Source organism: Ramlibacter sp., from assembly GCF_035627355.1.
Lineage (GTDB): Bacteria > Pseudomonadota > Gammaproteobacteria > Burkholderiales > Burkholderiaceae_C > Ramlibacter.
The window spans coordinates 55054-110550 of record NZ_DASPLW010000050.1 but is presented as its reverse complement, the minus strand read 5'-3'; the positions used below and the strand labels follow the sequence as shown (position 1 = coordinate 110550).

At 70.2% G+C, this 55497-nt stretch carries 53 protein-coding genes (2 of these 53 cut by a window edge); 29 read left to right on the top strand and 24 right to left on the bottom strand.

Annotated features, from left to right (window positions below):
• Positions 1-399 carry the 3' portion of a PAS domain-containing sensor histidine kinase gene (locus tag VEC03_RS13170; protein WP_324915900.1) on the top strand. Its footprint begins 753 nt before the window's first position, so 399 of the gene's 1152 nt are visible here — the last part of the coding sequence; its start codon lies beyond the left edge, outside the window; the stop codon is at positions 397-399.
• Positions 400-412: 13 nt separating this feature from the next.
• Here VEC03_RS13170 and VEC03_RS13165 read toward each other — a convergent pair whose 3' ends face one another.
• The 3 genes from VEC03_RS13165 to VEC03_RS13155 form a co-directional block, all read right to left on the bottom strand.
• Positions 413-1369: an aldo/keto reductase gene (locus VEC03_RS13165; protein ID WP_324915899.1), complete on the bottom strand. Its 957-nt coding sequence runs from the start codon at positions 1367-1369 to the stop codon at positions 413-415.
• A 61-nt stretch (positions 1370-1430) separates the two neighbouring features.
• Entirely contained in the window at positions 1431-2219 is a 789-nt protein-coding gene (gene fnr, locus VEC03_RS13160) for a fumarate/nitrate reduction transcriptional regulator Fnr (protein ID WP_324915897.1), read from the bottom strand.
• A 30-nt stretch (positions 2220-2249) separates the two neighbouring features.
• Positions 2250-2618, bottom strand: coding sequence for a response regulator transcription factor (locus VEC03_RS13155; protein WP_324915895.1), 369 nt, complete (start codon positions 2616-2618; stop codon positions 2250-2252).
• 230 nt (positions 2619-2848) lie between these two features.
• Between VEC03_RS13155 and VEC03_RS13150 the strand changes: the two genes are divergently transcribed.
• The 3 genes from VEC03_RS13150 to VEC03_RS13140 are packed head-to-tail and all read left to right on the top strand — an operon-like array spanning position 2849 to position 4500.
• Entirely contained in the window at positions 2849-3280 is a 432-nt protein-coding gene (locus tag VEC03_RS13150; RefSeq protein ID WP_324915893.1) for a hypothetical protein, read from the top strand.
• Between the two features lie 7 nt (positions 3281-3287).
• The gene (locus tag VEC03_RS13145; protein WP_324915891.1) at positions 3288-4142 is read left to right on the top strand and encodes a hypothetical protein; all 855 of its coding nucleotides are present in this window, start codon (positions 3288-3290) and stop codon (positions 4140-4142) included.
• Positions 4129-4500, top strand: a complete 372-nt coding sequence (locus tag VEC03_RS13140; protein ID WP_324915890.1) for a hypothetical protein — start codon at positions 4129-4131, stop codon at positions 4498-4500. The genes VEC03_RS13145 and VEC03_RS13140 overlap by 14 nt, the downstream gene beginning before the upstream one ends.
• 3 nt (positions 4501-4503) lie before the next feature.
• Here the strand turns inward: VEC03_RS13140 and VEC03_RS13135 are convergent, their stop codons facing one another.
• The 11 genes from VEC03_RS13135 to VEC03_RS13085 form a co-directional block, all read right to left on the bottom strand.
• On the bottom strand, positions 4504-5145 hold the full coding sequence (locus tag VEC03_RS13135) for a response regulator transcription factor (RefSeq protein ID WP_324915888.1): 642 nt from the start codon (positions 5143-5145) through the stop codon (positions 4504-4506).
• Positions 5142-6203 carry a PAS domain S-box protein gene (locus VEC03_RS13130; RefSeq protein ID WP_324915887.1) on the bottom strand — a complete coding sequence of 354 codons (1062 nt, stop codon included), beginning with the start codon at positions 6201-6203 and terminating at the stop codon, positions 5142-5144. The genes VEC03_RS13135 and VEC03_RS13130 overlap by 4 nt, the downstream gene beginning before the upstream one ends.
• Positions 6204-6267: 64 nt before the next feature.
• Positions 6268-6513 (bottom strand): hypothetical protein, encoded by a 246-nt coding sequence (locus VEC03_RS13125; RefSeq protein WP_324915885.1) that lies wholly within the window; start codon positions 6511-6513, stop codon positions 6268-6270.
• A gap of 7 nt (positions 6514-6520) precedes the next feature.
• Positions 6521-6787: a FixH family protein gene (locus VEC03_RS13120; protein WP_324915883.1), complete on the bottom strand. Its 267-nt coding sequence runs from the start codon at positions 6785-6787 to the stop codon at positions 6521-6523.
• An 18-nt stretch (positions 6788-6805) separates the two neighbouring features.
• Positions 6806-8242 (bottom strand): cytochrome c oxidase accessory protein CcoG, encoded by a 1437-nt coding sequence (gene ccoG / locus VEC03_RS13115; RefSeq protein WP_324915881.1) that lies wholly within the window; start codon positions 8240-8242, stop codon positions 6806-6808.
• A 183-nt stretch (positions 8243-8425) separates the two neighbouring features.
• Positions 8426-9343, bottom strand: coding sequence for a cytochrome-c oxidase, cbb3-type subunit III (ccoP, locus tag VEC03_RS13110; protein ID WP_324915880.1), 918 nt, complete (start codon positions 9341-9343; stop codon positions 8426-8428).
• A gap of 11 nt (positions 9344-9354) precedes the next feature.
• On the bottom strand, positions 9355-9498 hold the full coding sequence (locus VEC03_RS13105; RefSeq protein ID WP_324915878.1) for a cbb3-type cytochrome oxidase subunit 3: 144 nt from the start codon (positions 9496-9498) through the stop codon (positions 9355-9357).
• Positions 9499-9527: 29 nt separating this feature from the next.
• Entirely contained in the window at positions 9528-10163 is a 636-nt protein-coding gene (gene ccoO, locus VEC03_RS13100; RefSeq protein ID WP_324915877.1) for a cytochrome-c oxidase, cbb3-type subunit II, read from the bottom strand.
• A gap of 16 nt (positions 10164-10179) precedes the next feature.
• On the bottom strand, positions 10180-11610 hold the full coding sequence (gene ccoN, locus VEC03_RS13095) for a cytochrome-c oxidase, cbb3-type subunit I (RefSeq protein ID WP_324915874.1): 1431 nt from the start codon (positions 11608-11610) through the stop codon (positions 10180-10182).
• 99 nt (positions 11611-11709) lie between these two features.
• Entirely contained in the window at positions 11710-11847 is a 138-nt protein-coding gene (gene ccoS / locus VEC03_RS13090; RefSeq protein WP_324915873.1) for a cbb3-type cytochrome oxidase assembly protein CcoS, read from the bottom strand.
• An 8-nt stretch (positions 11848-11855) separates the two neighbouring features.
• A complete protein-coding gene (locus tag VEC03_RS13085) occupies positions 11856-14180 on the bottom strand; it encodes a cation-translocating P-type ATPase (RefSeq protein WP_324915871.1) in 2325 nt (774 codons plus the stop codon).
• A gap of 161 nt (positions 14181-14341) precedes the next feature.
• On the opposite strand from VEC03_RS13085, the gene VEC03_RS13080 reads away from it, so the two are divergent.
• The 4 genes from VEC03_RS13080 to VEC03_RS13065 all read left to right on the top strand — a co-directional run bounded on the left by VEC03_RS13080 (position 14342) and on the right by VEC03_RS13065 (position 17875).
• Positions 14342-14785 (top strand): universal stress protein, encoded by a 444-nt coding sequence (locus VEC03_RS13080; protein ID WP_324915870.1) that lies wholly within the window; start codon positions 14342-14344, stop codon positions 14783-14785.
• Positions 14786-14818: 33 nt separating this feature from the next.
• Entirely contained in the window at positions 14819-15244 is a 426-nt protein-coding gene (locus tag VEC03_RS13075) for a universal stress protein (protein ID WP_324915868.1), read from the top strand.
• Positions 15245-15323: 79 nt separating this feature from the next.
• Positions 15324-17225 (top strand): type IV pili methyl-accepting chemotaxis transducer N-terminal domain-containing protein, encoded by a 1902-nt coding sequence (locus tag VEC03_RS13070; protein ID WP_324915866.1) that lies wholly within the window; start codon positions 15324-15326, stop codon positions 17223-17225.
• Entirely contained in the window at positions 17222-17875 is a 654-nt protein-coding gene (locus VEC03_RS13065) for a response regulator (protein WP_324915865.1), read from the top strand. Before VEC03_RS13070 ends, VEC03_RS13065 begins: the two co-directional genes overlap by 4 nt.
• 7 nt (positions 17876-17882) lie before the next feature.
• On the opposite strand, the gene VEC03_RS13060 is transcribed toward VEC03_RS13065, so the two are convergent.
• Complete coding sequence (locus tag VEC03_RS13060) at positions 17883-19052, bottom strand: hypothetical protein (RefSeq protein ID WP_324915864.1); 1170 nt, start codon at positions 19050-19052, stop codon at positions 17883-17885.
• Between the two features lie 391 nt (positions 19053-19443).
• Here VEC03_RS13060 and VEC03_RS13055 point away from each other — a divergent pair, with 391 nt between their 5' ends.
• From VEC03_RS13055 to VEC03_RS13010, 10 genes are all read left to right on the top strand, one after another.
• The gene (locus tag VEC03_RS13055) at positions 19444-20670 is read left to right on the top strand and encodes a nitrate/nitrite transporter (protein WP_324915948.1); all 1227 of its coding nucleotides are present in this window, start codon (positions 19444-19446) and stop codon (positions 20668-20670) included.
• 23 nt (positions 20671-20693) lie between these two features.
• Complete coding sequence (locus VEC03_RS13050; RefSeq protein WP_324915862.1) at positions 20694-22079, top strand: NarK family nitrate/nitrite MFS transporter; 1386 nt, start codon at positions 20694-20696, stop codon at positions 22077-22079.
• A 15-nt stretch (positions 22080-22094) separates the two neighbouring features.
• Positions 22095-25874 (top strand): nitrate reductase subunit alpha, encoded by a 3780-nt coding sequence (locus tag VEC03_RS13045; RefSeq protein WP_324915860.1) that lies wholly within the window; start codon positions 22095-22097, stop codon positions 25872-25874.
• Positions 25871-27406: a nitrate reductase subunit beta gene (narH, locus tag VEC03_RS13040; protein WP_324915859.1), complete on the top strand. Its 1536-nt coding sequence runs from the start codon at positions 25871-25873 to the stop codon at positions 27404-27406. The genes VEC03_RS13045 and narH (VEC03_RS13040) overlap by 4 nt, the downstream gene beginning before the upstream one ends.
• 2 nt (positions 27407-27408) lie before the next feature.
• The gene (gene narJ, locus VEC03_RS13035) at positions 27409-28089 is read left to right on the top strand and encodes a nitrate reductase molybdenum cofactor assembly chaperone (protein ID WP_324915857.1); all 681 of its coding nucleotides are present in this window, start codon (positions 27409-27411) and stop codon (positions 28087-28089) included.
• Positions 28086-28868, top strand: a complete 783-nt coding sequence (gene narI, locus VEC03_RS13030) for a respiratory nitrate reductase subunit gamma (RefSeq protein ID WP_324915855.1) — start codon at positions 28086-28088, stop codon at positions 28866-28868. The genes narJ (VEC03_RS13035) and narI (VEC03_RS13030) overlap by 4 nt, the downstream gene beginning before the upstream one ends.
• Positions 28865-29704, top strand: coding sequence for a peptidylprolyl isomerase (locus VEC03_RS13025; protein ID WP_324915853.1), 840 nt, complete (start codon positions 28865-28867; stop codon positions 29702-29704). Before narI (VEC03_RS13030) ends, VEC03_RS13025 begins: the two co-directional genes overlap by 4 nt.
• On the top strand, positions 29701-30393 hold the full coding sequence (locus VEC03_RS13020; protein WP_324915852.1) for a carbonic anhydrase: 693 nt from the start codon (positions 29701-29703) through the stop codon (positions 30391-30393). Before VEC03_RS13025 ends, VEC03_RS13020 begins: the two co-directional genes overlap by 4 nt.
• Positions 30390-31301, top strand: a complete 912-nt coding sequence (locus VEC03_RS13015) for an acyltransferase (RefSeq protein WP_324915850.1) — start codon at positions 30390-30392, stop codon at positions 31299-31301. Before VEC03_RS13020 ends, VEC03_RS13015 begins: the two co-directional genes overlap by 4 nt.
• 97 nt (positions 31302-31398) lie before the next feature.
• On the top strand, positions 31399-32409 hold the full coding sequence (locus VEC03_RS13010; protein WP_324915848.1) for a GNAT family N-acetyltransferase: 1011 nt from the start codon (positions 31399-31401) through the stop codon (positions 32407-32409).
• A 3-nt stretch (positions 32410-32412) separates the two neighbouring features.
• Here VEC03_RS13010 and VEC03_RS13005 read toward each other — a convergent pair whose 3' ends face one another.
• Positions 32413-32892, bottom strand: coding sequence for a VOC family protein (locus VEC03_RS13005; protein ID WP_324915846.1), 480 nt, complete (start codon positions 32890-32892; stop codon positions 32413-32415).
• A 163-nt stretch (positions 32893-33055) separates the two neighbouring features.
• Here VEC03_RS13005 and VEC03_RS13000 point away from each other — a divergent pair, with 163 nt between their 5' ends.
• Together VEC03_RS13000 and VEC03_RS12995 are read left to right on the top strand one after the other, a co-directional pair.
• The gene (locus VEC03_RS13000) at positions 33056-33823 is read left to right on the top strand and encodes a YecA family protein (protein WP_324915844.1); all 768 of its coding nucleotides are present in this window, start codon (positions 33056-33058) and stop codon (positions 33821-33823) included.
• Between the two features lie 14 nt (positions 33824-33837).
• On the top strand, positions 33838-34200 hold the full coding sequence (locus VEC03_RS12995; protein ID WP_324915843.1) for a hypothetical protein: 363 nt from the start codon (positions 33838-33840) through the stop codon (positions 34198-34200).
• Between the two features lie 26 nt (positions 34201-34226).
• On the opposite strand, the gene VEC03_RS12990 is transcribed toward VEC03_RS12995, so the two are convergent.
• Genes VEC03_RS12990 through VEC03_RS12955 form a run of 8 tightly spaced genes read right to left on the bottom strand, consistent with a single transcriptional unit; the run spans position 34227 to position 43777 of the window.
• Complete coding sequence (locus VEC03_RS12990) at positions 34227-34451, bottom strand: hypothetical protein (RefSeq protein WP_324915841.1); 225 nt, start codon at positions 34449-34451, stop codon at positions 34227-34229.
• Positions 34426-34725 carry a hypothetical protein gene (locus tag VEC03_RS12985; RefSeq protein WP_324915839.1) on the bottom strand — a complete coding sequence of 100 codons (300 nt, stop codon included), beginning with the start codon at positions 34723-34725 and terminating at the stop codon, positions 34426-34428. The genes VEC03_RS12990 and VEC03_RS12985 overlap by 26 nt, the downstream gene beginning before the upstream one ends.
• Positions 34725-35678 (bottom strand): peptidylprolyl isomerase, encoded by a 954-nt coding sequence (locus VEC03_RS12980; RefSeq protein ID WP_324915837.1) that lies wholly within the window; start codon positions 35676-35678, stop codon positions 34725-34727. Before VEC03_RS12980 ends, VEC03_RS12985 begins: the two co-directional genes overlap by 1 nt.
• Complete coding sequence (gene narI / locus VEC03_RS12975; RefSeq protein WP_324915836.1) at positions 35675-36463, bottom strand: respiratory nitrate reductase subunit gamma; 789 nt, start codon at positions 36461-36463, stop codon at positions 35675-35677. Before narI (VEC03_RS12975) ends, VEC03_RS12980 begins: the two co-directional genes overlap by 4 nt.
• A 12-nt stretch (positions 36464-36475) precedes the next feature.
• Positions 36476-37147, bottom strand: coding sequence for a nitrate reductase molybdenum cofactor assembly chaperone (gene narJ, locus VEC03_RS12970; RefSeq protein WP_324915834.1), 672 nt, complete (start codon positions 37145-37147; stop codon positions 36476-36478).
• Entirely contained in the window at positions 37144-38673 is a 1530-nt protein-coding gene (gene narH, locus VEC03_RS12965; RefSeq protein WP_324915832.1) for a nitrate reductase subunit beta, read from the bottom strand. The genes narJ (VEC03_RS12970) and narH (VEC03_RS12965) overlap by 4 nt, the downstream gene beginning before the upstream one ends.
• Complete coding sequence (locus tag VEC03_RS12960) at positions 38670-42458, bottom strand: nitrate reductase subunit alpha (protein WP_324915830.1); 3789 nt, start codon at positions 42456-42458, stop codon at positions 38670-38672. Before VEC03_RS12960 ends, narH (VEC03_RS12965) begins: the two co-directional genes overlap by 4 nt.
• 32 nt (positions 42459-42490) lie before the next feature.
• The gene (locus VEC03_RS12955; RefSeq protein ID WP_324915828.1) at positions 42491-43777 is read right to left on the bottom strand and encodes a nitrate/nitrite transporter; all 1287 of its coding nucleotides are present in this window, start codon (positions 43775-43777) and stop codon (positions 42491-42493) included.
• Positions 43778-43946: 169 nt separating this feature from the next.
• Here VEC03_RS12955 and VEC03_RS12950 point away from each other — a divergent pair, with 169 nt between their 5' ends.
• The 9 genes from VEC03_RS12950 to VEC03_RS12910 form a co-directional block, all read left to right on the top strand.
• Positions 43947-45365 carry a NarK family nitrate/nitrite MFS transporter gene (locus VEC03_RS12950; protein WP_324915826.1) on the top strand — a complete coding sequence of 473 codons (1419 nt, stop codon included), beginning with the start codon at positions 43947-43949 and terminating at the stop codon, positions 45363-45365.
• A 165-nt stretch (positions 45366-45530) separates the two neighbouring features.
• Positions 45531-47048 (top strand): copper-containing nitrite reductase, encoded by a 1518-nt coding sequence (gene nirK / locus VEC03_RS12945; protein ID WP_324915825.1) that lies wholly within the window; start codon positions 45531-45533, stop codon positions 47046-47048.
• A gap of 158 nt (positions 47049-47206) precedes the next feature.
• A complete protein-coding gene (locus tag VEC03_RS12940) occupies positions 47207-47488 on the top strand; it encodes a DUF2249 domain-containing protein (RefSeq protein WP_324915823.1) in 282 nt (93 codons plus the stop codon).
• Between the two features lie 31 nt (positions 47489-47519).
• Positions 47520-49796 carry a nitric-oxide reductase large subunit gene (locus VEC03_RS12935; protein WP_324915821.1) on the top strand — a complete coding sequence of 759 codons (2277 nt, stop codon included), beginning with the start codon at positions 47520-47522 and terminating at the stop codon, positions 49794-49796.
• Positions 49797-49853: 57 nt separating this feature from the next.
• Positions 49854-50321, top strand: a complete 468-nt coding sequence (locus VEC03_RS12930; protein WP_324915819.1) for an Rrf2 family transcriptional regulator — start codon at positions 49854-49856, stop codon at positions 50319-50321.
• A complete protein-coding gene (locus tag VEC03_RS12925; protein ID WP_324915817.1) occupies positions 50318-50653 on the top strand; it encodes a metal-sulfur cluster assembly factor in 336 nt (111 codons plus the stop codon). The genes VEC03_RS12930 and VEC03_RS12925 overlap by 4 nt, the downstream gene beginning before the upstream one ends.
• The gene (locus VEC03_RS12920; protein WP_324915815.1) at positions 50653-51834 is read left to right on the top strand and encodes a hypothetical protein; all 1182 of its coding nucleotides are present in this window, start codon (positions 50653-50655) and stop codon (positions 51832-51834) included. The genes VEC03_RS12925 and VEC03_RS12920 overlap by 1 nt, the downstream gene beginning before the upstream one ends.
• Before the next feature lie 318 nt (positions 51835-52152).
• A complete protein-coding gene (locus tag VEC03_RS12915; RefSeq protein WP_414708496.1) occupies positions 52153-53250 on the top strand; it encodes an NAD(P)H-dependent flavin oxidoreductase in 1098 nt (365 codons plus the stop codon).
• 28 nt (positions 53251-53278) lie between these two features.
• Positions 53279-55497 carry the 5' portion of an adenosylcobalamin-dependent ribonucleoside-diphosphate reductase gene (locus VEC03_RS12910; protein ID WP_324915813.1) on the top strand. The gene runs 193 nt beyond the window's last position, so the window shows 2219 of its 2412 coding nt (coding positions 1-2219); it begins with the start codon at positions 53279-53281; its stop codon lies beyond the right edge, outside the window.

Genomic DNA, 55497 nt, shown 5'->3' with positions numbered 1-55497 from the left:
CCCCAGCCGCTGCCGGTGGACATCGACCGCGCGCGCCTGCTGCAGGTCCTCAACAACCTGGTCAGCAACGCCATCAAGTACACGCCGGCGGGCGGCCGGGTCTGGTGCAAGGCGACCCAGGAGGACGACGACGTCGTGCTCCGGATCGAGGACAACGGCATGGGCATAGACCCGGCCGTGCTGCCGCGGATCTTCGACCTGTTCACCCGCGACCCGCGCGCCGAGCAGATGGAACCCGGCGGGATGGGCATCGGCCTGTCGGTCGTCCACCAGGTGGTGCGCCTGCACGGGGGCATCGTGCAGGCCCGCAGCGCGGGGCACGGCCACGGCTCGGAGTTCATGGTGCGCCTGCCGGCCGCCGACGCGGACGCCGGCGAGCTGGCGCTGGGCGCCGCCTGAGTACCCGGTTGGCTCAGCCTTCGCGGCTGGCCTGGTCCAGCCGCCGCAGGGCCTCGTCGTCGAGCCGGATGCGCGCGGCCGCCACCAGTTCCTCCAGTTGTGCCAGCGAGGTAGCGCTGGCGATCGGCGCGGTGACGCCCGGCTGGGCCATGACCCAGGCGACCGCCACCTGGCCGGGCTTGCAGCCGACGCGGCCGGCCACCTCGTCCAGTGCCGCCAAGATCTCCAGGCCGCGCTCGTTCAGGTACTTTTTCGTGGTGTTGGCACCGCGCGCGCTCAAGCCCGCGTCCGCTTCGCTGCGGTACTTGCCGGTCAGGAAGCCGGCGGCCAGCGCGTAGAAGCTGATGACGCCGATGCGCTCGCGTTCGCACAGCGGCTGCAGTTCCCGCTCGAACACCGCCCGGTCGTACAGGTTGTACAGGGGCTGCAGGCTCTCGTAGCGGGGCAGCCCCAGGCGCCGGCTGGCCTCCAGCGCCTGCGACAGGCGCGCCGCACTGTAGTTGGACGCGCCGATCGCACGGACCTTGCCCTGCTTGACCAGCGCACCGAAGGCTTCCAGCGTCTCCTCCAGCGGCGTGTCCTCGTCGTCCTTGTGCGCCTGGTACAGGTCGATGCAGTCCACCTGCAGGCGCCGCAGCGACTGCTCGACCGCCTCGCGGATGCGGGCCGGCTTCAGGCCCACGCGGCCCTCGCCCATGTCCATGCCGACCTTGGTGGCGATCACCACCCGGTCGCGCCGGCCGCCCTGGGCCAGCCACTTGCCGATGACGGTCTCGGATTCGCCGCCCACGTGGCCCGGCGCCCAGCGCGAATAGGTGTCGGCGGTATCGATGAAGTTGAAGCCGGCGTCCAGCCAGGCGTCGAGCAGCGAGAACGAGGTCCGCTCGTCGACGGTCCAGCCGAACACGTTGCCGCCGAGGCACAGCGGCGAGACTTGGAGGGGGGACAGGCCCAGGGTTCGCAGTTGCATGCGGCGATTGTGGCCTGCCGGCGCCACGCGCGGCGCCTGCGTCAGGCCACGGCCGCCGCACTCACTGCACGCGCATCTCGAAGGCGCGCGTCAATCCGGCCAGGTCCAGGATGCGGATGTGGCGCTTGTCCACCTCCAGCAGGCCCTGCTGCTGGAAGGCCGAGAAGGTGCGGCTCACCGTCTCCAGCTTCATGCCCAGGTAGCTGCCGATCTCGGCACGGGTCATGCGCAGGTGGAACTCGTGCTGCGAGTAGCCGCGGGCCTTCATCCGCTGCGAGATGTTGAGCAGGAAGGCGGCCAGGCGCTCCTCGGCGTTCATGCTGCCCAGCAGCACCATGAGGTTGTGCTCGCGCACGATCTCGCGGCTCATCAGGCGGCTGACCACCATCTGCAGGTTGGTGCTGGCGGTGGACAGCTCGGCCAGCTGCGCATAGGGGATGGAGCAGATCTCGGCGTCCTCCAGCGCGGTGGCGCTGCTGGCGTGCTGGCCCTGGGCCAGGCCGTCCAGGCCCATCAGCTCGCCGGCCATGTGGAAGCCGGTGACCTGCTCGCGGCCGTCGGGCAGCATCAGGCTGGACTTGAAGGTGCCGCTGCGCACCGCGTAGATGTAGTGGAACGCATCGCCCTGGCGGTACAGCGTCTGGCCGGCCTTGACCTTGCGGCGCGCGAACTGCAGCCCGTCCAGGCGCTCCACCTCGTTGCCGGTCAGCCCGCAGGGCAGGCAGATGTCCTTGAGGTGGCAGCTCGAGCACAGGGTCGTCAGCGGCGCGGGCGCGCCCGTGCGGCCCTCCCGGAGGGGAATGACCTTGGCCGCAGGGACGCGGGGGGCTTCGAGGGTAGCGGAGGACATGGCGGGTCTTTCTTCGTTGAGGCTTGTGATTCAGTGCACGCGCACGGCGGAGGCTTCGGCCACGGCGCTGGCGAGCCGGTCGAACTCGCTGCTCTTGTCGAGGAAGCAGCGGGCGCCCTCGCCCAGGTAGCGCTTGCGGTAGGCCGGCGCGGAGTTGTTGGAGAACACGACGAAGGCGATACCGGGGTCGGCCTGGCGCACGGCGCGCAGGACCTCGAGGCCGGTACCGCCCTCGAGCTGGACGTCGAGCACCACCACGTCGGGATGGGCGGCAAGGATGCCGTCGATGGAGGCCCGCGGCGTCTCGGCCTCGCCGACGATGTCCATCGAGCGCACGGCCAGCAGCTCGGCCACCCGCTGGCGGATGGGAGCGGAGTCGTCGGCCAGGAAGACTCTCACGGGGAGGGAAGGGGCGGTTGCCATGGGATGTACTGTGCCCGGCCCTCCCCTTTGGCGACATCGGCGCAGGATGAAAGCGGAGCTAGGAGGAGTCCGGAACGCAGCCGCCGCCAGTCCGAGCGGTACTAGGAAAAGTCCTAGCACTACACGTCCTTGCAATCGCATCCGACAGCGCGGCGCGCCGCTCAGGCGTCAGATGGCGGTGTACGACCCCTCCGAAAGGATCCACCATGAAGTACACCCCCCTCCTGCTGGCCGCCCTGCTGGCGACCGGCTCCGGCGCCTGGGCCCAGGTGCGCGACGGCGCCTCCGAGGTGCCGGGCGCGAATGCCAAGGCCGATGCCGCCGCCGACGGCCGCACCTTCGGCGAGAAGGTCCGCAGCGCCGCCGACAAGGTCGGCGATGCGACCCGGCGCGCCGCTAACCGGGTCAAGGGCGAGTCCAAGGACATGGCCCACGACGCGAAGACGGCCGACGAGCGCCATGCCGGCAAGGCGGACAAGCGCGCGGGCGAGCGCCACGCGAAGAGCAAGCGCGACGACACGCGGGCGATGGGCGGCCCGGGCCGCTCCGACATGGACGTCGACGCCGACAACGACCAGAGCCGCCGCGAGCGGATGGACCAGGCGTACGCAAACTGGAAGTCGCAGCAGAACCGCTGAGGCGCCGATGCGCGCCGGGCGCCGCTGGCGGGGCCTCGCGCCCCTGCTCGCCCTCGCGCTGGCCGGCGTGCTGCCGCCCTGGCCCGCCGGCGCGCAGCAGCAGGGCGCGGGCGTACACGCCGCGCTGCCGGGCGTGACCATCACCTACGACCCGGTCAAGGACCCGGTCGAGAAGTCCTACCGTCGCATGGTCCGCGGCATGGACCTGTTCGAGCGCGAGCACGCGCGCTCGCCGCACGGGCAGCTGCGGTTCAAGCTGCTGCCGCGCAAGCGCGGCGTGGACCTGGACCGGCTGGAACTGCTGGTGCTGGGATCCACCGTGGAGATCCCACTGGACGTGGCGCCGGATCGCACCTTCGTGCTCCCGCGCGACGCCAAGGCCTGGACGGAGGACGCCAAGGTCACGCCCGACCGCAAGGCACTGACCATGACCTGGCGCGCGGAGGTGCGCACGCCGGGCCTGCCGGCCGGCACGCGCCGGCTGGGCGACCTGAGGCTGGAATGCCGGGTCGGCATGGAGGCCGGCCTGTACTCCAACAGCCCCTCGTTCATCACCCGGATCTTTTCCGAGCTGTCGACCACGCCCGCGTACTGCGGCAGCGAGGGCAACCGCTACCTGTTCTTCGCCGACCGGCCGATCTTCGGCGTGACGCTGGAGTCCGGCGCGCGCCGCGAGATGCTGCCGGCCGTGCGGCTGTGGGCCGGCGCGATCGACGAGCCCCACCTCGAGCGCGAACTGCCGTACTGCGACTGCGAAGTGCTGCTGGACCGCACCTTCTTCCTGCCGCTGGCCGACCCCGGCTGGCCCGACGACACCCGGGTGGTGTTCGACTACATGGAGGATCGCCATGCAAGCGATTGACCGGTCCGTGTTCGCAGCCTTGCTGGCTTCCTTGTTCCTGGCGGGGTGCGCCACCAGGGGCGGCGGCTGGTTCGCCCCGGACGAGCCCGACTCGCCGTTCGGCGACCCCGAGCTGACGGTCCCCGCCGCCGCGCTGCTGGTGCGCCTGGGCGAAAGCCGCAAGGACGAAGTTCAGGGACGGCTGGGGAAGGCGGAGGTGGTGCGCTTCGACAGCGGCTACGAGGCCTGGGTCTACCGGGCGCGGGGCGCACGCGACCCCCGGGCCGCGCCCGAGCTGGTGTTGCTGTTCGATCCAGGAGGGGTGCTGGCGAAGATGCGCACCCGGCCGGCATACGGCGTCGGCGCAGCCGCCGGCTGAATTTCAGCCCAGCTCGATCAGGCCGTGCTTGAGGGCGTAGCGCACCAGCTCGGTCTGGTTGTGCAGCCCCAGCTTGGCCATCAGGTTGGCCTTGTGCGTGCTGACGGTCTTGACCGACAGGTTCAGCGCGGTGGCGATGTCGGTGACCGATTCGCCGGCTGCCAGCCGCCGCATCACCTCGAATTCGCGGTGAGACAGCGACTCGTGCGGCGCCGCTTCGCTGCCACCGGGCATGGCGCCGAGTGCCAGCTGCTCGGCGACCTCGGCGCTGATGTAGGCGCCGCCGCCGGCGATCTTGCGCAGCGCCTGCACCAGCTGCGCGGGGGCGCTCTCCTTGGTCAGGTAGCCGCTGGCGCCGGCCTTGATGGCGCGCACCGCGTACTGCGTCTCCTGGTGCATGGACAGCACCAGGATGCGCAGCCGGGGCTTCTCGGCCTTCACCTGCTTGATCAGCTCCATGCCGCTGCGACCGGGCATGGACAGGTCCAGCACCAGCAGGTCGAACTCCAGCCCGCGCACCCGCTGCATCACCTCGCCGCCGTCGGCGGCCTCGCCGACCACCTCCAGGTCGCCGGCTTCGCCGACGATGCGCTTGAGACCCTCGCGGACGATCGCGTGGTCGTCGGCCAGCACGAGGCGGATCACGCCGGCTCCCGCACCGGGATACGGGCCTCGACCCGCGTACCCTGCCCCGGCGTGCTGGCCACGGTCAGCCTGCCCTGCAGCAGGTGGGCGCGCTCGCGCAGGCCCACCAGGCCGAGCGACTGCGGCTTGCGCGGGTCCGACACCTGGAAGCCGACGCCGTCGTCCTGCACGCAGAGCACCATCTCGCCGCCCTCGCGCGCCACCCGCACCTGGACGCTGCCGGCGTGCGCGTGCTTGCCGACGTTGAACAGCGATTCCTGCACGATGCGGAACACCGCGGTCGCATAGGGCTCCTGCAGTTCCAGCTCCTCATCGATGTCCAGGTCGCAGGGGACGCCGGAGCGCTGGGTGAAGTTCTGCACCAGCCATTCGATGGCGGGCGCGAGGCCTAGGTCGTCCAGCACCAGCGGGCGCAGGTCGGCGGCGATGCGGCGGGTGGCCGCGACGCTGGCATCGAGCATGGCCAGCATCTGCGACAGGCGCGCGGTGGCGCCGGCCGGGTCGGCCTGGAGGTTGTCGCGCACCCAGATCGTGTCCATCTTCAGCGCGGTGAGCGACTGCGCCAGCTCGTCGTGCAGTTCGCGGGCGATGCGGGTCTTCTCCTGTTCGCGCACGCCGCTGGCCTCCGCCGCGAAGGTGGCCAGTTCCTCGCGCGCGCGCAGCCGCTCGGTGATGTCGCGCAGGATGACGGTGTAGAGCTTGCCCTCGGAGGTGTCCAGCTGGGAGATCGCAGCCTCCATCGGGAACTCCTCGCCGTTCTTGCGCAGCCCCATGATCACGGTGCCGTCGCCCATGCGGCGCGAGGTCACGCCGGTCTGGCCGAAGCGCTGCACCGACTCCGCGTGGCCGGCCCGGAAGCGCGAGGGCATCAGCAAGCTCAGGGGCCGGCCGCGGATCTCGTCGGCGCTCCAGCCGAAGATCTTCTCGGCGGCGCGGTTGTACAGGACGACGTTCTGGTGCTGGTCCACGGACAGGATCGCGTCCATGGCCGAGTCGAGCAGGCCCGACAGGCGGGCGGCCACGACGTCGTCGCTTTGCAGGGTGACCGAGGAAGGCATCGAGGCTGAATTTACCAGCCTCGGCGGAAGGTGCCGGCAGCGGATGCCGGGCTGGCGCCCGGCGTCACTCGGCCGCCCGGTTGACCTCGGCGGAGGGCAGCCCCAGCAGCGCCGTCAGCGCGCTGGACAACAGCGTGGCGGCCCAGAACACGAAGAACGCGCCGGCGTACACCGCCTGCCGCGACCAGGCGGCATCGCGGCCGGCCCACTGCAGTTCCAGCGGATCGACCAGCGCGAACACCACCCCCTGCAGCACGCAGGCCGCGAGGAACGACGGCCAGGCGATCCACATGAGCTTGCGACCGTTCATGGCGGCCTCAGGGCTGGCGGGTGGGCGTGGCCGCGTGGTTGCGGGCCTGGTGCGCCGGCATCTGCGCACGCTCGGTGGCCAGCTGCCGGTTGATCTCCACGCCGCGCCGGTAGTAGTCGCCCGAGACCAGCGTGTCGGCGCCGTCGGCGGCGATCACGGCGGTGACCACCCCCGCGACCACCACGATCGCCGGGCCGGCGATCAGGCCCCACACCACGCCCTGGCGCCACCAGGGCGCAGCCGGAGGCGGAACTTTTTCCTGTTCGGGGTTCATGCGGGCTCCTTCACGGTTTCAGCGGGGGACCAGGAATACCGACTTCTCGCGCACCTGCGCATCGCCGCGGCGGGACTCGACGGTGAAGTGGATGGCATGCGAGCCGGGCGCGGCCGACCCGTACGGGATCTGCACGCGCACCGCCACCCAGCGCGATTCGGCGGGACCGATGGTCACTTCGGTGTCGGACGCCACTTCCAGGCCGGCCAGTCCTTCCGCCCCGATGCGGTAGCGCTGGGTTTCCTCGGTCGCGTTCATGAGCTGCAGCCGGTACACGTTCTCCAGCTTGCCGCCGCCGACGATGCGCGAGAGCGCGGCGCGGTCGCGCACCACGTCGACCTTCAGCGGCGTGCGGGTGGCCAGGTGGATGGCCAGGCCCAGGCAGAGCGCGGCCAGCACCGTGGTGTAGACCAGCACCCGCGGTCGCAGGATGGTGCGCAGCACGTCCCGGCTGCCCTTGCCGGCCAGCGCGTTCTGGGTGGTGAACCGGATCAGCCCGCGCGGATAGTTCATCTTGTCCATCACGCTGTCGCACACGTCCACGCAGGCGGCGCAGCTGATGCACTCGTACTGCAGGCCCTGGCGGATGTCGATGCCGGTCGGGCAGACCTGCACGCACAGCGTGCAGTCCACGCAGGAGCCCAGTCCCTGGGCGGCGAAGTCGGCCTTGCGACCGCGCGAGCCGCGCGGCTCGCCGCGGGCGGCGTCGTAGCTGACGATCAGCGTGTCCTTGTCGAACATCGCGCTCTGGAAGCGCGCGTAGGGGCACATGTACTTGCACACCTGCTCGCGCAGGAAGCCGGCGTTGCCGTAGGTCGCCAGGCCGTAGAACAGTACCCAGAAGACCTCCCACGAGCCCATGCGGCCGTTCAGCATCTCGGTGCCGAGCTCGCGCACCGGCGTGAAGTAGCCGACGAAGGTGAAGCCGGTCCACAGCGCCAGCGAGATCCACAGGAAGTGCTTGAGCGCCTTCTTGCCCAGCTTCTCGCCGGAGAAGCCGCCCGCATCCAGCTTCATGCGGCGCTGGCGATCGCCCTCCACCTTGCGCTCGATCCACAGGAACATCTCCGTGTAGACCGTCTGCGGGCAGCTGAAGCCGCACCACAGCCGCCCGGCCACCGCGGTGAACAGGAACAGCGACAGCGCGCTGATCACCAGCAGCGCGGTGAGGTAGATGAAGTCCTGCGGGTACAGCACGTACCCGAACAGGTAGAAGCGGCGCGCGGCCAGGTCGAACAGCACGGCCTGCCGGGCGCCGGTCTCGGTCGCCCAGGGCAGCCAGGGCAGCCCGTAGAACACCAGCTGCGTCACCCAGACGAAGAACCACCGCCAGCGCGCGAACAACCCCGTGACCGACCGCGGGTAGATCTTCTTCTGCGCTTCGTAGAGCGACTGGGCCTGCGGCGGCTCGCCGGAAGCAGGAATCGGCTGGATGGGGATGACTTTCTGGCTCATGGCAGCAGGGTTCTCACCGACCACCGCATCGTGCCCCTGCCCCGGCCATGCCGGCTTGCGTTAAGTCAACTGTGATCGTTCCCGCAAAAAATGGGGTCAGATTCCAATTTCCAGGCTGCCGCCGGAAATTGGAATCTGACCCCATTGGTGACGGCGCGCTTGCCGCGCGCCGCGCTCGCGGAATCAGGGCTTCGCGGGTGCAGGCTTGTTGGACAGGCCCCAGACGTACGACGCCAGCACGTGGATCTGGGCGTCGGTCAGCTTGCCCTCCTGCGCCGGCATGGTGTTGGTCCTGCCCTGGGTGACCATGTTGATGATCGCCTGCTCGCCCCAGCCGTGCAGCCAGATATCGTCGGCCAGGTTGGGCGCGCCCAGGGCGGTGTTGCCCTTGCCGTCGGCGCCATGGCAGGCGGCACAGGCGGCGAACTTCGGCTTGCCGAGCTGGGCGCGCAGGGAGTCGTGCGGGCTGTTGGACAGCGACAGCACGTAGTGCGCCACGTTCTTCACGTCGTCCGAGCTGCCCACGGCGGCGGCCATGGGCGGCATGGCCCCGACGCGGCCGGCCTTGATGGTCTCGGCGATCTTCTCGGGCGATCCGCCGTGCAGCCAGTCGCCGTCGGCCAGGTTGGGGAAGCTCTTGCTGCCGCGCGCGTCGGAGCCGTGGCACTGGGCGCAGTTGTTCATGAACAGGCGCTCGCCGATGGCCATGGCCTGCGGATCCCCGGCCACCTCCTCGGCCTTGCGTGCCGTGTACTGGGCGTACAGCGGCGCCAGCTCCTTGTTGGCGCGCTCCACTTCCTTCTCGTACTCGGCCGTCGAACTCCAGCCCAGCTCGCCCTGGTAGCTACCGAGGCCCGGATACGCCACCAGGTACAGCAGCGAGAAGACGATGGTGATGACGAACAGCCACATCCACCAGCGCGGCATGGGGTTGTTCATTTCCGTCAGGTCCTCGTCCCAGACGTGGCCGGTGGTGTTGTCGGCGGTGGCGGAGACCTTCTTGCGGGCGGTCAGCCACAGCAGGAGCAGGCAGCCGAAGATGCCGGCCAGGGTGATGCCGGCCACGTAGACCGACCAGAAATTGCCCGTGAAGTCGCTCATGACGTCCTCGGCTAGTCGTGCTGGAAGGGGATCTCCGCGGCCTCGTCGAAGCGGGCGCGGTTGCGCCGGGCATAGGCCCAGGCGGCGATGGCGATGAAGGTGGCGAACGAGGCCAGGGTGGCCGCGATGCGCAGGGTGGTGACGTCGAATTCCATGTCGATCTCCAGTCAGTCGAGGACCGAAGTCACTTGGATAGCGCCAGCCCGAGCGACTGCAGGTACGCCACGAGCGCGTCCATCTCGGTCTTGCCCTTGAGCTGCGCCGGTCCTTCGGCGATCTCCTGGTCGCTGTAGGGCACCCCCACCGCGCGCAGCGCCTTCATGTGGGTGGCGATGCTGCCGGCGTCGGCGGCGTTCTTCTCCAGCCAGGGATAGGCCGGCATGTTGGACTCGGGCACCACGTCGCGTGGGTTGTTCAGGTGGATGCGGTGCCACTCGTCGCTGTACTTGCCGCCGACGCGGTGCAGGTCGGGCCCGGTGCGCTTGCTGCCCCACTGAAACGGGCGGTCGTAGACGAACTCGCCCGCCACCGAGTAGTGGCCGTAGCGCAGCGTCTCGGCGCGGAACGGCCGGATCATCTGCGAGTGGCAGTTGTAGCAGCCCTCGCGCAGGTAGACGTCGCGGCCGGCCAGTTGCAGCGCGGTATAGGGCTTCAGGCCCTCGACCGGCTGCGTGGTCGACTTCTGGAAGAACAGCGGCACGATCTCCACCAGGCCGCCGATGGCGACGACCAGCAGGATCAGCACGATCATCAGGAAGTTGCTGGTCTCCACCTTCTCGTGGCTGAAACCGGCTTGTTGGGTGTTGGCGTTGTGGCTCATGAGGGGATCCCTTTCGTCAGGCGGCCTGGGGCACCGGCACGTTGACGCGCACCGCGCGGCCACCGGCCACCGTCATCCAGGTGTTCCACGCCATCAGCACCATGCCGCCCAGGTACAGCAGGCCGCCCAGCACGCGGATCATGTAGAAGGGATAGGTCGCCTTGACCGACTCGACGAAGGTGTAGGTCAGGGTGCCGTCGGCATTGACGGCGCGCCACATCAGGCCCTGCATCACGCCGGCGATCCACATCGCCGCGATGTACAGCACCACGCCGATGGTGGCGATCCAGAAGTGCAGCTCGATGGCCTTGATGGAGTACATCTTCTTCTGGCCGAACAGGCGCGGGATCAGGTAGTACAGCGACCCCATGGTGATGAAGCCCACCCAGCCGAGCGCGCCGGAGTGCACGTGGCCGACGGTCCAGTCCGTGTAGTGGCTCAGGGCGTTGACCGTCTTGATCGACATCATCGGGCCCTCGAAGGTGCTCATGCCGTAGAACGACAGCGACACGATCAGGAAGCGCAGCACCGGGTCGTCGCGCAGCTTGTGCCAGGCACCCGACAGGGTCATCATCCCGTTGATCATCCCGCCCCAGCTGGGTGCCAGCAGGATCAGCGAGAACAGCATGCCCACCGACTGGGTCCAGTCCGGCAGCGCCGTGTAGTGCAGGTGGTGCGGGCCCGCCCACATGTAGGTGAAGATCAGCGCCCAGAAGTGCACGATCGACAGCCGGTAGCTGTAGACCGGGCGCTCGGCCTGCTTCGGGATGAAGTAGTACATCATCCCCAGGAAGGCGGCGGTCAGGAAGAAGCCGACCGCGTTGTGGCCGTACCACCACTGCACCATCGCGTCCTGCACGCCGGCATAGGCCGAGTAGGACTTCATCCAGCCGGCCGGGACCGCCGCGCTGTTGACGATGTGCAGCAGCGCGATGGCGATGATGTAGGCGCCGAAGAACCAGTTGGCCACGTAGATGTGGCGCACCTTGCGGATGCCGATGGTCCCGAAGAACACGATGGCGTAGGCAACCCACACGGCCGCGATCAGGATGTCGATCGGCCACTCCAGTTCGGCGTACTCCTTGGCCTGGGTGTAGCCCAGCGGCAGGCTGAGGGCCGCTGCCACGATCACCAGCTGCCAGCCCCAGAAGGTGAAGGCGGCCAGCTTCGGCATGAACAGCGGCACATGGCTGGTGCGCTGCACCACGTAGTAGCTGGTGGCGAACAGCGCGCTGCCGCCGAACGCGAAGATCACGGCGTTGGTGTGCAGCGGTCGCAGCCGCCCGTAGCTGAGCCAGGGAATGCCGAAGTTCAGTTCCGGCCAGGCGAGCTGGGCCGCGATGAACACGCCGACCAGCATGCCCACCACGCCCCAGACGACCGCCATCAGCGAGAACTGCCGCACCACCGTGTCGTGGTACTGGGCAGGAGTGGATGAGACGTTCATCGGGTTACACCTACTTGTCGAGACCCTTCGAGTGTCGGGGTCGCAATCCCGTACCCCGTTGATGAAAGTCAACGGACGTGCCTCCGGAGCCGCGCCCCGTCAGCCTTCGTCGAGGATGCGCTGCGCTTCGGCGTCGACCGACTCGAACTGCCCGCGCCAGACCGCCCACGCGAGCGCGCCCAGGATCACCAGGCCGAGCACGACCGAGAGGGGGATGAGGAGGAAGAGGATGTCCACGTGAGGGCCTAGTGGCCAAGGGCCAGGGGTCGTGCGGCTTCCGGCGGAAGCCCGGGACGGACGCGGTCGGGGCGCGACAGGCGGGCCGCATTGGCGACCACCAGCAGGGAGCTCGCCGCCATGCCCAGCCCGGCCAGCCAGGGCGGCATCCAGCCGACCAGCGCCAGCGGCACGCAGACGGCGTTGTAGCCGGCGGCCCAGGCCAGGTTCTGGCGCACGATGCGGCGGGTGCGACGGGCCAGCGCCAGCACCGCGGGAATGGCGTCGAGCTGGCCGCCCAGCACCACGAAGTCGGAGCGCGACTGCGCCAGCGGCGTGCCCTGCCCCATCGCGAACGACAGGTCGGCACTCGCCAGCACCGGCCCGTCGTTCAGGCCGTCGCCGACCATGGCCACTCGACGCCCCTCGGCCTGCAGCGAGCGCACGTGCGCCAGCTTGTCCTCGGGCGACTGGCCGCCCCGGCTCGAGGCGATGCCGGCGCGTCCGGCCAGCCGTTGCACCGGGCGGGTGCGGTCGCCCGACAGCAGCTGTACGTCCAACCCGCGCTGCTGCAGGCTGGCCACGGCGGGGAGCGCGTCCTCGCGAAGCGATTCGTCCAGGTCGAAGCTGGCCAGCCAGCCGTGCCCGTCGGCCAGGTGCGCCTGCGCCGTGGCGCCGGCGTTGTCCGGCGCACCGCACAGGTCGGCCGAACCCAGGCGCAGGGTGCGGGCGGGCTGGCCGTCGCCGGCCGACACCGTGCCCTGCAGGCCCCGGCCGGCGATCTCCTGCACGCCGCTGGCCTGCCACGAACCGGGGCCGCTGGCCGCGGCCAGCGCGCGCGAGGCCGGGTGCAGCGAACGCCGGGCCAGCGCCGCGGCCAGTTCGCTGGCTTCCTGCGGCTGCACGCCGGGACGGGTGCGCACCTGCGTCACCGACATGCGGTCGCGCGTGAGCGTGCCGGTCTTGTCGAACACCACGGTGTCCACCCCGGCGGCGGCTTCCAGCGCCTCCAGCCGCCGCACCAGGATGCCGCGCCGGGCCAGCGCGCCGGCCGCGGCCAGCGTGGCGGCCGGGGTGGCAAGCGACAGCGCGCAGGGGCAGGTGACGATCAGCACGGCGACGGCGATGCCCAGCGCATGGCCCGGGCCGGACGGCCACCATGCGGCTGCGGCGGCGGCGGCCGCTGCGAGCACCGCCAGCAGGAACGGTGCGGCGATCCGGTCGGCCAGCCGCGCCAGCCGCGGCTTGTCCACCGAGGCGCGCTCCATCAGCGCCACGATGGCGGCGTAGCGCGTGTCCTCGCCGACCCGGTCCACCCGCACCAGCAGCGCTGCCGCCAGGTTGTGGCTGCCGGCGATCACCGCATCGCCCGCGCGCCGCGGCAGCGGTTCGGATTCGCCCGTCAGCAGGGCCTCGTCGACGCGGCTGTCGCCTTCCAGCACGGTGCCGTCGGCCGGAAAGGCCTCGCCCGGCAGCACCCGCACCACGTCGCCCGGCTGCAGGCGGCGCACGGCCACCCGCTCGAACGACCCGTCGGCGCGCCGGCGCTCCACGCTGGCCGGCAGGCGGCGCATCAGCGCTTCCAGCGAGCCGGCGGTGCGGTCGCGCAGGCGCTGCTCGAGCAGGCGCCCGGACAGCAGGAAGAACACGAACATGGTGACCGAGTCGAACCAGACCTCGCTGCCCAGCGGACCGCCGGGGTCCACCGTGGCGGCGCTGCTGGCGCCGAAGGCGATCAGGATGCCCAGCGCCACCGGCACGTCCATGCCGATGCGGCGGTGGCGCAGGTCGCGCCAGGCGGAGGCGAAGAAGGGCTGGCAGGAGAACAGCAGCACCGGCACGGTGAGCATCCAGGACGCCCAGCGCAGCAGCGCCTCGATGTCCGGCGTCATCTCGCCCGGCTGCGCGACGTACGCCGGCACCGCGTACATCATCACCTGCATCATGCAGAAGCCCGCCACCAGCCAGCGCCACAGCAGGCGGCGGCGCTCCCGGTGGCGCGGCTGCGCCTGCAGTTCGTCGCCGGCGGGCAGGCCACGGTAGCCGGCGCGCTCCAGCGCGCGCCACCAGTCCGAAGGCTGCCCGAGCTGCGGCGTCCAGACGACCCGCGCCGTCGCGGTGCTGCCGTTGACCTGCACCGACTCGACGCCGGGCAGGCGGCCGATCGCCTGCTCGATGGTCAGCGTGCAGGCGGCGCAGTACATGCCGTCGATGGCGATGTACGACTCCCACCGGTCCTCGCTGCCCGGCACGCGCCGGCTGAATTCCTGCCACGCCTCGGGTTCGTCCAGCACCGGCGCCCAGGCTGCGGGCGCGGGCGCGCGGGCAGGCAGGGCAAGGGGGACGGAAGGCATGCGGCAGAGGGTACCGGCCACCTGCGGAGGCTCGCTTGACGTATGTCAACCGATCCGGACCGGTGCCGGCGTGCCCGGAGCCGGTCCGGCCGGCTTGACCGGAAGCAAGCAGCCGGGCACCGCCCGCGCTACGCTGCCGGCCTCTGCAGGAGCCATACGCCATGTACCAACGCATCCTCGTCGCCACCGACGATTCCCGCCTGTCGCGCAAGGCCGTCAAGTCCGCGATCGGCCTGGCCGCCGCGCTGCAGGCCGAACTGGTGATCGTGCACGTCGTGCCGCGCTATCCGGTGGCCTACTTCGAAGGCGCGGTGGCGATGCAGGCCGTGGACGTCGCCCGCATCGAGAAGCAGTGGGTGGAGAAAGGCCAGACGGTGGTGGATGCCGCGGCCCGCAGCGCTCAGGCCGCCGGCGTGTCGGCCCGTGGCGTCGTGGTCCAGTCCGACGCGGTGGCCGACGCCCTGCTGTCCGCGGCGAAGAAGCACCGCTGCGACCTGGTGGTCATGGCCTCGCACGGCCGCCGCGGGCTGCAGCGGGTGCTGCTCGGCAGCGAGACCCAGCACGTGCTCACGCGCGGCAACCTGCCGGTGCTGGTGCTACGCTAGCCGGGTCACCATCGACGAAACAAGGAAGAATACATGATGCGAATCGTCCTCGCCGCCGACGGCAGCAAGTACACCAAGAAGGCGCTGGCATTCCTGGCCACCCACGACACGCTGGCGGGCCCCGACGACGAGATCCTGGTCATCAACGTGCAGCCGGCCATGCCGCCGCGCGTGCGCAGCATGGTCGGCTCCGCGGCGGTGAACGACTACCACGAGGAAGAGGCCGAGAAGGTGCTGGCCCCGATCCGCAAGTTCCTCGAGCGCAAGGGCCTGCGCTTCCGCTGCGAGTGGAAGTCCGGCGAGCCGGCCTCGCAGATCATCGGCGCCGCCAAGCGCTTCGACGCGCACATGGTCGTCATGGGCACCCATGGCTACGGGATGATCGGCCGCGCCGTGATGGGCAGCGTGGCCCAGCGGGTGCTGGTGGACTCCACCGTCCCGGTGCTGCTGGTCAAGTAGGCGCCGCCGGGGGCAGCCCGCCCTGCCCCCGTTGACTTCAATCAACGGCCCCTGGCCGCCTTCCCCCTATCGTGGGGCGATGAAAGGCGCCTGGACGCTCACCTCCAAGCTGGTCGTCACGGGGATCACCTTCCTCGTGGTGGCACTCGCCTCCACCGGGCTGACGCTATGGGTGAGCTGGCACCTCGAAGGCGGGGCGGCGGCGGTCAACGAGGCCGGCCGGCTGCGGATGCTGACCTACCGCCTCGCCTCCACCGTGGAGCACGGCGACCGCGAAGGGGCCCGGCGCATCGTCCACACCTTCGACGGCATCCTGGACCTGCTGGGTGAAGGCGATCCGGGCCGGCCGCTGTTCGTGCCCTGGTCGCGCGCCTCCAGCGGGAGCTTCCAGGCCATCCGCACCCACTGGGCGCTGCTGCGCACCGGCTGGCTCGAGCCCTCGGCGCCGGCCACCGGCCAGCTGCAGGCCGACGCCGACGCCTTCGTGGGCGAGGTGGACGCCTTCGTCGCCGCCATCGAGCAGGAACTGGCGCGCTGGACCTCCGTGCTGCACGGCTTCCAGTTCCTGATGATGATGCTGGCGCTGGCCACCACCATCGTGCTGCTCTACACCGCCCACCTGCTGGTGCTGGACCCGCTGATCCGGCTGAGGACCGCCGTCGCCTCGCTGCGCGACGGCGACCTGGGCGCGCGGCTGGAAGTCGACCGCCGCGACGAGTTCGGCGAACTGGCCGAGGGCTTCAACGACATGGCCGGCCACCTGCAGGCGCTGTACGACAGCCTGGAGCAGCGGGTGCGCGAGAAGACCGCCACGCTGGAGGCGCAGCGCCGGCGCCTGGCCGACCTGTACGAGGTCAGCGCCTTCGCCGCCCGCGCCACCCAGATCGACGAACTCGCCCAGGGCTTCGCGCGGCGCATGCGGCGCATCACCGGCGCCCAGGCCGCGGCGGTGCGCTGGTCGGACGAAGGCAACAGCCGCTACGTGCTGCTCGCCTCCGACAACCTGCCCGCCGACATGGCGCGCGAGGAGGCCTGCGTGGAGACCGGCAGCTGCCTGTGCGGGCAGCCGCGGCAGGACGCGTCCGCCCGCATCATCCCGATCCACCCCGGTCCCTCCGCGCCGCTGGGCCACTGCGCGCGCCACGGCTACAGCGGGCTGGTGTCGGTGCCGATCCGCCTGCACGACCAGGCTCTGGGCGAGATCGACCTGTTCTTCACCGAGACGCCGGACCCGGCCGGCACCGACCGCGAGCTGCTGGAAGCGCTGGCCGGCCACCTGGCCGGCGCGATGGAGGGCCTGCGTGCGGGCGCGCTCGAGCGCGAGGCCGCCGTGGCCCAGGAGCGCACCCTGCTGGCCAGCGAGCTGCACGACTCGATCGCGCAATCGCTGGCGTTCCTGAAGATCCAGGTGCAGCTGCTGCGCTCGGCCCTGCAGCAGGGCGACCGCGCCGCGCTGGAGCGGGTGGCGGGCGAGCTGGACACCGGCGTGCGCGAGACCTATTCGGACGTGCGCGAGCTGCTGATGCATTTCCGCACCCGCACCAGCAGCGAGGACATCGCGCCGGCGCTGGAGACCACGCTGGCCAAGTTCGAGCACCAGACCGGCCTGCGCACGCAGCTGCGGGTGGACGGCCGCGGCGTCGCGCTGCCGCCCGACGTGCAGGTGCAGGTGCTGCACATCGTGCAGGAGGCGCTGTCCAACGTGCGCAAGCACGCCGGGGCGCGCGAGGTGCAGGTCGAGGTCACCTCCTCGCCGCACTGGCGCTTCGAGGTGCGCGACGACGGCCGGGGTTTCGCGGCCGCGGAGGCCCGGCCCGACGAGACCCACGTGGGCCTGCGCATCATGAAGGAAAGAGCCCAGCGAATAGGCGCCGAGGTACGGGTGCATTCCCATCCCGGCCACGGCTGCTCGGTGGTGCTGGAACTGCGCCCGGGCGGCACGGCGGGCGCTGTCGACCGGCACGAGGAGGCCACGGCATGAACGATCCGATCCGCCTGCTGGTGGTGGACGACCACACCCTGTTCCGGCGCGGCCTGGTGGCGCTGCTGGCCAGCCAGACCGGCGTCCAGGTGGTCGGGGAGGCGGCCGATGCGGGCCAGGCCGTACGCGAGGCGCAGCGGCTGCAGCCGGCCGTGATCCTGCTGGACAACCACCTGCCCGGCGTCACCGGCATCCAGGCGCTGGCCGGCTTGCGCGAGGCCTGCCCACAGGCGATGGTGCTGATGCTCACCGTGAGCGAGGACGAGCTGGACGTGCAGGCCGCCCTGCGCAACGGCGCCCAGGGCTACCTGCTCAAGACCATCGACGGCGAGGACCTGGTGGCCAGCATCCGCCGCGCCATGGCCGGCGAGACGGTGGTGAGCCCGGAGCTCACGCCCCGGCTGCTGGCGGCGATGCGGCAGCCGGCCGAAGCCCCGCCGGCCGATCCGCTGGCGGTGCTGTCGGCGCGCGAGCAGGAGGTGCTGCGCGAGATCGCGCGCGGCGCCAGCAACAAGGAGATCGCGCGCAGCCTGTCGATCGCCGAGACGACCGTGAAGATCCACGTGCAGAACATCCTGCGCAAGCTGAACCTGCATTCGCGGGTGCAGGCGGCGGTGTTCGCCAGCCGCTACGGGGAGGCCGGCGCCTGACGCGGCGCTACGGGGCGAGCGGCACCGACAGGGTCATGGCTGCGTTCCAGCCGGCCTGCGGGCCTTCTCGCAGCGCCAGGCCGAGCGACAGGCTGGCGCGCCGTGCCAGCGGCACCGCGGCGGCGAAGCGCCAGGCGGCGTCCGCCGCTTCCGCCTCCCACGCCCGCGAGCGCGTGTAGCTCAGGTCGGCCGTGAGACGCCGCCCCAGCTCCCAGCGGGTGCCGGCGCGCAGGGCGCTGCGCGGTTCGCCGCCGCCGGCCACGGTGGTGTAGCCGCGTTCGGCCGCATCCCAGGCCAGGTTCCAGCGCATGCCGTCCTCGCTGCGCACGAAGCCCATGCCCCAGCGCAGGCCCGAGCCGGCGGCATCGGCGGACTGCGCCAGCACGGCCTGCAGCATCCCGCCCGCGGCCGATTGCACCACTTCGACCCCGTGCGCCAGCCGCGAGGGCATCCATTCGGTGCGCGCTTCGGCGGTGAGCCCGGGCGCGAGCCCCAGCCGCCAGCCGCCCGCCGCATAGCCGGCGTCCTGGTCGCGCACACGGCCCAGCGCCACCTCGTAGTCGGTGGCGCCGGGCGCCAGCAGTTCCGGACCGCGCAGCGGCGTGTCGGTGGGCAGGGCGCCGGTGCCCAGCAGCGTGCGCGTGTCCTGCAGGGCGGTGCCGGCGGCGTCGCCGAAGCCGTGCTGAGGCGCCGCCGTTCCGGCGAAGGCGAGCCCGGGCAGGAACACGTCGTCGGCCCAGGACGGCGCGCGCAGGGCCAGCGGCCGGCCGAAGCGCAATCCCGTCAGCGGCACGTTCTGGCTCCAGCCGCCACCGCTGCCCTGGGTCTCGCCGAGGACCAGCGTGTGCAGCGGCCCCGGCACCTGCGCTTCCCAGTTCGCATCCAGCCAGTCCAGCCGCGCCCCGGAGGACGGGTCGATGCGCAGCCCGGCGCGCAGCTTGCCGGCGCCGGTCTCCAGCGCCCCGTCCAGCCGACCGGCCACGGGCTGGCCACCTTCGGCGGACAGCGGCTCGTACTGGATCTGCAGGCCCGGCGCAGGCCGCATCACGACGCCGGAGGGTGCCACCGGCGCGAGCGCGTGGGCGTCCTGCGCCCATGCACCCGCGCACGGCAGCAGCATCGCCGCGGACAGGGCGAGCCACGGGTGCAGGCGGGGGACACGGCGGGCGCAAGACATCGACAGCTCCTGGCGCGCGACATGCTAGCCGCCTGCCGGGCGAACCACCGATGTGCTACCCGCCCGGCGCGATCCGGCCGGCCCTCGCGTGAAGGATGTCGCAGGCGTGTCCGGCACCCGCCGACGGGCGCGGGCGCCGGACGCCCCCTGCGGCCCGCGCGTGATCCGGCGGCGGCGCACGCCACTAGTTCTTTCGGAGGAGCCGCCCTCCTCCTTCCGCGCAGCCCCGCCCCTGCCACCGGCGGATGTTCGCGCGGACGTCGACATCCGACAGTGGAGCCATCCCGAAAAGCCACTTCCGGAGTCACTCGTGTCAGCCGTCCTCAACCCCCCTCCCGCGCCATCCGCGGCCTCGCCCGCCGCGGCGACGTCCACGCGCAAGGCGTGGTCCGTGCTGGTCGCCAGCACGCTCGCCTTCACCGTCTGCTTCATGGTCTGGATGATGTTCGGCGTCATCGGCATCCCGATCAGGAAGCAGCTCGGGCTCAATGCCACCGAATTCGGGCTGCTCACCGCCATGCCGGTGCTCACCGGCTCGCTGGTGCGGGTGCCGCTGGGCATCTGGACCGACCGCTACGGCGGCCGCATCGTAATGACGGTGCTGATGGCCGCCACGGTGCCCGCGATCTGGCTGATGGCCTATGCCACCGAGTTCTGGCACTTCCTGGTGATCGGGCTGTTCGTCGGCCTGGCCGGCGGTTCGTTCTCGGTCGGCACGCCCTACGTGGCGCGCTGGTTCCCCAGGAACCGGCAGGGCATGGCGATGGGCGTGTACGGCGCCGGCAACTCCGGCTCCGCGGTCAACAAGTTCATCGCGCCGGCGATCCTGGTGGCCTTCGGCTGGACCGCGGTGCCGCTGGTCTACGCCGCGGTGATGCTGGGCACGGTGATCCTGTTCTGGATGTTCAGCTACAGCGACCCGGCGCACCTGGTGCCCAGCACGGTCCGCTTCTCGGACCAGCTCAAGGCGCTGAAGGATCCGCGGGTGCTGCGCTATTGCCAGTACTACAGCATCGTTTTCGGCGGCTACGTCGCCCTGGCGCTGTGGATGGTGCAGTACTACGTCGGCGAGTACGGACTGGACATCCGCGTGGCGGCGCTGCTGGCCGCCTGCTTCTCGCTGCCGGGCGGCGTGCTGCGCGCCATCGGCGGCGTGCTCTCGGACAAATACGGTGCCCACAGCGTGACCTGGTGGGTGATGTGGGTGAGCTGGATCTGCCTGTTCCTGCTGTCCTACCCGCAGACCGACTTCACCATCCTGACCGTCAACGGGCCCAAGACCTTCCACCTCGGCCTGGACGTGGTCAGCTTCACCGTGCTGATGTTCATCCTGGGCATCGCCTGGGCCTTCGGCAAGGCCAGCGTCTTCAAGTACATCAGCGACGACTACCCGAAGAACATCGGCGCCATCAGCGGCATCGTCGGCCTGGCCGGCGGCCTGGGCGGCTTCGTGCTGCCGATCCTGTTCGGCGCGCTGATGGACCTCACCGGCATCCGCTCCAGCGCCTTCATGCTGATGTACGGCGTGGTCTGGGTCTCGCTGATCTGGATGTACTTCACCGAAGTGCGCCGCACCCGCGTCATGGGCGCCGACGCCGCTCCCTCCCCCTCCCTCTGATTTCCCCCCACAGGAGTCCTTCCATGTCCTCCGCGCTCATCCGCAACTGGGACCCCGAGAACCTTTCCTTCTGGCGGCAACAGGGCCAGGCCGTGGCCCGCCGCAATCTCTGGATCTCGATCCCCGCGCTCACCCTCGCCTTCGCCGTCTGGATGGTCTGGTCGGTGGTGGTGGTGAACCTGCCGGCCGTCGGCTTCAAGTTCAGCACCAACCAGCTGTTCTGGCTGGCGGCGCTGCCGGCCCTGTGCGGCGCCACGCTGCGCATCTTCTACTCGTTCGCGGTGCCGATCTTCGGCGGCCGCCGCTGGACCGCCATCTCCACCGCCACGCTGCTGCTGCCCGCGCTGGGGATCGGCTTCGCGGTGCAGGACCCGACGGTGCCCTACGAAGTATTCGTGATCCTGGCGCTGCTGTGCGGTTTCGGGGGCGGCAACTTCGCCTCCAGCATGGCCAACATCAGCTTCTTCTACCCGAAGGCGCAGAAGGGCACGGCGCTCGGCCTGAACGCCGGCCTGGGCAACCTGGGCGTGTCCATCGTGCAGTTCGTGGTGCCGATGGTGATCACCGCCGGCGTGTTCGGCACGCTGGGCGGCGAGTCGCAGATCATCGTCAAGGGCGGCCAGCCGGCCTCGCTGTGGCTGCAGAACGCCGGCTTCATCTGGGTGCCCTTCATCGCGCTGTCGGCGCTGGCGGCCTGGTTCGGCATGAACGACCTGGCCGAGGCCAAGTCCTCGTTCGCCGACCAGGCGGTGATCTTCAAGCGCAAGCACAACTGGCTGATGTGCTGGCTGTACGTCGGCACCTTCGGCAGCTTCATCGGCTACTCGGCGGGCTTCCCGCTGCTGATCAAGAGCCAGTTCCCCGGCATCAACGCGCTGCAGTACGCCTGGATGGGACCGCTGGTGGGCGCGCTCGTGCGGCCGCTGGGCGGCTGGCTGTCGGACAAGCTGGGCGGCGCACGCGTCACCTTCTGGACCTTCCTCGCCATGATCGCGGGCGTGGTCGCCGTGCTGCAGTTCCTGCCCTCGGGCGGCAGCGGCGGCAGCTTCGCCGGCTTCCTGGTGTCCTTCATGGTGCTGTTCGCCGCCTCCGGCATCGGCAACGGTTCGACCTTCCGCATGATCCCGGTGATCTTCCTGACCGAGCGCCAGCGCGCAGCCGAAGGCAAGGGCGAGTACGCCCGCGAACAGGCGGTGCGCGACGCCAACAAGGAAGCGGCGGCCGTGCTGGGCTTCTCCTCGGCGATCGGCGCCTACGGCGGCTTCTTCATCCCCAAGAGCTACGGCACCTCGCTCGCCATGACGGGCGGCACCGAGGCGGCGCTGTACTGCTTCATCGCCTTCTACGTCACCTGCGTGGCCGTGACCTGGTGGTACTACAGCCGCCGCAACGCGCCCATGCCCTGCTAACGAGAAGAACCCGTCATGAGCCACTTCCTCGACCGACTCACCTACTTCTCGCAGGCGCGGGAATCGTTCGCCGACGGCCACGGCCAGGTCACGGGCGAAGACCGCACCTGGGAGGACGGCTACCGCAAGCGCTGGCAGCACGACAAGATCGTGCGCAGCACCCATGGCGTGAACTGCACCGGCTCCTGCTCGTGGAAGATCTACGTCAAGGGCGGCATCGTCACCTGGGAAACCCAGCAGACCGACTACCCACGCACGCGCTGGGACATGCCCAACCACGAGCCGCGCGGCTGCGCCCGCGGCGCCAGCTACAGCTGGTACCTGTACTCGGCCAACCGCGTGAAGTACCCGCTGGTGCGTGGCCGGCTGCTCAAGCTGTGGCGCAAGGCGCGGCTGACGATGGCGCCGGTGGAAGCCTGGGCCTGGATCGTCTCCGACGAGAGTCGGCGCCGCAGCTACCAGCAGGTGCGCGGCCTGGGCGGCTTCGCGCGCGCCAGCTGGGACGAGGTCGACGAGATCGTGGCCGCGTCCAACATCCACACCATCCGCCGGCACGGGCCGGACCGCATCATCGGCTTCTCGCCGATCCCGGCCATGTCCATGGTCAGCTACGCGGCCGGCTCGCGCTACCTGTCGCTGATCGGCGGCGTGTGCATGTCGTTCTACGACTGGTACTGCGACCTGCCGCCGTCCTCGCCGCAGATCTGGGGCGAGCAGACCGACGTGCCGGAATCGGCCGACTGGTACAACAGCAACTACATCATCGCCTGGGGTTCGAACGTGCCCCAGACCCGCACGCCCGACGCGCACTTCTTCACCGAGGTCCGCTACAAGGGCACCAAGACGGTCGCGATCACCCCCGACTACTCCGAGGTCGCCAAGCTGGCCGACCTGTGGATGCACCCCAAGCAGGGCACCGACGCCGCCGTGGCCATGGCCATGGGCCACGTGATCCTGAAGGAGTTCTACTTCGACAAGCGCAGCGCGTACTTCGACGACTACGCGCGCCGCTACACCGACCTCCCGATGCTGGTCCTGCTCAAGGAGCAGGTGCTGCCCTCGGGCGAGACGGTGATGGTGCCCGACCGCTACCTGCGCGCCTCCGACTTCAACGGCCGGCTCGGCCAGTCGAACAACCCGGAATGGAAGACGGTGGCCTTCGACCAGGACGGCAAGGTGGTGGTGCCCAAGGGCGCGATCGGCTTCCGCTGGGGCCCGGACGGCCGCCCCGACGCCGGCCAGTGGAACCTGCAGGCGGAGCAGGCGCGCCACGGCCAGGCCGTGCAGCTGAAGCTGTCGGTGCTGGAGGACGGGCAGTCGGGCCAGACCGCCCGCATCGGCTTCCCCTACTTCGGCGGCATCGCCCACGAGCACTTCCCGGCCAACGAGCAGGCCGGCGGCGACGTGCTGGTGCGCACGGTGCCGGTGCAGCGCATCCGCCTGGGCAAGGAAGGCGAGGAGCGCCACGCCATGGTCGCCACGGTGTTCGACCTGCAGGCGGCCCAGTACGGCGTGGCGCGCGGGCTGCCCGGCGAGTTCGCGGCGAAGAGCTACGACGAGGACACGCCCTACACCCCGGCCTGGCAGGAAAGCATCACCGGCGTGCCGCGCGAGCAGGTGATCACGGTCGCGCGCCAGTTCGCCGACAACGCCGACAAGACCCAGGGCCGCTCGATGGTGATCATCGGCGCCGCCATGAACCACTGGTACCACAGTGACATGAACTACCGCGGCGTCATCAACATGCTGATGCTGTGCGGCTGCATCGGCCAGTCGGGCGGCGGCTGGGCGCACTACGTGGGCCAGGAGAAGCTGCGCCCGCAGACCGGCTGGACGGCGCTGGCCTTCGCGCTCGACTGGATCCGGCCGCCGCGGCAGATGAACTCCACCAGCTTCTGGTACGCCCACACCGACCAGTGGCGCTACGAGAAGCTGGGGGTGGAGGAGGTGCTCTCGCCGCTAGCCGACCCGAAGCAGTTCTCCGGCAGCCTGATCGACTACAACGTGCGCGCCGAGCGCATGGGCTGGCTGCCCTCGGCGCCGCAGCTGCAGACCAACCCGCTGCAGGTGGTCAAGGACGCGGACGGCGGCGACGTCAAGGACTACGTGGTGCGGGCGCTGAAGGACGGCACCCTGCGCATGTCGTGCGAGGACCCGGACCATCCGTCCAACTGGCCGCGCAACCTGTTCGTCTGGCGCTCCAACATCCTGGGCTCCTCCGGCAAGGGCCACGAGTACTTCCTCAAGCACCTGCTGGGCACCTCGCACGGCGTGCAGGGCAAGGACCTGGGCCACGACGATGCCAAGCCGCGCGAGGTGGTCTGGCACGACAAGGCGCCGGAAGGCAAGCTGGACCTGGTGGTCACGCTGGACTTCCGCCTGAGCACGACCTGCCTGTATTCGGACATCGTGCTGCCCACCGCCACCTGGTACGAGAAAAACGACCTCAACACCAGCGACATGCACCCCTTCATCCACCCGCTGTCCACCGCGGTGGACCCGGCCTGGGAAGCGCGCAGTGACTGGGAGATCTACAAGGGCTTCGCCCGCAAGTTCAGCGAACTCGCGCCCGGCCACCTCGGCGTGGAGAAGGAGGTGGTGCTCTCGCCGCTGATGCACGACACGCCGGCCGAACTGGCCCAGGCCATCGGCGTGCAGGACTGGAAGCGGGGCGAGTGCGAGCTCATTCCGGGCAAGACGGCCCCCAACATCGCCGTGGTCGAGCGCGACTACCCCAATGTCTACAAGCGCTTCACGGCGCTCGGCCCGCTGATGGAGAAGGTGGGCAACGGCGGCAAGGGCATCGCCTGGAACACGCGCGACGAGGTCGAGCAGCTCGGCCAGCTCAATGGCCGGGTGCTGGAGGACGGCGCCACCAAGGGCATGCCGAGGATCCAGAGCGACATCGACGCCTGCGAGGTGATCCTGCAGCTGGCGCCCGAGACCAACGGCCACGTCGCCGTCAAGGCCTGGGAGGCGCTGTCGAAGGCCACCGGGCGCGACCACGCGCACCTGGCGCTGCACCGCGAGGACGAGAAGATCCGCTTCCGCGACGTGCAGGCGCAGCCGCGCAAGATCATCTCCTCGCCGACCTGGAGCGGGCTGGAGAGCGAGAAGGTCTCCTACAACGCCGGCTACACCAACGTGCACGAGCTGATCCCCTGGCGCACCCTCACCGGCCGCCAGCAGTTCTTCCTGGACCACCCGTGGATGACGGCCTTCGGCGAGCAGCTCTCGACCTACCGGCCGCCGGTGGACCTGAAGACGACCGGGACCATCGCGGGCATCAAGCCGAACGGCCACCGCGAGATCCAGCTGAACTTCATCACGCCGCACCAGAAGTGGGGGATCCACTCCACCTACAGCGACAACCTGATCATGCTCACGCTCAACCGCGGCGGGCCGGTGGTCTGGCTGTCGGAGGACGACGCGAAGGAGGCCGGCATCGTCGACAACGACTGGGTCGAGCTGTTCAACGTGAACGGCGCCATCACCGCCCGCGCGGTGGTCAGCCAGCGCGTGAACCCCGGCATGGTGCTGATGTACCACGCGCAGGAAAAGATCGTGAACACGCCCGGCTCGGAGATCACCGGCGCGCGCGGCGGCATCCACAACTCGGTGACCCGCATCGTGGTCAAGCCGACCCACATGATCGGCGGCTACGCGCAGTTCAGCTACGGCTTCAACTACTACGGAACCATCGGCACCAACCGGGACGAGTTCGTGGTGGTCCGCAAGATGGACAGGGTCGACTGGTTGGACAGCGAGACCGAACTTGAAGGAGCACAGGCATGAGAGTCCGCGCCCAGATCGGCATGGTCCTGAACCTGGACAAGTGCATCGGCTGCCACACCTGCAGCGTGACCTGCAAGAACGTCTGGACCTCGCGCCCCGGCGTCGAGTACGCCTGGTTCAACAACGTCGAGACCAAGCCCGGCATCGGCTGCCCGAAGGAATGGGAGAACCAGGACAGATGGAACGGCGGCTGGGTGCGCCGGCCCGACGGCTCGATCGAGCCGCGCCAGGGCGGCAAGTGGAAGCTGCTGATGCGCATCTTCGCCAACCCCAACCTGCCGCAGATCGACGACTACTACGAGCCCTTCACCTTCGACTACGAGCACCTGCAGTCGGCGCCGGAGATGAAGGCGGCGCCGACTGCGCGCCCCCGCAGCCTGGTCACCGGCCAGCGCATGCAGAAGATCGAGTGGGGCCCCAACTGGGAGGAGATCCTGGGCGGCGAGTTCGCCAAGCGCAGCAAAGACGCCAACCTCGCAAACTTCGAGCAGGTCCAGAAGGACATGGTCGGCCAATTCGAGAACACCTTCATGATGTACCTGCCGCGCCTGTGCGAGCACTGCCTCAACCCGGCGTGCGTGGCCTCCTGCCCGTCCGGCTCGATCTACAAGCGCGAGGAGGACGGCATCGTCCTGATCGACCAGGACAAGTGCCGCGGCTGGCGCATGTGCGTATCGGGCTGCCCCTACAAGAAGATCTACTACAACTGGCAGACCGGCAAGGCCGAGAAGTGCATCTTCTGCTACCCGCGCATCGAGGCCGGCCAGCCGACCGTGTGCTCGGAGACCTGCGTCGGCCGCATCCGCTACCTGGGCGTGGTGCTCTATGACGCCGACCGGATCGAGCAGGCCGCCAGCGTGCCCAACGAGCAGGACCTGTACGAGGCCCAGCTCGGCGTGTTCCTCGACCCCAACGACCCCGAGGTGATCGCCGCGGCGCGCCGCGACGGCATCCCGGAGGCCTGGATCGAGGGAGCGAAGAACAGCCCGGTGTGGAAGATGGCGATGGACTGGAAGGTCGCGCTGCCGCTGCACCCCGAGTACCGCACCCTGCCCATGGTCTGGTACGTGCCGCCGCTGTCGCCCATCACCTCCGCGGCGCACGCCGGCCACCTCGGCGCCAACGGCGAGCTGCCCGACGTGGCGCAGATGCGCATCCCGCTGCAGTACCTGGCCAACCTGCTGACCGCCGGCCAGACCGGCCCGGTGATCCGCGCGCTCGAGCGCATGCTGGCCATGCGCGCCTTCCAGCGCGGCAAGCACGTGGACGGGCAGGAGAACCTGGCGGTGCTCAAGCAGGTCGGCCTGACCGCCGCGCAGGTCGAGGAGATGTACCGCGTGATGGCGATCGCCAACTACGAGGACCGCTTCGTCATCCCCAGCAGCCACCGCGAATACGCCGAGAACGCCTTCGACATGAAGGGCGGCTGCGGCTTCTCCTTCGGCAACGGCTGCTCCGACGGCCAGAGCGAGGCCAGCCTGTTCGGCGGAAAGAAGAAGCGGACCATCCCGATCAAGGTGGAGGAGGTGTGAGGATGAAGGCCAACAAGCACACCCTGCGCGCCCTGTCGCTGCTGCTGCAGTACCCCGACGCGCAACTGCGGCAGCTGCTGCCGCGGCTGCCCGACGCCATCGACGCCGAGGGCGCGCTGCCCGCGGGCCGCCGCGCCGAGATCCGCGCGCTGGTGGACGCCATGCAGCGCACCGACGCGATCGAGCTGGAGACCCGCTACGTCGACCTGTTCGACCGCGGCCGCGCCACCTCGCTGCACCTGTTCGAGCACGTGCACGGCGACTCGCGCGACCGCGGCCCGGCCATGGTCGACCTCGTGAAGCACTACGAGGCCGCCGGCCTGGACCTCGGCGCCCAGGAGCTGCCCGACCACCTGTGCGTGGTGCTGGAGTTCGCCTCCACGCAGCCGCCGGCCGCCGCGCGCGAGTTCCTGGGCGAAATGGCGCACATCCTGAACGCCATCTTCAGCGCCCTGCGCCAGCGTGACAGCGCCTACGCCACCGTGCTGGCCGCGGTGCTGGAGCTGGCCGGCCAGCGCCCCGAGGCCGTGCCGGTGCCTCCCGACGAGCCGCTGGATGCCAGCTGGGCCGAGCCGGTCGCCTTCGACGGCTGCTCGGTCCGCGGCCAGGCGGCGCCCGGCCAACCCCGACCGGTGCACGTGGTGCGCCGCTCCGCATCGCAATCCCAAGGAGTGCGCGCATGAACGCCCTCGACACCTTCCTGTTCGGCTACTACCCGTACATCTGCCTGACGGTGTTCCTGCTCGGCAGCCTGGTCCGCTTCGACCGCGAGCAGTACACGTGGAAGAGCGACAGCTCTCAGCTGCTGCGCGCCGGGTCGCTGCGCTGGGGCAGCAACCTGTTCCACCTCGGCGTGCTGTTCCTGTTCGCCGGCCACACGGTGGGCATGCTGACGCCGCACTTCGTCTACGAGCCCTTCATCAGCCCCGGCGGCAAGCAGCTGGTGGCGATGGTCTCGGGCGGCCTGTTCGGGCTGCTCGGCTTCATCGGCGTGACGATGCTCCTGCACCGCCGGATGTGGGATTCACGCATCCGCGCGACCTCGCGCACCGCCGACATCGTGCTGCTGTGGCTGCTGTGGCTGCAGTTCGCGCTCGGCCTGGCCACCATCCCGCTGTCGGCGCAGCACCTGGACGGCGGGATGATGATGAAGCTGGCCGAGTGGGCCCAGCGCATCGTCACCTTCCGCGCCGGCGCCGTGGACCTGTTGGCGGATGCCGGCTGGGTGTTCCGGGCCCACATGGCGCTGGGCATGACGATCTTCCTGGTGTTCCCCTTCACCCGGCTGGTGCACGTGTGGAGCGGCTTCGGCACCCTGGCCTACGTCGCCCGGCCATACCAGCTGGTGCGCACCCGGCGCGCGCTGCACCGCTCGCCCGGCACCGCCGCTGCGGCGGCCCCCGCGCCGCACGGCGCCGTCCAGCCCGCCCCAGTGCTGGCCTCTTCGAGGAGCACGTCATGAGCGATGGACACGGATCCGGCGGCTGCGGCGGCCAGGGCCCCTGCGGCTGCGGCGGACAAACCCCGGCGGCGACGGCCTCCGTCAACGGCCTGCCCCTGCATGCCGCCGACGAGGCGCTGGCCGAGGAGGAACTGCGCGAGCGTGCCTGGACCGAGCTGCTGCGGCAGGAAGCGGTGCGCCAGGGCCTGCTGCCGGACGTGCTGGTGCTGCGCGCGCCCGTGCTGACCTCCGCCGAGGAGGCGGTGATCGAGGCCATGGTGGAGCACGAGGTCCCCACGCGCCAGCCCTCCCGCGAGGAAGCGCTGCGCTATTACGAAGGCCACCAGGAGCGCTTCGTCGAGGGTGCCAAGGCCTGGCTGCGCCACATCCTGTTCGCGGTGACCGACGGCGTCCCGGTTCCGGCGCTGGCGGCACGCGCCGAGCAGGCGCTGCTCGAACTCACGCGAAAGGACGCCTCGCCGCAGCGCTTCGGCGAACTGGCACGGGAGCTGTCCAACTGCCCGACCGGCGCCCACGGCGGCGAGCTGGGCTGGCTGGGCCCGCGCGACATCGCACCGGAACTGGCGCAGGAGCTGTTCCACGCGCCGGGCGCGCTGCGGCACGTGGGGCTGAAGCCGAGGCTGCTGCACAGCCGCTTCGGCTTCCACATCCTGGACGTGCGCGAGCGCCGCCCGGGCCGGCTGCCCGCCTTCGAGGAGGTCCGGGAACGCATCGCCCTGCAGCTCGCCCAGCAGAACCGCGCCCGCGCGCTGCACCAGTACATCCGCCTGCTGGCCGGCCGCAGCGTGGTCGAGGGCGTCGAGCTGGAGACGGCGGACTCGCCGCTGCTGCAATGACGCCGTCCTGCAGCGCAGGCGGCGAGGCCCTGCTGGAGCGCCTGCGTTCCTTCCAGTCCGACTACTTCCCGCGCCACCAGCAGCGCTTCCAGGACCTGGTGGCGCAGGGCCAGCACCCCAAGACGCTGTTCATCGGCTGCTCCGACTCGCGCCTGGTGCCCTACCTGCTGACCGGCGCCGGCCCGGGCGAGCTGTTCATGGTGCGCAACGTCGGCGCGCTGGTGCCGCCCTACGACGGCTCGCAGGGGCTGCACGGCACCATGGCGGCCGTGGAGTTCGCCGTGCTGGCGCTCGAGGTGGAGCACATCGTGGTGTGCGGCCACAGCCATTGCGGCGCCATCCGCGCCATCTACGAAGGCGCGCCCGAACGGGCGGTGGTGCTCCGCGAGTGGCTGAAGCTCGCCACCGACGCCGTGCTGCCGGTGCGCGCCACGCCGGAGGCGCTGCGCCGCACCGAGCAGCGCTCGGTGGCGCTGCAGCTGGAGCGGCTGATGGACTACCCGATGGTGCGCGAGCGCGTCGAGGCCGGGCGCCTCGCGCTGCACGGCTGGCACTACGTGATCGAGACCGGCGAGGTGCACGTCATTGACGCCGCGCAAGGGCGCTTCGTTCCGGCCGCGCAGGCCTCCGCAAAACCCCATCCCCACGGCGTGGAGTCGCCGCCCCCGGCTGCATACTCGGCGGCATGAGCCTCGTCCGACGACTGCTGGAGACCCTGCGCGGCGCCTTCGCCTTCACCCTGCTGGCCCTCAACACCCTGGTCTGGTGCCTGCTGCTGTTCGCACTGGCGCTGGTCAAGCTGGCCCTGCCCTTCGAGCCTGTGCGCCGCGTGCTCGACCGGGCCCTCAACGCGGTGGCCACCGCCTGGATCACCTGCAACACGGGCTGGATGCGGTTGACGCAAGGAACCCGCTGGGCGGTCGAAGGCGCCGAGGTGCTCGAGCCGGGCGGCTGGTACCTGGTCAACAGCAACCACCAGAGCTGGGTCGACATCTTCGTGCTGCAGCGGGTGCTGAGCCGGCGCATCCCGCTGCTGAAGTTCTTCCTCAAGCAGGAACTGATCTACGTGCCGGTGATCGGGCTGGCCTGGTGGGCGCTGGATTTCCCCTTCATGAAGCGCCACGGCAAGGCCGCGCTGCGGGCCAACCCCGGGCTGCGCCGGCAGGACGCCGAGACCACCCGCCGCGCCTGCGAGAAGTTCGCCCGCACGCCCACCAGCGTCACCAACTTCGCCGAAGGCACCCGCTTCACCGCGGCCAAGCACCGCGGCCAGGCCTCGCCCTACCGCCATCTGCTCAAGCCCAAGGCCGGCGCGCTGGCGTTCGCGCTGGGGGCACTGGGCACGCGCTTCCACAGCCTGGTGGACGCCACCATCGTGTATCCAGCCGGCGTGCCCACCTTCTGGGACTTCCTGTGCGGCCGGGTGCCCGAGGTGCGGGTGCACGTGCGCGAACTCGAGATCCCCGGGGTGTTCTGCAGCGGCGACTACGAGGCCGACCCGGCGCTGCGCAGCGCCTTCCACCAGTGGCTGGACCAGATCTGGCGCGAGAAGGACCGGCGCATAGCGACCATGCTCGGCGAGCCCGCGCTGGCGTAGCCCTCCGTTCCGCCGCCCTCCCATTGAGCTTGCGCAAGGCGTAAGCCGAAGGCGCTGGCTAACCTGCCTGCGACATCCAACCGAAACAGGAGTCGAGATGAGCGTCGCAAGCACCGACCAGGCCCTGAGAATCCGCCCACTGGCCCGCGAGGACCTGGCCGAGGTGATCGCGATCGACGCGTCGCTCGAAGGGCGATCGCGCCGCACCTACGTGGAGCGCCGCCTCTCGGCCGCGCTGCGCGAGCCGGCGCTGCACGCGCAATTCGCGGCCTGCGACGAGCGGGGATTGACGGGCTACATCCTCGCGCGCGTGCTGGCCGGGGAGTTCGGCCGCAGCAAGGCCTCGCTGCGGCTGGAACTGGTCGGCGTGCGCCCCGACGCGCCGCGCCGGGGTACCGGCCGCCAGCTGTTCGCCGCGCTCGCGCAATGGGCCGCACGCCACGACATCGACGTGCTGCACACGACGGCGCACTGGACCCACGCGCGCATGCTCGGCTGGCTGGCCGCGATGGGCTTCCGGCTGGCACCCGAAGTCGTGCTGGACATCGGCGTGGACGCCGCGCCCTCGCCGGAAGAACCGGCCATCACCCTGGACGATGGCGGACCGGGCCACGAGGTGAACTTCGGTGCGCCGGAGGCGAACGACCACGAGCGCATGGCGCGCGGCGTGGTCGACATCCGCCCGCTGGCCCCCGCCGACCTGCACGAGATCCTGCGGATCGATCGCGTCATTACCGGCCACGACCGCAGCGAGTACCTGGGCGCGCTGCTGGCGGAGTCGACGGAAGCATCGAGGACGCGCGTCTCGCTGGTGGGCTGCCTGGACGGCGCGGTCGTCGGCTTCGTGATGGCGCGGGCCGACATCGGCGACTTCGGCCGCACCGAGCCGGTGGCCGTGGTCGACACCGTCGGCGTCGATCCGGACTACGCGGAGCGTGGCATCGGCCGGCGCCTGCTCGAGCGGCTGTTCGCCAACGTCGGGCAGCTGCAGGTCGAGCGGGTGGAAACCATGGTCCGGGTGTCCGACCTGGAGCTGCTGGGCTTCTTCCAGCGCCTCGCCTTCACGCCATCGCAGCGGCTGGCCTTCGTGCGCCAAGCCGCGGGCTGACCGTCAGCCGCGACGCGCCGCTTCGATGGCGGCGATGTCGATCTTGCCCATCTCCATCATCGCGTCGAAGGCCCGCTTCGCAGCGGCGGGGTCGGGATCCGCGATCGCCTCGGTGAGGGCCCGCGGCGTGATCTGCCAGGACAGGCCCCACTTGTCCTTGCACCAGCCGCAGGCGCTTTCCTGGCCGCCGTTGCCGACGATGGCGTTCCACAGGCGATCCGTCTCGGCCTGGTCCTCGGTCGCCACCTGGAACGAGAAGGCTTCGCTGTGCCGGAAAGCCGGTCCACCGTTCAGGCCCAGGCAGGGAATGCCGAGCACCGTGAACTCGACCGTCAGCACGTCGCCCTGCTTGCCGGACGGGAAGTCGCCGGGCGCGCGCAGGACCCGGCCCACCGCGCTGTCCGGGAAGGTGGCTGCGTAGAACTGCGCGGCCTCCAGGGCCGTGCCGTCGTACCAGAGACAGATGGTGTTCTTGGCCGTCACTTGTCGATCTCCCAAGGCAGAAGAGTTGGGGCGTCCGGGCTCGAACGCCGGTCGCGAAAACAGTCTGCCACGCTTCGAGAGGCCGAGCAGGCACGACCGGAGGCGGCCTCGGCCGTATCGCAGCCGATAATCGGCGCCCCTCCCTCCTTCCCCTTTCCCCTCCGTGACCACCACCCCCGCTGCCGAGCCCGGCCCCCTTACGCCCGGCGATTTCGACGCGCTGGACGACGAGCTCGACCGGATGCGCGAGCACGACGACGAAATCCCGCAGTGGGAGTTCTGCGAAGGCTTCCTTGCCGCGCTGGTCTGCATGCGCCGCGAGGTGCCGGCCGAGGAGTACTGGCCCGTGCTGCTGGGCGAAGACTTCCGGCCCATGGAGCACATGGAATTCGTCTGGCGCTGGCGCCGCCGCTGGCAGGAGATCGCCGTCGCGCTGGACCAGCCGGTGGAGGAACTGGAGGACGAGCGCACCTACCATCCGGAAGCGCTGGACGTGCGCGGTGCCATCCTGGCGCTGCCGCCCGAGGAGCGTTCGGAGGGCGATCTCGCCGAGGCGCCCGCCTACGCCCAGATCTGGGCACTGGGCTTCATGTATGCCGTGGAGAACTGGCCGCAGGACTGGCAGCCGCCGCGAGACGACGAAGCGGCCGGGATGCTGGATGCGGCCCTGCAGGACATCGTCACCCTGACCGAGGACGACACCGGCGAGCCTGCGCTGTCCATGTACGCCGAGGACGGGCCGCCCAGCGTCAGCGAACAGCGGCTCGACGCCCTCGCCGCCGGCATCTGGGCGGTCTACGCCCTGCGCCAGCTGTGGCGCAGCCTGGGCCCGCGCATCGAACCGATACGCAAGCAGCCCGAGCCGGGCCGCAACGACCCCTGCCCCTGCGGCAGCGGGAAGAAGTACAAGAAGTGCCATGGGGCGGGCTGACCGTCCACCCGGACATGCAGCTCGACTACCTGATCTTCGACTGCACGGAAGAGGAAACGGGGTCCTGCAGCTTCGACGCGATGGCGTCCGTGCTGCCGGGGCGGCTTGCAGCGCTGGTCCATGAGGTCGAAGCCGTGCTGGGATGGGCCTGCCACACCTTCGGAGCGCCGGTTCCTGATGCGGACACCGGCGGATGGGATTTCGAGTTGCAGGCGACGAGCGAAGCCGGCGGGACGCTGCCGATCGTTTTCGACCTGGAACGCGGCCGGCTCAGCTTGCCGACCGCCTCCGAGGGCCGCATCACGCTCACGCTGACCCTCAGCGGTTCGCCTGCCTTTGGCGAAGCGTTCCGGGACGCCTTTCCCGACGCCGCGTGATGCGGCTGGCCTGCCACGGCAACGCCTCAGGTCACCACCAGGTAGAGCGTCACCAGGATGCAGATGCCCGTGACGATGGCCCAGATGGCGGGCCAGCTGTCGCCTTCCTTGGTGTCCTGCACCGACAGGCTCTTCATCGGGTCGGTGCCGTGGAAGTCCTTGCCGTAGGTCTCGTCGGTGGTGCGGTGCAGGGCCGGGTTGAGTCCTTCGCGGCTGGCCGCGTCGTCACTCGCCGGGGGTGTGGTCGTCATGCGGTTCCTCCTGCGCGGGAGCGGGAGCCGGCGGTGCGCGACGCAGGCTCCAGCGGACCATGAATTCGAGGCAGGCCTCTGCCGGATCGTCGGCACCGGGCAGGCGCGACATCAGCTCGACCCAATCCTCCGGCGAAGCATGCCGCTCGAAGCGCGACACGGCAAGGCGGGCAAACGCCGCCGGCTCCGCGCCCGCGGCCTCGATCTCGCGGACCAGGCGCGCCGGCAGCACGGCCTCGGCGCCCTGCGCCTGGCCCAGCAGGTCACCGAGCATCACCACAACTGCGCCTCCAGCTCGTCCTTGCCGAGCGCCACGCCTTCCAGCGTCGCGGCCTCGGCGAGCGAAGCGGTGAAGCGAGCCGCCGCCAGCGTCCAGGCGCGCGCCTCCAGCATGTCGGCGATGCGCGATTCGACCAGCTCGAACGGCAACTGCCGCCCCGGGATGCGCCGGTCCAGCCGCAGCACGTGCCAGCCGAAGCGCGAGCGCACCGGTTCGCGCCCCGTCATGCCCTCGGGCAGCGCCTCGATCGCGGACTGCACCGCCGGCACCAGCTCGCCCGGCTGCAGCTGCCCCAGCGAGCCGCCTTGCATCTTCGAGGGGCAGCTGGAGAAGGCCTGCGCCGCTTCCGCGAACGCCGCCGGGTCGTCGCCGACTTCGCGCGCGATCGTCGCGGCCTGGTGCCGCGCCGCGTCCCAGCCGGCTTCGTCGTCGCCGCCCGGCTCGACCAGGATGTGGCGCGCCTCCAGCAGCGGCGGCGTGCGGAAGCGCTCGCGCTGCTGCTCGTAGACCCGCAGGCACTCCTCGCGCGTGGGCGAGGACGGCGCTGCCTGCGTCTCCAGCACGGCGCGGATCAGCGCTTCCTCGTCGACTTCGCGCCGGCCGGCCTCGTCGGTCTCGGGCTCGGCCGCCAGCCCCAGGCGATGCGCCTCCTGCAGCAGCAGTTCGCGGATCGCCAGCGCTCGCGCCGCGGCGCGCCAGGCGCTGGCCGGGTCGGGCGCCGGATGCTGCTGCGCCTCCTCGGCGATGGCCTCCGGCGCGATCACCGTGCCGTTGACGCGCACCGCCACGTAGGCCGGCGGCTCGGCACCCGGGCGGCCGCGCCGGTGGACGTGGATGGTGGCGGTGGTCCCGCCCCCGCTCCCGCCGCCGCAACCCCCGCTGGCGCAGGCCGAGGGCATCTGCGGCTCGGGCCGCGGCACGGGGCGTTCGGTCAGATCTGCGCTCATGTCGGCTGCCCGCTTTGCGACTGCGCCCGCGTCACCACCTCGCTGGCATAGGGCTGGCCCAGGCCGGTCGGATCGGAGGGCGGTGCCTTGCGTCCCACCGGCGCCCGCGCGCGGGCGATCTGGTAGCCCGGCCGCAGCAGGAACCAGATCGGCACGCTCCAGATGTGGATCAGGCGCGTGAAGGGCGTGATCAGGAACAGCACCAGGCCCAGCACGATGTGCAGCTTGAAGATCACGCCCACCTCGTCGAGCTGGCCGGCGGCGGCCGGGTCCAGCACCAGGATGCCGTGCGCCCAGCCCATGAGCTGCACCATCTCGCTGCCGTCCAGGTGCTGCATGCTCCAGTAGACGGTGCCCACGCCCATCACCAGCTGGACCCAGATCAGCACCAGCACCGCGATGTCGCCCCAGGACGAGCTGCGCCTGATGCGCACATCGAACAGCCGCCGGTGCAGCAGCAGCGTGCAGCCGACCAGCGCCGAGACCCCGGCGATGCCGCCCACCAGCATGGCCATCATCTGCTTGGTCTGGTTGGTGAAACCGACCGCATGGAACACCCACACCGGCGTGAGCAGCCCCACGAAGTGGCCGAAGAACAGCACGATCACGCCCAGGTGGAACAGGTTGGAGCCGATCAGCATCTGCTTGCGGCGCAGGAACTGGCTGGACTGCGAGCGCCAGCCGTACTGGTCCTTGTCGAAGCGCAGGATGCTGCCGACGATCATCACGATCACGGCCACGTACGGGAACCACCCGAACGCGAGCTGGTTGAGGTAGTCGTTCATCGCCTGCTCCTTCTAGCGTCCCATCACGGCCTTGAGCCGCTGCACGATGCCGCCACCGGCTTGCGGCGCCGGGGCGCCGCTGAAGGTCACCGGCTCCTCCTGCCAGGTCTCGTCCAGCGACTTCGCCTCCTGTGCGGCCAGCCGCCGCCGCACCTCGTCCAGCGCTTCGGCGTCGGGCGCGCCCTCGCCCAAGGCCAGCAGCGCCGTGAACACGGCGGCATACGGCGTGCCGCGCTGCTGCAGCCGCTCGGCCAGGGCCGCGAACACGTGCGCCGGTTGCCCCAGCCAGTCGCGCGCCTCGCGCCGCGGCAGGAAGGACACGAACTCGAGGAACAGCGGCACGTAGTCCGGCAGCTCCGTCCCCTGCAGCAGGAAGCCGTGTTCCTGGTAGCGCTGCGCCAGGTCCACCAGCGCCTGGCCGCGCTCGCGGCTCTCGCCGTGCACGTGCTCGAACAAGTGCAGCGACAGCGCGCCTGAGCTGTCGAACAGGGCGCTGTAGCGCTCCTGCAGCTCGTAGACGTCGTCGCCGGCCAGCTGCACCAGCAGCGGTTCGAGCGCGCGCAGCTCGGCGGCCGACAGCTCGCCCTCGGTTTCCAGCGCGGCCCGGATCTCCGATACCGCGGCCTGCAGGTCCGCGCTGGGATAGCCCAGCAGCGCGCTCAATGCCTTGGTGGTGCGGTTCATGTCGGCACGTCCATGTTCTTGTGCCGCGGCGTCTGCTTGGGTCCGCCGCCGAACAGGTTGAGGCCGCTGCGGCCCTCGGTCTGGTCGCGGAAGCCGAAGCCGGTGGAGCCGCGCAGCCAGTACGCGTCCTCCTCCAGTTCGCGCCGCACCGTCGGGATCACGTAGCGGTCCTCGTAGTTGGCGATCGCCATCACCTGGTACATGTCCTCCAGCGTCGCGGTGGTCAGCCCCACGCGCTGGGCGATCGCCTCGTCGATGCGGCCGTCGACGCGCTTGGCGCGCATGTAGGCGCGCATGGCCAGCATGCGCTCCAGCGCGGCGGCCACCGGCCCCTCGTCGCCGGCCGTGAGCAGGTTGGCCAGGTAGCGCAGCGGGATGCGCAGCGAGCGCACGTCCGGCATGCCGTCCAGCGCCGACAGCTTGCCGGCCTCGGCCGCCGATTGGATCGGCGACAGCGGCGGGATGTACCAGACCATGGGCAGGGTGCGGTACTCCGGATGCAGCGGGAAGGCGACCCGCCACTCCTTCATCATCTTGTAGACCGGCGAGCGCAGCGCCGCCTCGATCCACTGGCGAGGCACGCCGTCGTGCGCCGCCTGCTTCTGGACCTCGGGGTCGCGCGGATCGAGGATCAGGTCCAGCTGCGCCTGGTACAGCGCCTTCGGATCCTCCACCGAGGCCGCCGCCTCGATGCGGTCGGCGTCGTAGAGCACCACGCTGAGGTAGCGGATGCGGCCCACGCAGGTCTCCGAGCACACCGTCGGCTGGCCCGTCTCGATGCGCGGGAAGCAGAAGATGCACTTCTCGCTCTTGCCGGAGGACCAGTTGTAGTAGATCTTCTTGTACGGGCAGCCCGACACGCACATGCGCCAGCCGCGGCACTTCTCCTGGTCGATCAGCACGATGCCGTCTTCCGCCCGCTTGTAGATCGCGCCCGAGGGGCAGGAAGCCACGCAGGAGGGATTGAGGCAGTGCTCGCACAGGCGCGGCAGGTACATCAGGAAGGTCTGCTCGAACTGGCCGTAGATCTCCTTCTGGATGCCCTCGAAGTTCCGGTCGTGCGAGCGCTTGGCGAACTCGCCGCCCAGCATGTCCTCCCAGTTGCCGCTCCACTCGATCTTGTTCAGCACCTCGCCGGTGACCAGCGAGCGCGGCTTGGCCACCGGCTGCGCCTGCAGCTCGCCGGCGTTCTGCAGCCAGCCGTACTCGTAGGTGTAGGGCTCGTAGAAGTCGTCGATCTCCGGCAGGTGCGGGTTGGCGAAGATCTTGGCCAGGATGCGCCACTTGGACCCCAGGCACGGCTCGATGCGGCCGTTCTTCTTGCGCACCCAGCCGCCGCGCCAGCGCTCCTGGTTCTCCCAGTCCTTGGGGTAGCCGATGCCGGGCTTGGACTCGACGTTGTTGAACCAGGCGTACTCCTGCCCCTCGCGGTTGGTCCAGACGTTCTTGCAGGTGATGGAACAGGTATGGCAGCCGATGCACTTGTCCAGGTTCAGCACCATCGGGATCTGCGCGCGGACTTTCATCGCAGCACCTCCTTGCGGGCGACCACGCCCTTGCCCCAGTCGGCGCTGCCGCCGCCCGTGTGCACGGCGTCGTCGGCCGCCTTGTCGAACCAGTTGACCTGGTTCATCTTGCGCACGATCACGAACTCGTCGCGGTTGGCGCCCACCGTGCCGTAGTAGTTGAAGCCGTAGGCCAGCTGCGCGTAGCCGCCGATCATGTGGGTCGGCTTCATGTTGATGCGCGTGACCGAGTTGTGGATGCCGCCGCGCTGGCCGGTGATCTCGGAACCGACCACGTTCACCAGCTTCTCCTGCGCGTGGTACATGATGGCCGTGCCGGGCATGATCCGCTGCGACACGATGGCGCGCGCGGTCAGCGCCCCGTTCATGTTGAAGACCTCGATCCAGTCGTTGTCCTCGATGCCGGCCTCGCGCGCGTCGTCCTCGCTGATCCACACCGTCGGGCCGCCGCGGCTGAGCGACAGCATGATCAGCGTCTCGGTGTAGGTCGAGTGGATGCCCCACTTCTGGTGCGGCGTCAGGATGTTCAGCTGGATCTCGCGGTTGCCGTTGGGCAGCTTGCCCAGCACCTGCCGCACGGTGCGGGTGTCGATCGGCGGGCGCCAGGTGACGAAGCCCTCGCCGAAGGCGAGCATCCACGGGTGGTCCTGGTACAGCGACTGGCGGCCGCTCAGCGTGCGCCAGGGGATCAGCTCGTGCACGTTGGTGTAGCCGGCGTTGTAGCAGACGGTCTCGCTCTCGATGCCGGACCAGGTGGGCGAGGAGATGATCTTGCGCGGCTGCGCGGTGATGTCGCGGAAGCGGATCTTCTCCTCGTGCCGGCCCTCGGCCAGGTGGGCGTGCTCGCGGCCGGTGGCCTTGGCCAGCGCTTCCCAGGCCTTCACCGCCACCTCGCCGTTAGTCTCGGGCGCCAGGTACAGCACGGCCTCGCAGGCCTCGATGTCGGTCTGCAGCCGCGGGCGGCCGGCGGCCGGGCCGTCGGGCACGGTGCCGTTGAGGGCCGTCAGGCCCTTGATCTCGTGCCGGGTGTCCCAGTTGATCCCCTTGGAGCCGTTGCCCAGCGTGTCCAGCGCCGGACCCAGCGAGGTGAAGCGCGCGTAGGTGGCCGGGTAATCGCGCTCGACCAGGAACACGTTGGCCATCGTCTTGCCCGGAACCGGCTCGCATTCGCCGCGGCCCCAGTCGCGCGGTTCGTAGGGCTGGGCGATCTCGCCCTGGCTGTCGTGCTGCAGCGGCTGCAGCACCAGGTCGTGCTCCACGCCCAGCACCTCCGGCGCCACCTGCGAGAACTTCTCGGCGATGCCGCGGAAGATCGCCCAGTCGGTGCGCGCCTCCCAGGCCGGATCCACGGCTGCCGTCAGCGGGTGGATGAAGGGATGCATGTCCGTGGTGTTGAGGTCGTGCTTCTCGTACCAGGTCGCGGTGGGCAGCACCACGTCGGCGTAAATGCTGGTGGTGGACATGCGGAAGTCGATGTTCACGTACAGGTCCAGCTTGCCCACCGGCGCCTGCTCGTGCCACACGACCTCCTTGGGCTTCTGGATGCCGGCGCGCACGTCGTCGGTGCCCACGATGCCGTGCAGCGAACCGACGAAGTGCTTGAGGAAGTATTCGTGGCCCTTGCCGCTGGCGCCCAGCACGTTGCCGCGCCAGAAGAACATGTTGCGCGGCCAGTTGACCGGGTTGTCCGGGTCCAGGCAGGACATCTTCAGCTCGCCGGACTTCAGCAGGCGCGGCACTTCCTGCCGGATGTCGGCGCCGGAGGCCTTGAGCCGGCGGCCCAGCTCGATCGGGTTGGCCTGCAGCTGCGGCGCCGAGGGCAGCCAGCCCATGCGCTCGGCCCGCACGTTGAAGTCCAGGATGGCGCCCGACCAGTCGCCGGGCGGCGCCGTCGGGGACAGGATGTCGGCTATGCGCAGCGTCTCGTAGCGCCACTGGTCGGTGTGGGCGTAGAAGAAGCTGGTGGCGTTCATCTGCCGCGGCGGGCGCACCCAGTCGGAGGCCATGGCGATCGGCAGCCAGCCGGTCTGCGGCCGCAGCTTCTCCTGGCCGACGTAGTGGCTCCAGCCGCCGCCGGACTGGCCGATGCAGCCGCACATCACGAGCAGCGAGATGATCCCGCGGTAGCTCATGTCCATGTGGTACCAGTGGTTCAGCCCGGCGCCCAGGATCACCATGGACTTGCCCTGCGTCCTGGCCGCGTTGTCGGCGAACTCGCGCGCGACCTGGATGATCCGCTCGCGCGGCACGCCGGTGACCTTCTCGGCCCAGGCCGGCGTGAACGGCTGGTCCTCGTCGAAGCTGCGGGCGACGTTGCCGCCGCCGAAGCCGCGGTCCAGCCCGTAGCTGGCGCAGAACAGGTCGAACACGGTGGCGACCCGGGCCTTGCCGCCGTCGGCCAGCGCGATCTCGCGGATCGGCACGTGGCGCACCAGCACCTCCTCGTGCGCGGTGGCGACGAAGTCGTGCGGCGCCTCGCCGCCGAAATAGGGGAAGGCCACCGCGGCGATGCCGTCGTTCTGCTTGTCGAAGCTGCGCAGCAGCTTGACGTCGCGGCCCTGCCCGTCCTTCTCCTCGAGGTTCCACTTGCCCTGCTCGCCCCAGCGGAAACCCACCGAGCCGAGCGGCGCCACCAGCTTGTTGCTGGCCTCGTCGAAGGCGATGGTCTTCCAGTCCGGGTTGTTGGCCTCGCCCAGGTGGTCGATCAGGTCGGCCGCGCGCAGCAGCCGGTCCGGCACCAGCCGGCCATCCCGTTCCACCAGCTTCACCAGCATCGGGAAGTCGGAGTAGCGGCGGGTGTAGTCCTCGAAATAGGGCACCTGCCGGTCCAGGTGGAACTCGCGCAGCACCACGTGGCCGAAGGCCAGCGCCAGCGCCGCATCGGTGCCCTGCTTGGGATGCAGCCACATGTCGGAGAACTTGGCCGCCTCGTTGTAGTCGGGCGCGATCACCACGCTCTTGGTGCCGCGGTAGCGCGACTCGGCATAGAAGTGCGCGTCGGGCGCCCGCGTCATCGGGATGTTGGAGCCCCACACCAGCAGGAAGCCGGCGTTGTACCAGTCGGCGCTCTCCGGCACGTCGGTCTGCTCGCCCCAGGTCTGCGGCGACGAGGGCGGCAGGTCGCAGTACCAGTCGTAGAAGGACAGCAGGTTGCCGCCGATCAGCGACAGGTAGCGCGAGCCCGAGGCGTACGAGATCATCGACATTGCCGGGATCGGCGAAAAGCCGGCGATGCGATCCGGGCCGTATTCCTTGATCGTGTAGGCATTGGCCGCCGCGATCAGCTCGTTCACCTCGTCCCAGCTCGCGCGCACGAAGCCGCCGCGGCCGCGCTTGCTGACCCATTCCACCCGCTTGGCCGGATCGCTGACGATGGCCTTCCAGGCCGCCACCGGGGTCATGCTGGCGCGCGCCTCGCGCCAGAAGCGCAGCAGCCGTCCGCGCACCAGCGGGTACTTGATGCGGGTGCCGGAGTACAGGTACCAGCTGTAGCTGGCGCCGCGCGGGCAGCCGCGCGGCTCGTGGTTGGGCAGGTCGGGCCGGGTGCGCGGGTAGTCGGTCTGCTGGGTTTCCCAGGTGACGATGCCGCCCTTGACGTAGATCTTCCACGAGCAGGAGCCGGTGCAGTTCACGCCGTGCGTGGAGCGCACGATCTTGTCGGCCGCCCAGCGCTTGCGGTAGGCGTCCTCCCAGGCGCGGCTCTCGTTGGTGGTGATCCCGTGGCCGCCGGAGAAGGTCTCGCGGGCCTGGCGGAAGTACGTGATCCGATCGAGGAAATGGCTCACCGCTTTCCTTTCGTGGGCGCGCGGGCGCCCGTTCAGGCCTGTACGGCCGGGTGCAGGACTTCGGTGCGGCGCACCTCGGTCAGGTACATCCAGATCAGCGACACCCAGACCACGCCGTACAGCAGCATGAAGGCCGAGGAGCGGATGCCCGTGAAGTCCAGCAGCACGCCGAACAGGATCGGCAGCACGAAGCCGCCCAGGCCGCCGGCCAGGCCGACGATGCCGCTGATGGCGCCGATGTTGTGCGGGTAGTCGTTGCTGATGTACTTGAAGACGCTGGCCTTGCCGAAGGCCCAGGCGATGCCCAGCACGAACATCAGCGCGGTGAAGGCGTAGACGTTCAGCCCGATGTGGAAGGTCCTGGGGCCGTCCAGCGTGAGCACGGTGAACTGGGTCTGCGGATAGGACAGCAGGAACAGGCAGATCCAGCTCACCCACATCACCCACCAGGTCACGCTCTGCGCGCCGTACTTGTCCGACAGCGCGCCGCCGATGGCGCGCAGCACGCCACCCGGCAGCGAGAAGCAGGCGGCCAGCAAGGCCGCCACGCGGATGTCCAGCCCGTACTCGCCCACGTAGTACTGCACCATCCACAGCGACAGCGCCACGTAGCCGCCGAACACGATGCTGTAGTACTGGCAGTAGCGCAGCACGCGCGGGTCCTTCAGCGCCTTCAGCTGCTGGCCGAAGCCGACGTTGCCCGGCACCCGGTGCGCCGGGTCGCTGTGGCTGAAGAACCAGAACAGCAGCAGCGCCCCCAGCATCACCGCGGCATAGACCTGCGGCACCATGGCCCAGCCGAAGCCGACCACCAGCGCCGGCGCGATGAACTTGTTGACGGCCGCGCCGGAGTTGCCCGCGCCATACACGCCCATCGCCAGCCCCTGCCGGTTCTTCGGGAACCAGCGTGCGACGTAAGGCGTGCCGACGGAGAAGGAGCCGCCGGCGAGGCCGACGAACAGGCCGATCACCAGGAAGTGCCAGTACGCGGTGGCATAGGCCATGAGCCAGATGGCCGGGATGGTGGCCGCCATCACCAGCGCCATCACCACGCGCCCGCCGTAGCGGTCGGTCCAGATGCCCAGCGGCACCCGCACCAGCGATCCCGTCAGCACTGGCGTGGCCGTGAGCAGCCCGAACTGCGTGGCATTCAGCCCCAGCTGCTGGCGCAGCGGGATGCCGACCACGCCGAACATCATCCAGACCATGAAGCAGACGGTGAACGCCAGCGTGCTCACCGCCAGCACGGACATCGCCTTGCGTCCGATCGGCGCCGTGCCGGCCGTGGGCGTGGCCCCGGATGTGAAGTGGCTTGCCATGGCTGCGGGGCAGATTAGCAACCGATGTCGCGCCGGGGGCACCGGTGTAACAGCCGACTGCGGCCGGGCTGCATGCGCCTGAGCCAGGTCCTTACATGCGCTGACAGCCCGCCCACCGCGGCGCCGTCCGCCGCTAGATTGCGGCCAACCCTCTCTGGAGGCCGTCGCCATGCCGACCACCTCGCCCCCGCGCAGCACGCGGACCGCGCGCCGCACGCTGCACCTCTGGACCCCCGAGGACAAGGCCTTCTGGGAGCAGGAGGGGCAGGCGATCGCCCGCATCAACCTGTGGATCAGCGTTCCCGCGCTGTTCCTGGCGTTCGCGATCTGGCAGGTGTGGAGCGTGGTCGCGGTGAGCCTGCCGGCGCTGGGCTTCCGCTACACCACCGACCAGCTGTTCTGGCTGGCGGCGGCGCCGGCGCTGTCGGGCGCCACGCTGCGCATCTTCTACTCGTTCATGGTGCCGCTGGTGGGCGGGCGGCGCTGGACGGCGATCTCCACCGCCTCGCTGCTGGTCCCGGCCATCGGCATCGGCATCGCGGTACAGGACAACACCACGCCCTATCCGACCATGCTCATCCTGGCCCTGCTGTGCGGCTTCGGCGGCGGCAACTTCTCCTCCAGCATGGCCAACATCAGCTTCTTCTTCCCGAAGGAGCGCAAGGGCTCCGCGCTGGGGGTGAACGCAGGCCTGGGCAACCTGGGCGTGTCGGTGGTGCAGTTCCTCAGCCCGCTGGTGGTCACGGCGGGCGTGCTGGGCATCTTCGCGGGCGATCCGCAGACCATCGTGCGCGGCGGCGCCGAGGTGCGGGTGTGGACCCAGAACGCCGCCTTCATCTGGGTGCCCTGGATCGCGCTGGCGGCGCTGGCCGCCTGGTTCGGCATGAACGACATCGCCGAGGCCCGGGCCTCGGTGGCGGCCCAGGCGGCGATCTTCCGGCGCAAGCACAACTGGCTGATGTGCCTGCTGTACCTGGGCACCTTCGGTTCCTTCATCGGCTACGCCGCCGGCTTTCCGCTGCTGATCCGCAGCCAGTTCCCGCAGGTCAATGCGTTGGCGTTCGCCTGGCTGGGTCCGCTGCTGGGAGCCGTGGTGCGGCCCTTCGGCGGATGGCTGGCCGACCGCTGGGGCGGCGCGACGGTGACCTTCTGGAATTTCATCGCGATGGCGGCCGGCGTGGCGGCGGTGCTGTGGTTCCTGCCGAGCGGCCCGAGTGGCGGATCCTTCGCCGGGTTCTTCGTGGCCTTCCTGGTGCTGTTCGTCACCACCGGCATCGGCAACGGCTCGACCTTCCGCATGATCCCGGTGATCTTCCTGAACCAGGCGCTGCGCGAGGTCGACCCCGCGGACCCCGCCGCCGTGGCGCGCGCCACCCAGCGCGGCAACACGGAGGGCGCCGCCACGCTGGGCTTCACCGGCGCGATCGGCGCCTACGGCGGCTTCTTCATCCCCAAGAGCTACGGCACCTCCATCGCCAACACCGGCGGCCCGGAGGCGGCCCTCTACCTCTTCATCGTCTTCTACCTGCTGTGCATCGCCGTCACCTGGTGGTACTACAGCCGCAAAGGGGCGGAAATGCCCTGCTGAGCGCCCTTGTCTAGGGGTGCCACCCAAAAGGTGCATTGGAGTGGCACCTTTTGATCCGAATCAATCCGGGAACCTCGGGTAAACCCTAAATTGGCGTCGACGGCTCACGAGGCTGTCGGCCAGCGGGGGCCAGCCCCGCGAAGCAGAGGAAACAAAGGTTCCACGATGAAAGCCCCGAAGTTCGCCCCCACCGCCGTCGCCGTCGCGCTGCTGTTCGCCGCGGCACCCCTGATCGGCTCGGTCGGCGCAACGGTGCTCACCGGCAAGAACGCCGGTGCCGCCGCACCCGCCGCCGTGGCCGCCAAGGCCAAGGCCCCGGCTGCAGCCGGCCAGGTGCACAAGATCACGCTGAAGACCGGCATGGCGGGCGGCAAGATGGTCTACCTGGACGAGAACGGCAATGCCAACCCGGTGCTCAAGGGCAAGGTCGGCGACACCCTGGAGATCACCGTCTCCAGCGGCGAAGGCGCCGAGCACGACATCGTGTTCCCGGAACTGAAGGTCGCCTCACCCAAGTTCAGCGGCAAGAACGTGGTCAAGGTCACGGTGCCCCTGACCCAGGGCGGCAAGTTCACCTACTACTGCTCCATCCCGGGCCACAAGCAGATCGGCATGGAAGGCGTGGTGGAAGTCGAGGGTCCGGCCGCTTCCGCGGCGACCGCGGTCCCCGCCGGTGCGGTCAAGACCGTGGCGCTCGGCGCCGGCTCGGCCAGCATCGCCGATGCCAAGGCCATCGCTCCCGCCGCGGCCAAAGCCGTGAGCATCGCCATGGACCCGAACGCGGTGCCCAAGGCGATCGGCAAGCGCGCGCCCCAGCTGGTCAAGTACCACATCGAGACGGTGGAACTGGAAGGCAAGCTGGACGACGGCACCACCTTCACCTACTGGACCTTCGGCAAGAAGGTGCCCGGCCCCATGCTGCGCGTGAAGCAGGGCGACACGGTGGAACTGACGCTGAGCAACGCGCCGAACAGCAAGGCGATCCACTCGATCGACCTGCACTCGGTGACCGGCGGCCACGGCGGCGGCGAGCACACCCAGGTGGCGCCCGGCGAGTCCAAGACGATCCGTTTCAAGGTCCTCAACCCGGGCCTGTTCGTCTACCACTGCGCCACTGCCTCGGTGCCGCACCACATCTCGGCCGGCATGTACGGGATGATCCTGGTCGAGCCGCCGGAGGGCCTGCCCAAGGTGGACAAGGAGTTCTACGTGATGCAGGGCGACCACTACACCTCGCATCCGTTCGGCACCAAGGGCCACCAGGCCTTCGACCACGATCGCGCCGCGGACGAACTGCCCACCTACTACACCTTCAACGGCTCGGTGGGCGCGCTGACCAAGGAGCACAAGATGACGGCCAAGGTCGGCGAGACGGTGCGGGTCTACTTCGGCGTCGGCGGCCCCAACAAGGTCTCCTCGTTCCACGTGATCGGCGAGATCTTCGACAAGGTCTACAGCGAAGGCTCGGTCAAGGCGATCAAGACCGACGTGCAGACCACGCTGGTGGCCCCCGGCGGCGCGACCATCGTGGACTTCAAGCTCAACTACCCGGGCAAGTTCCTGCTGGTCGACCACGCCCTGTCGCGGGTCGGCAAGGGCGCCGCGGCGGCGCTGGAAGTGACCGGCCCGGCCGACGACAGCATCTACAAGGCGTCGAGCGACGCGATGCATGTCGAACACTGACCGCCTCCGGCGAGTGAGGGATGGGGCGCTTCGGCGCCCCTTTTTTTCATGCGCCAGCGCCCGTAGGGGCCTCGCCGACTTGACGCGCGTCAAGGAAGAAATCGGGCCAATCCCTAGCATTAGGTGTATTCGCAATGCACCTTCAAAAAAGGACTCCCATGACGACTCCGGCATCCCGCATCGACGTCCGCACCATCGCCCCGCGCGAGCGCCATGCGCTGATCTTCTCGACCTTCGACGCGCTCTCCATCGGCCAGGCGCTGGAGCTGGTCAACGACCACGACCCGCGGCCGCTGTACTACCAGTTCAACGACCGCACGCCGGGCCAGTTCGAATGGAACTACCTGGAGCAGGGCCCCGACACCTGGCGCGTGGCCATCACCCGCCTGAAGGCCCCGCACGGCTCCGACGGCTCGTGCTGCGGCTCGTGCGGAGGCTGAACCCGATACCACAACTCCGGATGACGACATCATGAAAAGCAACAACATGCTGTGGCGCTGGCTGGGATTCGTATTCGTCCTGTCCTTCGGCGCCCTCGGCTACCTGGGCTGGCAGATCTACCTGACCGCGCCCCCCATCCCCACCGCGGTGGTCAGCACCAGCGGTGAGGTCCTGTTCACCGGCGAACAGGTCCAGCGCGGCCAGGAAGTCTGGCTCGCCTCCGGCGGCCAGCAGCAGGGCAGCGTCTGGGGCCACGGTGCCTACGTGGCGCCGGACTGGTCGGCCGACTGGCTGCACCGCGAGGCCGTCGCGCTGCGCGACCTGCGTGCCAAGGCCATCAAGAGCGACCCCGCGGCGCTGTCCACCAGCGAACGCGGCGCCGTCGATGCCGCCCTCAAGGAGGAGATGCGCGCCAACACCTACGACGCCGCCACCGGCAAGGTGACGGTGTCCGACGTGCGCGCCAGGGCCATCCGCGAGGTCGCGGCCCACTACGACGGCCTGTTCGGCAACGCCGCCTCGCTGGACAAGCTGCGCGAGCAGTACGCCATGCGTGACGGCACCCTGCCGGAGGCCGACGACCGGGCAGCGCTGAACGCGTTCTTCTTCTGGAGCGCCTGGTCCGCCGTGACCGACCGCCCCGGCGAGACCGGCCTGTCCTACACCAGCAACTGGCCGCACGAGCCGCTGGTGGGCAACACCATGACCAGCTCGGCCGCGGTGTGGTCCATGGTCAGCGTGATCCTGCTGCTGGCCGGCATCGCCGCCATGCTGTGGCTGCACGGCGCCGGCAAGCACGAGGAGGAAGCCACCCCGCCCAAGTCCGATCCGCTGCTGGGCGTGGCCGCCACGCCCTCGATGAAGGCGGTGCGCAAGTACTTCTTCGCCGTCGCCGGCCTGCTGCTGCTGCAGATCGGCATGGGCATCGTCACTGCCCACTACGCGGTGGAAGGCGACTCCTTCTTCGGCCTGCCGATCTCCGAGCTGCTGCCCTACGTCACCAGCCGCACCATCCACACCCAGGTCGGCATCTTCTGGATCGCTACCGCCTGGCTGGCCACCGGCCTGTACATCGCGCCCATGCTGGGCGGCAAGGAGCCGAAGTTCCAGAAGCTGGGCGTCGACTTCCTGTTCTGGGCCCTGATCGCCATCGTGGTCGGCTCCACCGTCACCGGCTGGATCGGCACGCTGCAGCGCAACGGCACCGATTTCGCCTTCTGGATCGGCAACCAGGGCCTGGAATTCACCTCCATGGGCCGCGTCTGGCAGTACCTGCTGTTCGTGGGCCTGGTGCTGTGGGCCGTGCTGCTGGGCCGTGCCCTGTGGCCGGCGCTGAAGAAGCCCTCGGAGAGCCGCGGCCTGATCGCCATGGTGTTCCTGTCGGCCACCTGCATCGCGGGCTTCTACGTCACCTCGCTGACCTGGGGCCAGAAGACGCACTACTCGATGGTCGAATACTGGCGCTGGTGGCTGGTCCACCTGTGGGTGGAAGGCTTCTTCGAGGTGTTCGCCACCGCCGTGATCGCGCTGATCTTCACCAAGCTGGGCCTGGTGCGCGCCACCAGCGCCAACCGCGCCATCATCGCCGAGACCATCGTGTTCCTGTTCGGCGGCATCCTGGGCACGCTGCACCACCTGTACTGGACCGGCACGCCCACGTCCGTGATCGCCGTCGGCGCCGTGTTCTCCGCGCTGGAAGTGGTGCCGCTGACGCTGATCGGCCTGGAAGCGCTGCAGACCTGGCGGCGCACCCAGGGCATCTCCTGGCTGCAGGCCTACAAGTGGCCCGTGCTGTGCTTCGTCGCGGTGGGCTTCTGGAACACCGTCGGCGCCGGCCTGCTGGGCTTCGCCATCAACCCGCCGGCTTCGCTGTACTACGTGCAGGGCCTGAACATGACGGCCGCCCACGGCCACGCCGCCCTGTTCGGTGTCTACGGCATGCTGGGCATCGGCCTGATGCTGTTCTGCCTGCGCGGCCTGTATGCGCGCCACCTGCACGCCGACGGCCTGCTCAAGCCCGCCTTCTGGGGCCTGAACATCGGCCTGGCCATGATGGTGTTCCTGTCGCTGCTGCCGGCCGGCATCTACCAGGCCTGGGCCGCGATCACCGAGGGCCTGTGGTACGCCCGCTCTGCGGAAGTCATCCACTCGCCCGTGATGGAAACGCTGGTGTGGCTGCGGGTGCCGGGCGACGTGGTGTTCGCCGCGGGCGCCGCCATCCTCGCGCTGTACGTGGTGCGGCTGCTCGGCCGCGGCGGGCAACGCCAGTCGGCGGTGCCGGTCGGGGCTGCGACGGCGCGCCGCTGACCAGAGCCTACGGGGCCGGCGCATGCCGGCCCCTTTTTCCTTTGTGGAGACCCCGCCATGAAACTCACCGCCTTCACCGACTACAGCCTGCGGGTGCTGATCTACCTGGCCACGCGGCCGGGCCAGCGCGCCACGATCGCCCAGATCGCCCAGTCCTTCCAGGTGTCGGAGAACCACCTGGTCAAGGTGGTGCACTTCCTGGGCAAGGCGGGCTGGCTGAAGAACGTGCGCGGCAAGGGCGGCGGCCTGGAGCTGGCCCGCCCGGCCGACCGCATCGGCATCGCCGACGTGGTGCGCGACGCCGAGGGCGACACGCGCGTGGCCGAATGCTTCGCCGGCGACGGCGGCCGGTGCGTGATCGGACCGGTGTGCAAGCTGCGCAATGTCATGGCTGACGCCGTGGCTGCCTTCTATGCTGTGCTGGCCCGCTATACGCTCGAGGACCTGGTGCGCAACCGCGAGGAGTTGGCCGCCATCCTGTTCCACCCCACGGCCGGCCGCGAGCCGGCGAGGAGCCGCGCATGATCGAAGACCTGCCCTTCCCGTTCGAGCTGCCCGAGGAACTGCAGCTGCCCGTGCTGGAGGCGCTGCAGCGGGTGGTCGACCCCGAGGTCGCGATGAACATCGTCGACGTCGGCCTGGTCTATGGCGTGAAGCTGGCCGGCCACGAGATCCAGCTGGAGATCACGATGACGTCGGCCGCCTGCCCGGTGGCCGACGTGATCATGGACGACATCGAGCGCGAGCTCGACCGGGTGCTGCCGCCGGAATACACGGTGCGCACCGAACTGGTCTGGGATCCGCCGTGGACACCCGACCGCATGAGCGAATCGGCCCGCAACTTCATGGGCTGGTGATGCGCACGCCCGCGCGCGAGCAGCCGCGGCGAGGCGACGCCGCATCGCCGGCCACCCGCGTGCTGGCGGTGGCCCTGCTGCTGTGCATCGCCTCGGCGCTGCTGTCGGCGGTGGCCGGCGGCCTGCTGCGCGCCGGCGTGCCGCTGGCCCGCGCCGGCGCCCCCGACTGGCTGGGCCAGGCGGCCCTGCAGCACGCGGCGCTGATGATCTGCGCGTTCATGGGCACGGTGATCGCCGTCGAGCGCGCCGTCGCCGTGAAGCTGGCGCTGGCCTGGCTGGCGCCGGCGGCCTCGGCGCTGGCCGGGCCGGCCCTGCTGCTGGGCCAACCGGCCCTGGGGGGCGCCCTGCTGGTGCTGTCCGGCGCCGCCTTCGTCGCCGTCAACGTGGTCGTCGTGCAGCGCCAGAGCGAGCCCCACACCTGGCTGCTGCTGGCCAGCGCCGCCGCCTGGCTCGCCGGCAACGCGCTGTTCGCCGCCGGCTTCGCGCCGGCCGCGGTGGTGCCCTGGTGGTTCGCCTTCCTGGTCATGACCATCGCCGCCGAACGCCTGGAGATGACGCGCCTGATGCGCCGCCGGCGCGGTGCGCTGCCGGCGCTCGTCGGCCTGCTGGCGCTGCTGGCGGCCGCGTCGGCGTGGTCCGCATTCGACCCCGTGATCGGCGGCCTGCTGTACGGCGCCGCGCTGCTGGGCCTGGCCGTGTGGCTGCTGGCCTTCGACATCGCCCGCCGCACCCTGTTCACGCAGGGCCTGTCGCGCTACATGGCCGTGTGCCTGCTGGGCGGCTATGGCTGGCTGGCGGTGGGCGGGCTGGCCTGGGCCGCGACCGCGCTGGGCGCACCGGCGCGCGACACCGCGCTGCACGCGCTGGGGCTGGGCTTCGTCTTCAGCATGATGATGGGCCACGCACCGGTGATCCTGCCGGCGGTGGCGCGGGTCAAGCTGCTGTTCGGCTGGCCCTTCTACCTGCCGCTGGCGCTGCTGCACGGCTCGCTGCTGATGCGGCTGGGCCTGCGCGCCGTCGATGCCGGCTGGCTGCCGCGCGGGGCGGAGCTGAATGCGGCGGCGATCGCGCTGTTCGCGCTGACGGCCATAGGTGCGGTGCTGGCCTGGAACCGCAAGGACGCGCTGCAAGCCCGCCGCCCTCGCGCTTCCCGTCGTTCCGAGTCTTCACGCCCCGGATGAACACGAACCCTCGCGACGGGAACGATGGATGGAAGGCACACCCGTTTCCACCTGATCCCTGCGTCTGTAACCAGCGAGTGGGAGTGCCGACGACCGGAAGCCGCCGCCTCCGCTGAGTTGATCTGCGTCAGCCGGCCGCCCCTGCCGGCCCCTAGGATTTCCGCCCACATGCATCCTCCGAATTCCCCCTCTTCCAACCCTTCCCCCTTGACCGATTTCGCCCCCGCCGCCGAGAGCCTGCTGGCCCAGGCCGAGCAGCACGGGCTGTCCCTGCTGAAGCTGGCCGGCCGCCGCCTGCTGCCCGTGGTGCAGGGCGGCATGGGCGTGGGCATCTCCGCCGGCGGCCTGGCCGGCACGGTGGCCGGGCTCGGAGGCGTGGGCACCATCGCCTCGGTCGACCTGCGTCGCCTGCACGAGGACCTGTACGAACCGACCCGCCACCTGACCGGCCGCTCCGCCAAGCCGCAGATCGACGCCGCCAATGCCGAGGCGCTGGACCGCGAGATCCGCCGGGCCCGCGGGCTGGCCCAGGGCCGCGGGCTGCTCGCCGTCAACGTCATGCGGGCTGTCGGCGAGTACGCCGGCTATGTCAAGCAGGCGCTCAAGAGCGGCATCGACGCCATCGTGGTCGGCGCGGGCCTGCCGCTGGACCTGCCCGACCTGGCGGCGGACCACCCGAAGGTGGGGCTGATCCCCATCCTGTCCGACGCCCGCGGCGTGCAGCTCGTGCTGCGCAAGTGGGAGAAGAAGGGCCGCCGCCCCGACGCCATCGTGATCGAGCATCCCGGCCACGCGGGCGGCCACCTGGGCGCGGCCCGGCTGGAGGACGTGTCCGATCCGCGCTTCAACTTCGACGTGGTGCTGCCGCAGGTCGCGCAGGTGCTGCGCGACGCCGGGCTGGAGCGCGAGGTTCCCGTGATCGCCGCCGGCGGCGTACGCTCGCTGGACGACATCCGCCGTGTGCAGTCGCTCGGCGCCTCGGCCGCGCAGCTCGGCACGCCCTTCGCCGTCACGCGGGAAAGCGATGCCGCGCCGGAATTCAAGCGCGTGCTGGCCGAGGCCCGGCCCGAGGACCTGGTCGAGTTCGTCAGCGTCGCCGGCCTGCCGGCGCGCGCGGTGCGCACCCCCTGGCTGGACAAGTACCTGCGCATGCGCGAGAAGCTGCAGGCCGCTGCCCACGCCAAGACCCACTGCACCATGTGGTTCGACTGCCTGACCGCCTGCGGCCTGCGCGACGGCAAGCCCGAATGGGGGCAGTTCTGCATCGACAAGGTGCTGGGCCACGCGCTGGCCGGCGACGTGCGCAAGGGACTCTTCTTCCGCGGGTCGGGTACGCTGCCCTTCGGCAGCGAGATCCGCTCCGTCCACGAGCTGTTCCGCTGGCTGGTGGCCGGCGTGCGGCCGCAACCCTGCTGAAGCAGCCTTCCGAAAGAGACGCCACGACATGAAGAGAGACGACGCTCCCGCCCTGCTGGACACCACGCCCGCGCTGCCGCCCCAGCCGATCAGCGAGGACGTGCTGGCCGAGAAGTACTTCAAGGGCGGTGAGCGCTCGGTCGACGACCTGTACCGCCGCGTCGCGCGCGCGCTGGCCAGCGTGGAGGCGCAGCCGCTGCAGGCCGAGTGGGAAGCGAAGTTCCTGGCCAACCTGCAGGCCGGCGCGATCGGCGCCGGCCGCATCATGAGCGCCGCCGGCACCGGGCTGGAAGCCACGCTGATCAACTGCTTCGTGCAGCCGGTGGGCGACTGCATCCAGGGCCAGGACGCCAACGGCCTGCCCGGCATCTACGAAGCCCTGCGCGAAGCCGCCGAGACCATGCGGCGCGGCGGCGGCGTGGGCTACGACTTCTCGGCCATCCGCCCGCGCGGCGCCGAGGTCAAGGCCACCGCCTCGCTGGCCTCCGGCCCGTGCAGCTACATGGACGTGTTCGACCACTCCTGCGCCACGGTCGAGAGCGCCGGTGCGCGCCGCGGCGCCCAGATGGGCGTGCTGCGCATCGACCATCCCGACGTGCTGGAGTTCATCACCGCCAAGCGCACATCGGGCCGCTGGTCCAACTTCAACGTCTCGGTCGGCGTCGACGATGCCTTCATGCAGACCCTGCGCGAAGGCGGCACCTGGGAGCTGGTGCACCGGGCCAAGCCCGGCATCGCGCTGATCGAGGCCGGCGCGCACCAGCGCGAGGACGGCCTGTGGGTCTACCGCACCATCCCCGCCGCCCAGTTGTGGGACACGGTGATGCGCTCGGCCTACGACTTCGCCGAGCCCGGCATCCTGTTCCTCGACACCATCGAGCGCGAGAACAACCTGCGCTGGTGCGAGAAGATCACCGCGACCAACCCGTGCGGCGAACAGCCGCTGCCCGCTTACGGCTGCTGCGACCTCGGCCCCATCGTGCTGACGCGCTACGTGCGCCATGCCTTCGGCTACGGCGGCGAGCCCGCGTTCGACTTCGAGGGCTTTGAGCAGGCGGTGGCCACGCAGGTGCGCGCGCTGGACAACGTGCTGGACCTCACCCACTGGCCGCTGCCCCAGCAGCAGGAAGAAGCGCGCGTCAAGCGCCGCATCGGCGTCGGCTTCACCGGGCTGGGCGACACGCTGGTCATGATGCGGCTGCGCTACGACCGCGAGGAAGGCCGCCAGCTCGCCGCCCAGATCGCCGAGCGCATGCGCGATGCCGCCTACGCGGCCTCGGTGGACCTGGCCATCGAGAAAGGCGCCTTTCCCAAGTTCGAGGCCGACCCCTACCTAGCCGAGGGCACCTTCGCCAGCCGCCTGCCGCAGGCGCTGAAGGACCGCATCCGCGCCCACGGCCTGCGCAACAGCCACCTGCTGTCGATCGCCCCCACCGGCACCGTCAGCCTGGCCTTCGCCGACAACGCGTCCAACGGCATCGAGCCGGCCTTCTCCTGGACCTACCGCCGCAAGAAGCGCGAGGGCGACGGCAGCCGCACCGAATACGAGGTGATGGACCACGCCTGGCGCCTGTACGGCTCGCTCGGGGGCGACACCGCCCAGCTGCCCGACTACTTCGTCTCGGCGCTGGAGATGGACGCCGGCTCGCACCTGGCCATGATGGCCGCGGTGCAGCCCTTCATCGACACCGCGATCTCCAAGACCGTGAACGTCGCGGTCGACTATCCCTACGACGACTTCAAGGACCTGTACCGCCAAGCCTGGGAATCCGGGCTGAAGGGGCTGGCCACCTACCGGCCCAACACCATCCTGGGCGCCGTGCTCGAGACCGGGCCGTCCGCGGCAGCCGAGCCGGAATCGCCCAAGGTCGACCCGATGCGGGCCGTGATCGGGCGCCGCCCGCCCGGCGCCCTGCCGGCCGTGGCCGAGAAGATCAGCTACTGGACCCAGGAAGGCCAGCAGACGCTGTACATCGTGGTGTCCTTCCTGCCGGTGGAAGGCGGGCAGGAACGCGCGATCGAGTTCTTCATGCCGGTCGGCCAGAGCGCCGAGTCGCAGCAGTGGATCACCTCCAGCATGCGGCTGCTGTCGCTGGCGGCGCGCGGCGGCTTCCTGGACCGCGCGCTGGTCGACATGCGCAAGGTGGCGTGGGACCGCGGGCCCGTGCGGCTGGGCACCTTCCAGCGTGCCGACGGCGCCCAGGTGCCGCTGTGGCACGACTCGGAAGTGGCCGCCATCGCGTACGC

What these genes read in the sequence shown, in the direction of transcription:
- VEC03_RS13075 (WP_324915868.1), top strand. Translation starts at nt 14,819, where the DNA reads ATGATGCGAATCGTCCTCGCCGCCGACGGCAGCAAGTACACCAAGAAG.
- VEC03_RS13085 (WP_324915871.1), bottom strand. Translation starts at nt 14,180, where the DNA reads ATGCCTTCCGTCCCCCTTGCCCTGCCTGCCCGCGCGCCCGCGCCCGCA.
- narI (WP_324915836.1), bottom strand. Translation starts at nt 36,463, where the DNA reads ATGAACGACTACCTCAACCAGCTCGCGTTCGGGTGGTTCCCGTACGTG.
- ccoO (WP_324915877.1), bottom strand. Translation starts at nt 10,163, where the DNA reads ATGAGCCACAACGCCAACACCCAACAAGCCGGTTTCAGCCACGAGAAG.
- VEC03_RS13080 (WP_324915870.1), top strand. Translation starts at nt 14,342, where the DNA reads ATGTACCAACGCATCCTCGTCGCCACCGACGATTCCCGCCTGTCGCGC.
- VEC03_RS13130 (WP_324915887.1), bottom strand. Translation starts at nt 6,203, where the DNA reads ATGCCTTCCTCGGTCACCCTGCAAAGCGACGACGTCGTGGCCGCCCGC.
- VEC03_RS13065 (WP_324915865.1), top strand. Translation starts at nt 17,222, where the DNA reads ATGAACGATCCGATCCGCCTGCTGGTGGTGGACGACCACACCCTGTTC.
- VEC03_RS13025 (WP_324915853.1), top strand. Translation starts at nt 28,865, where the DNA reads ATGAGCGATGGACACGGATCCGGCGGCTGCGGCGGCCAGGGCCCCTGC.
- ccoG (WP_324915881.1), bottom strand. Translation starts at nt 8,242, where the DNA reads ATGAGCCAGAAAGTCATCCCCATCCAGCCGATTCCTGCTTCCGGCGAG.
- VEC03_RS13165 (WP_324915899.1), bottom strand. Translation starts at nt 1,369, where the DNA reads ATGCAACTGCGAACCCTGGGCCTGTCCCCCCTCCAAGTCTCGCCGCTG.
- VEC03_RS12990 (WP_324915841.1), bottom strand. Translation starts at nt 34,451, where the DNA reads ATGACGACCACACCCCCGGCGAGTGACGACGCGGCCAGCCGCGAAGGA.
- VEC03_RS13020 (WP_324915852.1), top strand. Translation starts at nt 29,701, where the DNA reads ATGACGCCGTCCTGCAGCGCAGGCGGCGAGGCCCTGCTGGAGCGCCTG.
- narH (WP_324915859.1), top strand. Translation starts at nt 25,871, where the DNA reads ATGAGAGTCCGCGCCCAGATCGGCATGGTCCTGAACCTGGACAAGTGC.
- VEC03_RS13125 (WP_324915885.1), bottom strand. Translation starts at nt 6,513, where the DNA reads ATGAACGGTCGCAAGCTCATGTGGATCGCCTGGCCGTCGTTCCTCGCG.
- VEC03_RS13010 (WP_324915848.1), top strand. Translation starts at nt 31,399, where the DNA reads ATGAGCGTCGCAAGCACCGACCAGGCCCTGAGAATCCGCCCACTGGCC.
- narI (WP_324915855.1), top strand. Translation starts at nt 28,086, where the DNA reads ATGAACGCCCTCGACACCTTCCTGTTCGGCTACTACCCGTACATCTGC.
- VEC03_RS12915 (WP_414708496.1), top strand. Translation starts at nt 52,153, where the DNA reads ATGGGCGTGGGCATCTCCGCCGGCGGCCTGGCCGGCACGGTGGCCGGG.
- VEC03_RS13045 (WP_324915860.1), top strand. Translation starts at nt 22,095, where the DNA reads ATGAGCCACTTCCTCGACCGACTCACCTACTTCTCGCAGGCGCGGGAA.
- VEC03_RS12950 (WP_324915826.1), top strand. Translation starts at nt 43,947, where the DNA reads ATGCCGACCACCTCGCCCCCGCGCAGCACGCGGACCGCGCGCCGCACG.
- VEC03_RS12955 (WP_324915828.1), bottom strand. Translation starts at nt 43,777, where the DNA reads ATGGCAAGCCACTTCACATCCGGGGCCACGCCCACGGCCGGCACGGCG.
- VEC03_RS13120 (WP_324915883.1), bottom strand. Translation starts at nt 6,787, where the DNA reads ATGAACCCCGAACAGGAAAAAGTTCCGCCTCCGGCTGCGCCCTGGTGG.
- VEC03_RS12985 (WP_324915839.1), bottom strand. Translation starts at nt 34,725, where the DNA reads ATGCTCGGTGACCTGCTGGGCCAGGCGCAGGGCGCCGAGGCCGTGCTG.
- fnr (WP_324915897.1), bottom strand. Translation starts at nt 2,219, where the DNA reads ATGTCCTCCGCTACCCTCGAAGCCCCCCGCGTCCCTGCGGCCAAGGTC.
- narJ (WP_324915834.1), bottom strand. Translation starts at nt 37,147, where the DNA reads ATGAACCGCACCACCAAGGCATTGAGCGCGCTGCTGGGCTATCCCAGC.
- VEC03_RS12925 (WP_324915817.1), top strand. Translation starts at nt 50,318, where the DNA reads ATGATCGAAGACCTGCCCTTCCCGTTCGAGCTGCCCGAGGAACTGCAG.
- VEC03_RS13060 (WP_324915864.1), bottom strand. Translation starts at nt 19,052, where the DNA reads ATGTCTTGCGCCCGCCGTGTCCCCCGCCTGCACCCGTGGCTCGCCCTG.
- VEC03_RS13140 (WP_324915890.1), top strand. Translation starts at nt 4,129, where the DNA reads ATGCAAGCGATTGACCGGTCCGTGTTCGCAGCCTTGCTGGCTTCCTTG.
- VEC03_RS13015 (WP_324915850.1), top strand. Translation starts at nt 30,390, where the DNA reads ATGAGCCTCGTCCGACGACTGCTGGAGACCCTGCGCGGCGCCTTCGCC.
- VEC03_RS13050 (WP_324915862.1), top strand. Translation starts at nt 20,694, where the DNA reads ATGTCCTCCGCGCTCATCCGCAACTGGGACCCCGAGAACCTTTCCTTC.
- VEC03_RS13145 (WP_324915891.1), top strand. Translation starts at nt 3,288, where the DNA reads ATGCGCGCCGGGCGCCGCTGGCGGGGCCTCGCGCCCCTGCTCGCCCTC.
- VEC03_RS12920 (WP_324915815.1), top strand. Translation starts at nt 50,653, where the DNA reads ATGCGCACGCCCGCGCGCGAGCAGCCGCGGCGAGGCGACGCCGCATCG.
- VEC03_RS12940 (WP_324915823.1), top strand. Translation starts at nt 47,207, where the DNA reads ATGACGACTCCGGCATCCCGCATCGACGTCCGCACCATCGCCCCGCGC.
- VEC03_RS13070 (WP_324915866.1), top strand. Translation starts at nt 15,324, where the DNA reads ATGAAAGGCGCCTGGACGCTCACCTCCAAGCTGGTCGTCACGGGGATC.
- nirK (WP_324915825.1), top strand. Translation starts at nt 45,531, where the DNA reads ATGAAAGCCCCGAAGTTCGCCCCCACCGCCGTCGCCGTCGCGCTGCTG.
- ccoP (WP_324915880.1), bottom strand. Translation starts at nt 9,343, where the DNA reads ATGAGCGACTTCACGGGCAATTTCTGGTCGGTCTACGTGGCCGGCATC.
- VEC03_RS13150 (WP_324915893.1), top strand. Translation starts at nt 2,849, where the DNA reads ATGAAGTACACCCCCCTCCTGCTGGCCGCCCTGCTGGCGACCGGCTCC.
- VEC03_RS12980 (WP_324915837.1), bottom strand. Translation starts at nt 35,678, where the DNA reads ATGAGCGCAGATCTGACCGAACGCCCCGTGCCGCGGCCCGAGCCGCAG.
- VEC03_RS12995 (WP_324915843.1), top strand. Translation starts at nt 33,838, where the DNA reads ATGCAGCTCGACTACCTGATCTTCGACTGCACGGAAGAGGAAACGGGG.
- VEC03_RS12930 (WP_324915819.1), top strand. Translation starts at nt 49,854, where the DNA reads ATGAAACTCACCGCCTTCACCGACTACAGCCTGCGGGTGCTGATCTAC.
- VEC03_RS13105 (WP_324915878.1), bottom strand. Translation starts at nt 9,498, where the DNA reads ATGGAATTCGACGTCACCACCCTGCGCATCGCGGCCACCCTGGCCTCG.
- ccoN (WP_324915874.1), bottom strand. Translation starts at nt 11,610, where the DNA reads ATGAACGTCTCATCCACTCCTGCCCAGTACCACGACACGGTGGTGCGG.
- narJ (WP_324915857.1), top strand. Translation starts at nt 27,409, where the DNA reads ATGAAGGCCAACAAGCACACCCTGCGCGCCCTGTCGCTGCTGCTGCAG.
- VEC03_RS12935 (WP_324915821.1), top strand. Translation starts at nt 47,520, where the DNA reads ATGAAAAGCAACAACATGCTGTGGCGCTGGCTGGGATTCGTATTCGTC.
- narH (WP_324915832.1), bottom strand. Translation starts at nt 38,673, where the DNA reads ATGAAAGTCCGCGCGCAGATCCCGATGGTGCTGAACCTGGACAAGTGC.